This window comes from Devosia naphthalenivorans (genome assembly GCF_003056355.1).
GTDB lineage: Bacteria > Pseudomonadota > Alphaproteobacteria > Rhizobiales > Devosiaceae > Devosia > Devosia naphthalenivorans.
Window position 1 is genome coordinate 56,603 of sequence record NZ_PYVW01000011.1, and the last position, 56,291, is coordinate 112,893.

General features: G+C 60.7%; 58 protein-coding genes and 3 pseudogenes (1 of these 61 cut by a window edge). 31 read left to right on the plus strand and 30 right to left on the minus strand.

Annotation, left to right across the window (positions count from 1 at the left end):
* The 5 genes from C8264_RS14030 to C8264_RS14050 form a co-directional block, all read left to right on the plus strand.
* A protein-coding gene (locus C8264_RS14030) for a conjugal transfer protein TrbF (protein WP_108461605.1) crosses the window boundary here: on the plus strand, positions 1-650 show its 3' portion. Its footprint begins 13 nt before the window's first position; the window shows 650 of its 663 coding nt (coding positions 14-663); its start codon lies off the left edge, out of view; it ends in the stop codon at positions 648-650.
* Positions 651-670: 20 nt separating this feature from the next.
* The gene (gene trbG / locus C8264_RS14035) at positions 671-1,495 is read left to right on the plus strand and encodes a P-type conjugative transfer protein TrbG (protein WP_108461606.1); all 825 of its coding nucleotides are present in this window, start codon (positions 671-673) and stop codon (positions 1,493-1,495) included.
* A gap of 3 nt (positions 1,496-1,498) precedes the next feature.
* On the plus strand, positions 1,499-1,966 hold the full coding sequence (gene trbH / locus C8264_RS14040; protein WP_281261453.1) for a conjugal transfer protein TrbH: 468 nt from the start codon (positions 1,499-1,501) through the stop codon (positions 1,964-1,966).
* Positions 1,963-3,273, plus strand: coding sequence for an IncP-type conjugal transfer protein TrbI (gene trbI / locus C8264_RS14045; RefSeq protein ID WP_108461607.1), 1,311 nt, complete (start codon positions 1,963-1,965; stop codon positions 3,271-3,273). The genes trbH and trbI overlap by 4 nt, the downstream gene beginning before the upstream one ends.
* A 250-nt stretch (positions 3,274-3,523) precedes the next feature.
* On the plus strand, positions 3,524-4,234 hold the full coding sequence (locus C8264_RS14050) for a LuxR family transcriptional regulator (RefSeq protein WP_108461608.1): 711 nt from the start codon (positions 3,524-3,526) through the stop codon (positions 4,232-4,234).
* A gap of 145 nt (positions 4,235-4,379) precedes the next feature.
* Here the strand turns inward: C8264_RS14050 and C8264_RS14055 are convergent, their stop codons facing one another.
* From C8264_RS14055 to traA, 7 genes are all read right to left on the minus strand, one after another.
* Positions 4,380-4,766, minus strand: coding sequence for a type II toxin-antitoxin system VapC family toxin (locus C8264_RS14055; protein ID WP_108461609.1), 387 nt, complete (start codon positions 4,764-4,766; stop codon positions 4,380-4,382).
* Positions 4,763-5,005, minus strand: a complete 243-nt coding sequence (locus tag C8264_RS14060) for a type II toxin-antitoxin system Phd/YefM family antitoxin (RefSeq protein WP_108461610.1) — start codon at positions 5,003-5,005, stop codon at positions 4,763-4,765. Before C8264_RS14060 ends, C8264_RS14055 begins: the two co-directional genes overlap by 4 nt.
* A 210-nt stretch (positions 5,006-5,215) precedes the next feature.
* Positions 5,216-5,533, minus strand: a complete 318-nt coding sequence (locus tag C8264_RS14065; protein ID WP_108461611.1) for a hypothetical protein — start codon at positions 5,531-5,533, stop codon at positions 5,216-5,218.
* A 294-nt stretch (positions 5,534-5,827) separates the two neighbouring features.
* Positions 5,828-6,436 (minus strand): lysozyme family protein, encoded by a 609-nt coding sequence (locus C8264_RS14070; protein ID WP_108461612.1) that lies wholly within the window; start codon positions 6,434-6,436, stop codon positions 5,828-5,830.
* 13 nt (positions 6,437-6,449) lie between these two features.
* Positions 6,450-7,616: a conjugal transfer protein TraB gene (locus tag C8264_RS14075; protein WP_108461613.1), complete on the minus strand. Its 1,167-nt coding sequence runs from the start codon at positions 7,614-7,616 to the stop codon at positions 6,450-6,452.
* A complete protein-coding gene (gene traF, locus C8264_RS14080; protein ID WP_108461614.1) occupies positions 7,606-8,139 on the minus strand; it encodes a conjugative transfer signal peptidase TraF in 534 nt (177 codons plus the stop codon). The genes C8264_RS14075 and traF overlap by 11 nt, the downstream gene beginning before the upstream one ends.
* Positions 8,136-11,453: a Ti-type conjugative transfer relaxase TraA gene (gene traA / locus C8264_RS14085; RefSeq protein WP_108461686.1), complete on the minus strand. Its 3,318-nt coding sequence runs from the start codon at positions 11,451-11,453 to the stop codon at positions 8,136-8,138. Before traA ends, traF begins: the two co-directional genes overlap by 4 nt.
* Before the next feature lie 248 nt (positions 11,454-11,701).
* Here traA and traC point away from each other — a divergent pair, with 248 nt between their 5' ends.
* From traC to C8264_RS14110, 5 genes are all read left to right on the plus strand, one after another.
* The gene (traC, locus tag C8264_RS14090; RefSeq protein ID WP_108461615.1) at positions 11,702-11,965 is read left to right on the plus strand and encodes a conjugal transfer protein TraC; all 264 of its coding nucleotides are present in this window, start codon (positions 11,702-11,704) and stop codon (positions 11,963-11,965) included.
* A gap of 4 nt (positions 11,966-11,969) precedes the next feature.
* A complete protein-coding gene (gene traD / locus C8264_RS14095; protein ID WP_108461616.1) occupies positions 11,970-12,185 on the plus strand; it encodes a conjugal transfer protein TraD in 216 nt (71 codons plus the stop codon).
* Positions 12,172-14,094, plus strand: a complete 1,923-nt coding sequence (gene traG / locus C8264_RS14100; protein ID WP_108461617.1) for a Ti-type conjugative transfer system protein TraG — start codon at positions 12,172-12,174, stop codon at positions 14,092-14,094. Before traD ends, traG begins: the two co-directional genes overlap by 14 nt.
* A 186-nt stretch (positions 14,095-14,280) precedes the next feature.
* Positions 14,281-14,715 (plus strand): WGR domain-containing protein, encoded by a 435-nt coding sequence (locus C8264_RS22835; RefSeq protein WP_342748698.1) that lies wholly within the window; start codon positions 14,281-14,283, stop codon positions 14,713-14,715.
* Between the two features lie 167 nt (positions 14,716-14,882).
* Complete coding sequence (locus C8264_RS14110) at positions 14,883-15,161, plus strand: HU family DNA-binding protein (protein WP_108461618.1); 279 nt, start codon at positions 14,883-14,885, stop codon at positions 15,159-15,161.
* Positions 15,162-15,248: 87 nt separating this feature from the next.
* Here the strand turns inward: C8264_RS14110 and C8264_RS22385 are convergent, their stop codons facing one another.
* The 4 genes from C8264_RS22385 to C8264_RS14130 form a co-directional block, all read right to left on the minus strand.
* Positions 15,249-15,413, minus strand: a complete 165-nt coding sequence (locus C8264_RS22385) for a hypothetical protein (protein ID WP_205245684.1) — start codon at positions 15,411-15,413, stop codon at positions 15,249-15,251.
* Positions 15,414-15,711: 298 nt separating this feature from the next.
* Positions 15,712-16,023, minus strand: a complete 312-nt coding sequence (locus C8264_RS14120) for a DUF736 domain-containing protein (protein ID WP_108461620.1) — start codon at positions 16,021-16,023, stop codon at positions 15,712-15,714.
* Between the two features lie 476 nt (positions 16,024-16,499).
* On the minus strand, positions 16,500-17,429 hold the full coding sequence (locus C8264_RS14125) for an ArdC family protein (protein ID WP_108461621.1): 930 nt from the start codon (positions 17,427-17,429) through the stop codon (positions 16,500-16,502).
* A gap of 240 nt (positions 17,430-17,669) precedes the next feature.
* A complete protein-coding gene (locus tag C8264_RS14130; protein ID WP_108461622.1) occupies positions 17,670-17,855 on the minus strand; it encodes a hypothetical protein in 186 nt (61 codons plus the stop codon).
* Positions 17,856-18,310: 455 nt separating this feature from the next.
* Between C8264_RS14130 and C8264_RS14135 the strand changes: the two genes are divergently transcribed.
* A complete protein-coding gene (locus tag C8264_RS14135; protein WP_108461623.1) occupies positions 18,311-18,643 on the plus strand; it encodes a type II toxin-antitoxin system PrlF family antitoxin in 333 nt (110 codons plus the stop codon).
* Positions 18,644-18,645: 2 nt separating this feature from the next.
* Positions 18,646-19,137 carry a type II toxin-antitoxin system YhaV family toxin gene (locus C8264_RS14140; RefSeq protein WP_108461624.1) on the plus strand — a complete coding sequence of 164 codons (492 nt, stop codon included), beginning with the start codon at positions 18,646-18,648 and terminating at the stop codon, positions 19,135-19,137.
* A gap of 99 nt (positions 19,138-19,236) precedes the next feature.
* Here C8264_RS14140 and C8264_RS14145 read toward each other — a convergent pair whose 3' ends face one another.
* Positions 19,237-19,824 (minus strand): hypothetical protein, encoded by a 588-nt coding sequence (locus C8264_RS14145; protein WP_108461688.1) that lies wholly within the window; start codon positions 19,822-19,824, stop codon positions 19,237-19,239.
* 287 nt (positions 19,825-20,111) lie between these two features.
* Between C8264_RS14145 and C8264_RS14150 the strand changes: the two genes are divergently transcribed.
* Positions 20,112-20,300, plus strand: a complete 189-nt coding sequence (locus C8264_RS14150) for a hypothetical protein (protein WP_108461625.1) — start codon at positions 20,112-20,114, stop codon at positions 20,298-20,300.
* Positions 20,287-20,588, plus strand: a pseudogene (locus C8264_RS14155) (PhnA domain-containing protein). The gene C8264_RS14150 and the pseudogene C8264_RS14155 overlap by 14 nt, the downstream one beginning before the upstream one ends.
* 62 nt (positions 20,589-20,650) lie before the next feature.
* Here the strand turns inward: C8264_RS14155 and C8264_RS14160 are convergent.
* The 5 genes from C8264_RS14160 to C8264_RS14180 all read right to left on the minus strand — a co-directional run bounded on the left by C8264_RS14160 (position 20,651) and on the right by C8264_RS14180 (position 24,445).
* The gene (locus tag C8264_RS14160) at positions 20,651-20,902 is read right to left on the minus strand and encodes a DUF7673 family protein (protein WP_342748699.1); all 252 of its coding nucleotides are present in this window, start codon (positions 20,900-20,902) and stop codon (positions 20,651-20,653) included.
* A gap of 61 nt (positions 20,903-20,963) precedes the next feature.
* Positions 20,964-21,293, minus strand: coding sequence for a hypothetical protein (locus C8264_RS14165; RefSeq protein WP_108461626.1), 330 nt, complete (start codon positions 21,291-21,293; stop codon positions 20,964-20,966).
* Positions 21,290-22,177, minus strand: a complete 888-nt coding sequence (locus C8264_RS14170; RefSeq protein ID WP_108461627.1) for a DUF7007 domain-containing protein — start codon at positions 22,175-22,177, stop codon at positions 21,290-21,292. The genes C8264_RS14165 and C8264_RS14170 overlap by 4 nt, the downstream gene beginning before the upstream one ends.
* Complete coding sequence (locus tag C8264_RS14175) at positions 22,174-22,650, minus strand: hypothetical protein (RefSeq protein WP_108461689.1); 477 nt, start codon at positions 22,648-22,650, stop codon at positions 22,174-22,176. The genes C8264_RS14170 and C8264_RS14175 overlap by 4 nt, the downstream gene beginning before the upstream one ends.
* Before the next feature lie 88 nt (positions 22,651-22,738).
* Positions 22,739-24,445, minus strand: a complete 1,707-nt coding sequence (locus tag C8264_RS14180) for a ParB N-terminal domain-containing protein (RefSeq protein WP_108461628.1) — start codon at positions 24,443-24,445, stop codon at positions 22,739-22,741.
* 309 nt (positions 24,446-24,754) lie between these two features.
* Here C8264_RS14180 and C8264_RS14185 point away from each other — a divergent pair, with 309 nt between their 5' ends.
* From C8264_RS14185 to C8264_RS14195, 3 genes are read left to right on the plus strand one after another with little or no spacing between them, the layout of a single operon-like run.
* Positions 24,755-25,060: a type II toxin-antitoxin system MqsR family toxin gene (locus C8264_RS14185; protein WP_108461629.1), complete on the plus strand. Its 306-nt coding sequence runs from the start codon at positions 24,755-24,757 to the stop codon at positions 25,058-25,060.
* A gap of 2 nt (positions 25,061-25,062) precedes the next feature.
* Positions 25,063-25,500: a type II toxin-antitoxin system MqsA family antitoxin gene (locus tag C8264_RS14190; RefSeq protein ID WP_108461630.1), complete on the plus strand. Its 438-nt coding sequence runs from the start codon at positions 25,063-25,065 to the stop codon at positions 25,498-25,500.
* Between the two features lie 54 nt (positions 25,501-25,554).
* Positions 25,555-25,782 carry a CopG family antitoxin gene (locus tag C8264_RS14195; protein WP_108461631.1) on the plus strand — a complete coding sequence of 76 codons (228 nt, stop codon included), beginning with the start codon at positions 25,555-25,557 and terminating at the stop codon, positions 25,780-25,782.
* Positions 25,783-25,794: 12 nt separating this feature from the next.
* Here C8264_RS14195 and C8264_RS14200 read toward each other — a convergent pair whose 3' ends face one another.
* The 4 genes from C8264_RS14200 to C8264_RS14215 all read right to left on the minus strand — a co-directional run bounded on the left by C8264_RS14200 (position 25,795) and on the right by C8264_RS14215 (position 33,135).
* A complete protein-coding gene (locus C8264_RS14200) occupies positions 25,795-30,894 on the minus strand; it encodes an N-6 DNA methylase (protein ID WP_108461632.1) in 5,100 nt (1,699 codons plus the stop codon).
* A gap of 134 nt (positions 30,895-31,028) precedes the next feature.
* Positions 31,029-31,424: a DUF3085 domain-containing protein gene (locus C8264_RS14205; protein WP_108461633.1), complete on the minus strand. Its 396-nt coding sequence runs from the start codon at positions 31,422-31,424 to the stop codon at positions 31,029-31,031.
* A gap of 15 nt (positions 31,425-31,439) precedes the next feature.
* Complete coding sequence (locus tag C8264_RS14210; RefSeq protein WP_108461690.1) at positions 31,440-32,024, minus strand: DUF1419 domain-containing protein; 585 nt, start codon at positions 32,022-32,024, stop codon at positions 31,440-31,442.
* A 196-nt stretch (positions 32,025-32,220) separates the two neighbouring features.
* Positions 32,221-33,135, minus strand: coding sequence for a DUF3991 and toprim domain-containing protein (locus C8264_RS14215; RefSeq protein WP_108461634.1), 915 nt, complete (start codon positions 33,133-33,135; stop codon positions 32,221-32,223).
* Between the two features lie 974 nt (positions 33,136-34,109).
* Between C8264_RS14215 and C8264_RS22595 the strand changes: the two genes are divergently transcribed.
* The 4 genes from C8264_RS22595 to C8264_RS14230 all read left to right on the plus strand — a co-directional run bounded on the left by C8264_RS22595 (position 34,110) and on the right by C8264_RS14230 (position 35,818).
* Entirely contained in the window at positions 34,110-34,277 is a 168-nt protein-coding gene (locus C8264_RS22595) for a hypothetical protein (RefSeq protein ID WP_245893199.1), read from the plus strand.
* Entirely contained in the window at positions 34,220-34,429 is a 210-nt protein-coding gene (locus C8264_RS14220) for a MucR family transcriptional regulator (protein ID WP_245893219.1), read from the plus strand. Before C8264_RS22595 ends, C8264_RS14220 begins: the two co-directional genes overlap by 58 nt.
* A 374-nt stretch (positions 34,430-34,803) precedes the next feature.
* Positions 34,804-35,424 (plus strand): cation efflux transmembrane domain-containing protein, encoded by a 621-nt coding sequence (locus tag C8264_RS14225; RefSeq protein WP_108461635.1) that lies wholly within the window; start codon positions 34,804-34,806, stop codon positions 35,422-35,424.
* A gap of 139 nt (positions 35,425-35,563) precedes the next feature.
* Positions 35,564-35,818: a DUF2171 domain-containing protein gene (locus C8264_RS14230; RefSeq protein ID WP_108461636.1), complete on the plus strand. Its 255-nt coding sequence runs from the start codon at positions 35,564-35,566 to the stop codon at positions 35,816-35,818.
* A 361-nt stretch (positions 35,819-36,179) separates the two neighbouring features.
* Here the strand turns inward: C8264_RS14230 and C8264_RS14235 are convergent, their stop codons facing one another.
* A complete protein-coding gene (locus C8264_RS14235; protein ID WP_245893201.1) occupies positions 36,180-36,824 on the minus strand; it encodes a disulfide bond formation protein B in 645 nt (214 codons plus the stop codon).
* Positions 36,825-36,970: 146 nt separating this feature from the next.
* Here C8264_RS14235 and C8264_RS14240 point away from each other — a divergent pair.
* A protein-coding gene (locus tag C8264_RS14240) for an IS630 family transposase (RefSeq protein ID WP_205245685.1) occupies positions 36,971-38,028 on the plus strand; the annotation gives its coding sequence in 2 pieces (ribosomal slippage) (positions 36,971-37,463 and positions 37,463-38,028; 1,059 coding nt in all).
* A gap of 532 nt (positions 38,029-38,560) precedes the next feature.
* On the opposite strand, the gene C8264_RS14245 is transcribed toward C8264_RS14240, so the two are convergent.
* The gene (locus C8264_RS14245; RefSeq protein WP_108461638.1) at positions 38,561-38,764 is read right to left on the minus strand and encodes a ribbon-helix-helix domain-containing protein; all 204 of its coding nucleotides are present in this window, start codon (positions 38,762-38,764) and stop codon (positions 38,561-38,563) included.
* 304 nt (positions 38,765-39,068) lie between these two features.
* Here C8264_RS14245 and C8264_RS14250 point away from each other — a divergent pair, with 304 nt between their 5' ends.
* Positions 39,069-40,406 (plus strand): Nramp family divalent metal transporter, encoded by a 1,338-nt coding sequence (locus C8264_RS14250; protein WP_108461639.1) that lies wholly within the window; start codon positions 39,069-39,071, stop codon positions 40,404-40,406.
* A gap of 19 nt (positions 40,407-40,425) precedes the next feature.
* Positions 40,426-40,890 (plus strand): Fur family transcriptional regulator, encoded by a 465-nt coding sequence (locus C8264_RS14255; protein ID WP_245893203.1) that lies wholly within the window; start codon positions 40,426-40,428, stop codon positions 40,888-40,890.
* A 196-nt stretch (positions 40,891-41,086) separates the two neighbouring features.
* Here the strand turns inward: C8264_RS14255 and C8264_RS14260 are convergent, their stop codons facing one another.
* Positions 41,087-41,398 (minus strand): hypothetical protein, encoded by a 312-nt coding sequence (locus C8264_RS14260; RefSeq protein WP_108461641.1) that lies wholly within the window; start codon positions 41,396-41,398, stop codon positions 41,087-41,089.
* 133 nt (positions 41,399-41,531) lie between these two features.
* On the opposite strand from C8264_RS14260, the gene motA reads away from it, so the two are divergent.
* The 3 genes from motA to C8264_RS22845 all read left to right on the plus strand — a co-directional run bounded on the left by motA (position 41,532) and on the right by C8264_RS22845 (position 43,312).
* Positions 41,532-42,395 carry a flagellar motor stator protein MotA gene (motA, locus tag C8264_RS14265; protein ID WP_108461642.1) on the plus strand — a complete coding sequence of 288 codons (864 nt, stop codon included), beginning with the start codon at positions 41,532-41,534 and terminating at the stop codon, positions 42,393-42,395.
* Between the two features lie 340 nt (positions 42,396-42,735).
* A complete protein-coding gene (locus tag C8264_RS22840; RefSeq protein WP_342748700.1) occupies positions 42,736-43,107 on the plus strand; it encodes a transglutaminase-like cysteine peptidase in 372 nt (123 codons plus the stop codon).
* A complete protein-coding gene (locus C8264_RS22845) occupies positions 43,091-43,312 on the plus strand; it encodes a transglutaminase-like cysteine peptidase (protein ID WP_342748701.1) in 222 nt (73 codons plus the stop codon). The genes C8264_RS22840 and C8264_RS22845 overlap by 17 nt, the downstream gene beginning before the upstream one ends.
* Before the next feature lie 80 nt (positions 43,313-43,392).
* On the opposite strand, the gene C8264_RS14275 is transcribed toward C8264_RS22845, so the two are convergent.
* The 4 genes from C8264_RS14275 to C8264_RS14295 all read right to left on the minus strand — a co-directional run bounded on the left by C8264_RS14275 (position 43,393) and on the right by C8264_RS14295 (position 49,383).
* A complete protein-coding gene (locus C8264_RS14275; RefSeq protein ID WP_108461643.1) occupies positions 43,393-45,366 on the minus strand; it encodes a heme lyase CcmF/NrfE family subunit in 1,974 nt (657 codons plus the stop codon).
* A 299-nt stretch (positions 45,367-45,665) separates the two neighbouring features.
* Positions 45,666-46,235 carry a DsbE family thiol:disulfide interchange protein gene (locus C8264_RS14280; protein WP_205245686.1) on the minus strand — a complete coding sequence of 190 codons (570 nt, stop codon included), beginning with the start codon at positions 46,233-46,235 and terminating at the stop codon, positions 45,666-45,668.
* Between the two features lie 305 nt (positions 46,236-46,540).
* Entirely contained in the window at positions 46,541-47,026 is a 486-nt protein-coding gene (lspA, locus tag C8264_RS14290) for a signal peptidase II (protein WP_162783654.1), read from the minus strand.
* Positions 47,023-49,383, minus strand: coding sequence for a heavy metal translocating P-type ATPase (locus C8264_RS14295; protein WP_108461646.1), 2,361 nt, complete (start codon positions 49,381-49,383; stop codon positions 47,023-47,025). Before C8264_RS14295 ends, lspA begins: the two co-directional genes overlap by 4 nt.
* 65 nt (positions 49,384-49,448) lie before the next feature.
* Between C8264_RS14295 and C8264_RS14300 the strand changes: the two are divergent.
* Both C8264_RS14300 and C8264_RS14305 read left to right on the plus strand, forming a co-directional pair.
* A pseudogene (locus C8264_RS14300) lies at positions 49,449-49,875 on the plus strand (MerR family DNA-binding protein).
* A gap of 198 nt (positions 49,876-50,073) precedes the next feature.
* A complete protein-coding gene (locus tag C8264_RS14305; RefSeq protein ID WP_162783655.1) occupies positions 50,074-52,008 on the plus strand; it encodes a M23 family metallopeptidase in 1,935 nt (644 codons plus the stop codon).
* A gap of 194 nt (positions 52,009-52,202) precedes the next feature.
* Here the strand turns inward: C8264_RS14305 and C8264_RS14310 are convergent, their stop codons facing one another.
* Positions 52,203-52,940 (minus strand): cytochrome c biogenesis CcdA family protein, encoded by a 738-nt coding sequence (locus C8264_RS14310; protein ID WP_108461648.1) that lies wholly within the window; start codon positions 52,938-52,940, stop codon positions 52,203-52,205.
* A complete protein-coding gene (locus C8264_RS14315; protein WP_162783656.1) occupies positions 52,941-53,447 on the minus strand; it encodes a TlpA family protein disulfide reductase in 507 nt (168 codons plus the stop codon).
* 1,351 nt (positions 53,448-54,798) lie between these two features.
* Between C8264_RS14315 and C8264_RS14320 the strand changes: the two genes are divergently transcribed.
* The gene (locus tag C8264_RS14320) at positions 54,799-56,046 is read left to right on the plus strand and encodes a cytochrome b (RefSeq protein ID WP_108461650.1); all 1,248 of its coding nucleotides are present in this window, start codon (positions 54,799-54,801) and stop codon (positions 56,044-56,046) included.
* A gap of 67 nt (positions 56,047-56,113) precedes the next feature.
* Positions 56,114-56,236, plus strand: a pseudogene (locus C8264_RS14325) (transposase); the annotation flags it as partial.
* Between the last annotated feature and the right edge of the window lie 55 nt (positions 56,237-56,291).

The following is a 56,291-nucleotide window of genomic DNA, read 5'->3' on the forward strand; positions in this document are numbered from 1 at the left end:
ACTCACCCGAAAATCCCTATCTTGCTGCGCGCCAGGAATGGAACGAACGCTACGGCTCCTATGTGAAGGCCGCCACAGCCTGGCGCATCGTTGGCGTCACCGGCATGCTGATGGCCGTGATCGGCTTTTCATACGCGCTCTATCAAAGCACGCAGGTCAAACTCGTGCCCTATATTGTCGAGGTCGATCAGCTCGGCACAGCCGCCAGCGCCGGCTTCCCGCAGCAAATCGAATATGCCGATGCGCGCGTGGTCCGCGCCACGCTGGGCAGCTTTGTCGCCAATTTCCGCTCGGTGACGCCAGATGCTGTGGTGCAGAAGCAATACATCGACCGCACCTATGCGCATTTGCGCACGTCCGACCCGGCCACCGAAAAGGTGAATGCCTGGTTTCGGGGCAACTCGCCCTTCGACCGCGCCCGCACCATGACGGTTGCCATCGAGGTTACCAATATCGTGCCGCTGTCGAACCAGAGCTTTCAGGTCGACTGGACCGAATATGAACGCGACCGACAGGGCAAGGAACTCGGCATGCGTCGCTTCCGCGGTATTGCCACCGTCACCCTGACGCCGCCCCAGGATGAGGCGGTGATCCGCTTCAACCCCATCGGGCTTTACCTCAAAGATTTCGACTGGACGGCGCAGCTGTGAGTGCCCGGAGGATGATTTTTATGCGTTCACCCGCTATGTGGCACGTCGCTCTCTGTGCCGCCCTGCTTCTGCCTGCAACAACTCTCGACGCCGCAGCCCAAGCCCTCAGCCGTAACGAAGCGCGCGCCACCCAACTTTCCGGGCAGTGGCAGGAAGGGCAGGGGGTCGTCACCCGTGGCCCCGATGGCAAAGTGATTTTCTTGTTCGGCGAGGTCCAGCCATCGGTGGTGTGTTCGCCGCTTCAGGTCTGCGATATCGAGCTGCAGGCTGGCGAGATCGTTCGGGATGTGCTGCTCGGCGACACGGTCCGCTGGAAGGTCGAGCCCGCAACGTCGGGCGCACCGGGCGGGCAGGCCGTGCATCTGATTGTCAAACCCTCTGAGGCGGGCTTGACCACGTCCATGGTGGTGACAACGTCGCGGCGCACCTATCACATTCAACTCAAATCGCATCGGGACCAGTATATGGCCCGGGTCGGCTTCGAGTACCCCGAAGACATCAATGCGCGCTTTGCTGAGATCAACGCCCGCATGGAAGCCAGCATCGTACCGGGTGCGGGCATCGCGGCTGACCAGCTCAATTTCGCCTTCCGGATAAGCGGCGCAGCACCCTGGCGCCCGACCCGGATCTACAGCGACGGGCAAAAGACCTACATCCAGTTTCCCTCTTCGTTGTCTGGTCAGGACGCCCCGGTCCTCTTCGTCGTATCTGGCGGCGAAAACCGCATCGTCAACTATCGGATGAACGGCGCCATGATGGTGGTCGACTACTATATCGATCAGGCGATCCTGGTTTCGGGCGTCGGCAGGCAACAGCAAAAAATTACCATCAGGCGGGGAGGATAGACCGTGCGCCCCTTGTCCTTGCTCATCCGCATCGTGATGGCTCTCGCCTGCGCGACGCTACTCACGGCCTGCCAGACTCTTGGACCAACCGGGTTGGTCCCGAGCACCGTCAGCACGGACCTGACGCCAGAGACCGCCAGCATCATCGCCAGCGATATGGTGGGCCGCTTCGCTGAGCAGATCGACCCTGGCAACACCACGATCCACATTGCGCCCGATACCTCGCTATTCGGCCAGGCGCTTGAGGCCTCCCTGCGCAGTTGGGGCTATGCCGTCCTCACCGACCAAAAGACCGACAACACCGGCGCCATCCCGCTTGCGTATGTCGTTGATGACTTTGAAGGCAGCGTTCTCGTGCGACTGTCGACGCAGAGCCTCGACCTCACCCGCATGTATAAAGTTACCGCGGGAGGAGCCACGCCAACCAGCCCGCTTTCGATCCAGCAGCACGGCACAGCAGGTACCCCATGACCGAGTCGTTGAAACTCGGCGGTGTCGATCCTGCAGCGGGCCCAAAGATCCGGCGCCTCAACCGGGTGCCCGTTATCATCGCCATTGCCCTGGTGGTGGTCTTTCTTGCTGTGATATTTTACGGGCTCACCTCCCGTGGATTGCGGTTTGGTGACAATGCCGATGACGGCGCAACGGGTTCCCGATCAGCCTCGAGCTATGCCGATCAACTGACGCGGGGCGTTCCCGACGGCATCATTGGTGAGCCGGTCCCGACACAGCTCCAGCCGAGACCGGTAGAAGCGACTGAACCCTCAACCAACCCCTTCGCTCCGCACCCGGAGCCCAAGCCACTCGCCGGGCAGCCTGCATCAACAGGGCTCGAGTCTGAGGAAATCTGGCGGGCCCGCCTCGAGCGTGAGCAGCTCGAACAATATCTACGCGAGCAACACCGGCAGCGCATGGCTCGCGTGCAGGCCAACGATGCTGCATTCGACTCCCCGATTGCTGTCAGCATCGATGACCGCAAGGCAAATACAACTGACACCGCGACGATCACGTCACCCGCAGCGGGGGGCGCGCAAACGAACCGTCCCCCGAACGCGATCGACCTCTATGCGGCAGCCATGCAAGACGGGTTAGGCGGGCAAGCCACCGATCCCAACGGACAGGCGGCCAAGGAGCGCTTTTTCAACCAGGACATTCGCGAGCTTGGTTATCTGCCGAATTCAGTGGTGCCGCAGATTTCGCCCTATGAACTGAAGCGGGGCTCCGTTATCCCCGCCACCCTCGTTACCGGTATCAACTCCGATCTTCCCGGCCGCATCACCGCCCAGGTCAGCCAAAATGTCTATGACAGCGCCACCGGGCAGCATTTGCTCATTCCGCAGGGTTCAAAACTCTTTGGCCGCTACGATTCCAATGTCTCATTCGGGCAAAACCGGGTTCTGGCGATTTGGACGGATATCATTTTTCCGAACGGCTCGACTTTGCAGATTGGCGGCATGGCGGGAACAGACGCCGCCGGCTATGGCGGGTTTACGGACCGTGTCGACAACCACTATCTGCAAACATTCGGCTCAGCGATCCTGGTCGCGTTGATCGGCGCTGGCACAGAGATGATGATCCCGCAGGATCGAAATACGTTCGGAAATGCCGACAGTGCCGAGGATGCCGCACGACGGTCGTTCGCCGAAACCTTTGGCCAGATGTCTCAGCAGACAGCTTCAAAGAACCTTGATGTGCAACCCACTTTGGAGATCCGGCCTGGATACAAGTTCAATGTGCTCGTTGATCAGGATATCCAGCTTCCTGGCCCGGGTCGCTAGTCATCAGAGAGGCCCAGGCATTCGAAAAACCGGATACGCAACATTAGACACGCAGCGGCTCAATGAGCCGAAAAACAATCGCTAAATGATCGCCAATTTGGATTGCGCTTGCTGTATCGCAACACTCAGTTTTTGTAGTTCTGTGCCCCTAAACATCTCGCTTACAAGCCATCCCGCCGGACAAATGATATTTGACGTGGCGAGCAATGTTTTGCAGGTGCCGATGTCATGACGTGGAGGATCCCCCATCATGCGGTATCTTGACTGCCACCTCGGAAATCTCATCGATGCATTAGCGGTTTGTCAGAATGAGGATGCAGTGCAATTCGCGCTAAAATGCCTAGCGACCAATGCCGGGTGTACGCATTATTCCTATGTCGAGCTTCGCCCTGCCGGTCATCGGGTGTGCTCTACCTATCCCGTCGACTGGCAGAAGCGGTATATTGAGCAGAACTATATTACGCTCGACCCAACCGTAATCCAGGCGGGACGAACGATGCGGCCAGTCCCTTGGTCCTATGCTGACAAGCATCGATACGATGACAAAACCCGTCTGTTCTTCGAGGAAGCACGCAAATTTGGCATTGCTTCAGGAATTATCTTGCCAATCAGAGCTGGTTTTGGCACGACCGTGTTCCTCTCGCTGGCAACCGAACGGGAAGCCACAAACAAGATAGCCGTCCGCGACCGCGCCTATGCAGCGACAGCGGTCGCCTTCGTTCACAGCAGCTTCATGCGATTAAGCAAGACAGTGCTGGGGGCCAACGACGTCCCTCTTTCACCTAGAGAGCTGCACTGCGCGGCTTGGGCAGCCATGGGCAAGACGAAGGCTGAAACTGGCTCTATGTTGGGTCTCTCAGAAAAGACTGTCCGGTTTTACCTTGAACGGGTCAGGGAAAAGCTGAACGCAACGAATGTTACGCATGCCGTTCGTATCGGGACGATGCGGAACCTGTTCTGAGCCCATCATCTGCGCCGTAGCGATCAAACCTCGATATTGCTAGCTCGTCGGCACACCAGCAGACCTGCCTTTCGAATCCACACCAGAACATTGCCCGCCCATAGGCTTCCGGTCGTGCAGACAACGCATCCGATTTTTAATGGGACTAGACTTTGACGATAGGGCCCGTATATCGCGCAACGAGTGCATCCACTGTCAGCAGCGAGATCCCTTCGACCATTGATTGAGCAATGAGGATGCGGTCGAAGGGATCCTTATGAATTGCGGGGAGATCATCAACTGCCACGGCATGCGCGCTGCTGATAGGTAGTTCCTCATATCCGTTATCAAGCAGGCCGCGGCGCAGCAGTCGCGGATCTACGTTGAAGTCGGCACGCCCAAGCCCCCGCTTGATGGCAACTTCCCAAAGGCTGGCTGGGCTAAATAGCAGCTGGCTTTGCGGATCTTCGATTGCCTGCAAGGCTGTGGCGGATAGTTTCTCTGGCTCTGCTGCCACCCATAGCAGCAGATGGGTATCGAGCAGCAGCTTCATTCGCCCAGTCCGAACAACTCTTCGATCTGCTCGCTGCCCATGCGGTCGAAATCATCCGGTGTGGTGAAATGCCCGCTCATAAAACCCGTCCTCTGAACGACGCCTTCGGCCTGATCGATGGGCACAACTTTCACCATCGGCCTGCCGGCCTTGGCAATAACAAAGGACTCACCCTTCGCCGCCTGCTCGATCAGGCGTGAGAGGTGGGTCTTGGCTTCATGAATATTGACGGTCTGCATCTCGCATCCCAATGAACTTAGTTTACTGAACTTAGTCTACAACGACATGATGTACAAGGCCTTCAAAATTCACTCAGGCATTATAAGAGCACCGTTGCAACTTCAACTGGACCATTGGCCCTACATCTGCGATAGCCATCTATCCAGTTGATTTAATTAGATAAAAGTTCCATTATGACAACAGTCGATGAAGACCGTTCACTCTTTTGCCTATGTCTGAATTTGCTTTGGCGGGTTGACGGTATCCACAACCTCGTACACGCGAACAAACGATTTCAGGTCATTGTTGAGCAGAGCCAAGACGCTCTCTTTCGTCAGTGACACGGTTTCTATTTTTACGATGCACATGGCCGTTGGCATTGCCTCGCCATCACGTATCGTTTCTCGAAACACCGTCTCAACCGCCTCACGCGCAGACACTTCGCTTTCAAAAAACTCATTGTCGACACCATCGTCATACCAACGATGTTCACCTGTCTTCGCCGCAGATGAGTATGTGTAGAATATGTAACCCCGAGCGTCGGACAATGATTTTCTCCGCGAGCCTGTCGGCGGTGCGCCCCCGCATGATGCTCTTTGACCCCTGGAGATCGGGGAGTTCGAAACCGTCACGAAACGGCCCCATGGCCTTTAGCTCGTGAGAGCCTGTTGCATACGCCACAGGCTCCCCGACCATAAGGTCAAGGAGTTCGGTGCTGTGTCAGCCAGCACCAGCCTTCGTGAGGGGTTTCGACGCCCCGGAGCAGTCGCGTATACCGCTCCACGGACAAACCTAGAAGATGCAACGCAAATTGTAAAACCTGCGGCATACGATGTGCAGGCCTAAATCTGCTCGGCAAGCTTGGAAAGATCGACTCGCATGCCGGCCGCATTTACATCGTTTCCTCCTGCGGGCAGTGCCACCGGAGCGTCCGGTGCCGTTTCAGCGTCTATTATGGTTTCTGACATCTCGCCGGTCCGGACAGCAGCCACCTCAACGGGCAGCGGTCCCGGATCCGGCTCACCAAATACATAGGCACCCTGGAAGGTGCCTGTGCGCCACGCTGTAATCGCCTCCCCAAGCACGGTCGCACTGCTTTCACCACGCGCATAAACAACGACCCGATGGACCTTTCCGAACAGGGCCGTACCCATCCGAATATTATCGCATGGATCGACTAGGCCAGCGTTGAGGTCAGCAGCGTCCACGATGCCGTGGCCTGCTGGATACTGCGTTATTCCTACTCTCACGACCGCCGTGCCCACGAAGCGTTCGATCAGCAGCATGGCAGCTTCAGGTGCCTGCGGCGGTTCCGGCAGAATAATTCGATTGCCCGACGAAATATTGATCGCGAGCGGGTTCTTCGAGCCAGCTTCAGCAATGAAGCGCTCGACAATGGCAATTTCGATACTCGGGTCGGCGCATTGCTGAATGATAGCAGCGTCGAACATGATTTTTTTCCTCTCAGGTGTTGAATGCGAAGACGAGAGACAAGCTAAACAGCCGGGCCCAGGCTGTGGCGCTGGCCCGCTGGATGGCGACGATATTGGTGCCCTCTGTCCACCAGCCATTGCCGGTCGCGACGATCACCTCAGGAGAATGGAGCGCGGACTGCAGCACCGGCCAGACAATGAGCTGCTCGTAACAAATCAGCGGCAGGATCGTGGCACCGGCAGAGGTGGCAACTGGATTGGCGAAGAAATGCGCCCTGGCGCCGCCGCCTTCGCCCCACCAGTCCAGCCAGGGCTGCCACATCGAAACCGGCACCGGCATCCTCTCCCGATAGAGGATGCGCCCACCATGGCCGGTTAGCTCCACCATGACATTGTCGTAGCCGCTGGGGGTAACCACGATGGCACCGGCGTTCACCACGATATCGCGGTCGCGCAGCGCGTCCGTCCAGAGCCGTTCAACCGTCGGCGTCCACATGCCGATCGCGCTTTCGGGCAGCACCACGATACCGGCGCCACGGGCCGCCGCCGCCAACACCAGATCGATAGTTTCACGCTGTTGAGCAAAATCGGCATACTGCCCCTCCGAGCCACGAAACTGTGTGTCGATCCCGATCCAGCCTTTAGGAATGGGTGGCTCGAACCAGGTGACGACCGAAACGGCCGATAACCCACAAATCACGACGGCCACCAGCGGCCAAACCCGCGTCGTCATCGCGAGCAGACCGGTGCTGGCAGCGGCCACTCCCCACCACCCCCAACCGGGAAAGAGGATGCCAGCGGCAGTGATCGGGTGGGCCCAACCGACGATCCCAAATGGCGGCACGCTCATCAGCATGGCCGCGGCAGCATAGCGGCCCGTGCGGTGCCATCCAGGGCGCGATGCCCAGAGCACTGCGTGCACGCTGACAAAAGCGAGCGAGGCAGCCCCCCAGAGGCCAATGCCGGCGACAACATCGCTGCCATAGAAGTTGGCAACGCCCTGCGGCAGACCGCGCGAGGCCGCCAGAAAATACCCCGCTGAGACGAGGGCTACTACCAGCCGGGATGGCGACAGCGCCCACAGCGCCGGGAAGGCGAAGGCCAGGGGCAAGGTCAGCGGATTGCCGCTCCACCCGACGAAGCCAATGGCGACTGCTGCACCAACCAGCCCGGACGATATCACCCAGTTACCGCGCATAGGTAAGTACCGGATGGGCGAGCCCGAGGAGGCCAGCGGCCGGGATCGGTCCAAAGTACCGCGAGTCATAAGAACCTGCAAAATCAGAATGAACAAAGAGATGACCCCGCGGGACGGCGCCACCGTCATGGGCGACGAGAACCCGGCCCTCCGCATCCTTCGGACGAAGTGCGGATGCGACGAGCAGCGCACCATCGATCGTCACCGCTATGTCGACCGCGACCTGCTGGCCCGGCGTAGCCACGACGGTCTTGATCAACGGGCTCAACCAACCCGGGCAGAGGCCGCGGCGTAGATATCCTCGCACCGCCGCCTGTCGGAATGTCGGCGTGTCGGGCGGGCAGATAAAGACGAGATCGCCAACAGCGGCGGGGTTCTCGAGAGGTACAATCCGCCAGAGACCGAGCGGGTAGCTTGGTGTCAGATTGATGCGTAGGCCGCCGAAATACCCGCCGACAACCAGTCCGATCACGATCGTGGCGCCGATCCCAATAATGGCCACTGCGGGTGCGCGGTTGGTCATTTGAGCACCGGACTTTGCCGCTGGGATTGGCGCAGGGCCTCGGTCTCCTTGAGCGCCTGGGTCGTGCGTTCATGCGCCGCCAATTGTTGCCCGGCGCGCATGATCGGCCAGGCCGCCACCAGCTTCTCCCGTTCGCCGGGTGGGAGCCCGAGCGCTGCCTTGCCGAAGGCGTTGCCATCGACGTCTTTGGCGGCATTGGATAGCAGCGCTCGTTCGCCAAAGCGCTCTGTGACGGCCTTGTTAAAGGCCTCGATCTCGGCCTTGACCATACGATCGGCCAGAGCAAAGCCGAGCGCTGCTGGAAGATCGTTGCGATCGATGGCGTCGCGCACCTTGTCGAGAACGAGCCCGGCCGTAGGCGACAGCGCCGGGATGTCGATGGCGGCACGATGACGGATCAACTGCTCGTCCGCCACCAGTCTCGCCGTCGCGGCCTCGCGCGTCTTGAGGTAGCGCTCGATGTCGCGGCGCAGCGCGGAAACATTGACCTCCGCCACGCGTCGATCCTCCCGATCATGTTTGGCGGCGAACACGCCCTCGCGTCCGCGCAATGTGCCAAAAATTGCCGGCTCACGGTCGATCTGGCCAAGCCGTTCGGCCGCCACAGCGGGATCCGCAAGCAGAGCCTCAAAGCGCATCGCACGGAAGGCGGCTCCCGGGTCGGCATAGACCAGGCGCAGGCGTGTCGAGAGGTCATCCCATTGTTTGCTCAGCGCTGGATCCGTGCCCAGCTTCTGCTCGGTTGCATCAGCAAGGGACAGGGCAAAACTGGTGATCCCCTTGACCATTGGCTCAGCCTTTCTGGTTGATTGCAGGGGCGCGGATTGGCGGGCATCGAACAGGCCAAGCCGGGCGCCGGCGGCTCGGAGCTTGTGACCGAGATCGGCAAGGTGTTGCTTGTGTTGCTTGTGGCGCAGGCGCCAGTCGAGCCGATCGCGGACTAGCGTGCGCGCCACGCGAACCAGGTGCAGGCCGCGACTGTTGGCGAAGTTCAAGGCTTGCCGGTAGAAGCGTCCGGAGGCATAGTCGAGGGTGGTTTCCTTAGCCTCACGCCGCGACAGGACCTTGATCAGCCCGCCGACCTGCTCGAAGGATCGCGCACCGTAGTAAAGCGCAACATGGTCGCGATGCCGGGTCATTGCGACGTAGGTCAGATGCCGGTCGAGCGACAGCGATGCCAGCACCTTGACGCGATCGACAGTGGCGCCCTGCGACTTATGGATGGTGGTGGCATAGCCATGATCGAGGTTGCAATAGGTTCGCTGATCGACCTCAATCCGGCGCGCCGCATCACCTTCGCCGATGGTGGCGACGATCCGCCCGGGAACCGCCTCCACCACCTTGGCCAGCATGCCGTTTTTGACGTTGAGGCCGCTGTCGTTCTTGAGGAAGACGATCTGGTCGCCGGCGTCGAACTGGCGTGGCCCGTCCTGTGTCTGGAAGGCATGACCGTCGCCGAGAAGGCCACGTTCGACCAGTTTTTCGCGCGCCAAACTATTGAGTGTGTGCACATCCCGCCGCAGGTGAGCGAGGATCAACGACGTCTTGGTTGGATCGTAATCCGCGTTCCAGTCGGCAATGAGATTGGCGATGGCCTCGGCCTTCAGCTTCGCTCCAAGCACCCTGCCCTGATCGCGATAGGCCGCGATCGCCGCCTCAACACGCCCCCGCGCCAGATCGAGCGAGGCGGCGCGCATCCAGCCTTCCTTCTGGCGATAAATAGTTTCGAGTTCGGCATAGCCGATGCGATCAACAATGGCGCGGAAGGCCGCTCCGGCCTCGATCGGTTGCAGCTGCTCTGGATCGCCGACCAGCACCAGTTTCGCGCCAGCTCTGGACGCTGCTTCGACAAAACCCGCCATCTGCCGCGACGCCACCATGCCCGCCTCGTCGAGGACAAAGATGGTGCGATCGTCCAGGAGATCCCTTCCCTGTTGCCAGCGGAGTTCCCATGACGCCAGCGTGCGGCTGGGAATGCCGGCTTCCTTTTCCAGACCCTCCGCAGCCTTGCCAGCAAGGGCACCACCGACAACGCGATAGCCGGCTTGTTGCCACACCTCGCGCGCGGCCTTCATCATGGTCGTCTTGCCGGCGCCAGCGCGGCCAACCACAGCGGCGATCCGCCCCCCATCCGACACATGCGCGATCGCGGTGCGCTGCTCATCCGACAACCGTTCGTGACGCGCAAACACCTCCACCAGCAACTTCTCCCGGACGCTGAACTGCGACGACCGGGAGAGGTGCGCGGCGCGGCTGACCATCTCGGCTTCAAGCCGGATCATGGCCCGCGTGGTCAGCCGCGCCGGTGCCCGCTGCCCTGTGGCAAAATCTATGGCCTCGGGTTCGAGACGCAGGCATTCCGGGCTTTGCAGCAGCTGCGTCAGCAGGCGCTGGAAGCTGCCCACATCGTCAATATAGCGATGCAGCACCTTGGCCAGATCGCGTTCATCGAAAACGCTCTTTTCCCGGCTGACCATATCGAGCACGATTCCGGGCTTTTGCGCGATCCGCCTGGCGTTGATCTGCCGCCTGGCCTCCTGCTCCTGCAGACGTTCGAGCTCGGCGCGCCGTCCCGATTGCTCGGCCTTGCGTCCGATTGCCGTGGCGCCAACCCCGATATGGATCGTCGGCACGATGTCGATCCCGCGCTCGGCGTAGGAGCCGCCATCAACCCGAATGTCGAGACCGGCCAGTGCCAGATGCTGGTTCTGCAGATCCAGCCAGGCATTGCGTTGCTGCAAGAACTCGGCCTTCTCGCCGGCCCATAGACGATACTGGATTTTGCCCGATTGGGTGCGAACCGGCCGTCCGTCTGCACCGATGACGGCGACCTTCTTGGCGCCAAATCCGGCATCGGTCAGCGGCCGCAATGTCGTCATCAGATGGACATGGGGATTACCCGGTTCGTCGTGATAGACCCAGTCGGCCACCTGCCCCCGCGCCAGCACCTGCTCGAAGACGAACTGGCGCATCAGGGCGATGTTCTGCTCACCCGTCAGCTCCACCGGCAAGGCGATGATGAATTCCTTGGCGAACTGCGCATCGGCGCGTTTCTCGAACGCTTCCACCCGGTTCCAGAACGCCTCGGCCGCACCGGCAACGGAACGATCGGCGATCATTTCACGCGCCCAGGCTGGCGCATCGGCAGGCAGCAGAAACTCCTCATGGGCCAGATTGCGTTTTGCCGAATAGTCGACGGTCCGCGCCTCAGCCTCATAGTCCATTTTCGCACAATGCCGATACGCCGCCGACAGCACGGCGCTGCGGCCATTGCCGCGTCCGATCAGTTGAGGCGTAAAATGCGTGATGGCCAAGGCAACACCGATCCTGACGGTTGAACCAGACATGGGTTCCTCCGGTCCGCCCCAGCCGCCACGGCGGCAGCGCAGCACGTCGCTTGCGACGTATTACTGCGCCCTTGGAGCATTCCTTCGGAACGCCGGGATCATCGCAAGAAGTGTCGGCTACGCCGACCCGGCATTTTTGCCGGGTCGCGTCAGACGCGATCCCGGGCGATTCTGCCCATGCCAAACGGCATTTGAGCAGATCAGGAGCAACCGGAATGAAGAAGCCCTCGTCACGGATCAGGGACGAAATTGCCAAACTCCAAGAGCAATTGAAGCAGGCCGAAACCCGCGAGGCCGAACGCATCGGACGCGTCGCCCTTAAGGCTGGGCTTGGCGAGATCGCCATCGAGGATGCCGACCTCTTGGCTGCCTTCGAAGAACTGGCAGCGCGGTTTCGCAAAACGGGTGGGCGAGCGAGCAGGTCGGTCCCGCCAGCGGTCGCGCCTGGCGCGGCTGCGGGGTCGGATTGCGAGGTTTGAGCGGATGCAACAGGCCAGTCAGAGCGACGCCCGGAAGAAAGACACACGCGAAAAAATCCAGCTTGGCGGCCTGATCGCCAAGGCGGGTTTGCGCTACGAGAAACGGGCGCTGCTGCTGGGTCTGCTGATCGATGGCGCGGGTCGGATCAAAGCCGACTCGCATGAGCGTGCCCGGCTGCTCTCCATCGGTGAAAAGGTGTTTTTCGATGACCCCGACTAGGATCGCTTTGCTGATAGCGCCCGGCGTCCTGATGCTGGGCACATGTCTGTTGCTGACTGGCATTGAGCAATGGACTGCCAGCTTCGGTACGACGGCGGAAGCCCAGCTCATGCTGGGCCGCATCGGCCTTGCTCTGCCCTATGCCATCGCGGCGGGGTTCGGCGTCATGTTCCTGTTCGCCGCGAAAGGCACCGTATCAATTCAATATGCTGGCGGCGGCGTTCTCGTCGGCACGATGGCAGTCGTGATGGTCGCCCTCATCCGCGAGATTTTGCGGCTTGTCGCGTTTGTCGATGCGGTCGCGCCGAACCAAACCATCCTGCAGTTCGTCGACCCTGCAACTTCCGCTGGCGCGATGCTTGCCGCGGTCTCAGGCATCTTCGCCCTTCGCGTCGCGATGCGCGGGAACACCGCCTTCGCGTCACCGGCGCCGCGCCGGGTCAGCGGCAAACGAGCCATCCACGGCGAGAGCGAATGGATGAACGCTACCGACGCGAAGCGCCTGTTCCCCGAAGCCGGCGGCATTGTCATCGGCGAGGCCTATCGCGTCGACAAGGACACGGTCGCCGCCCGTGGGTTTCGTGCGGATGATCAGGAGAGCTGGGGTGCAGGTGGCAAGTCCCCGCTGCTGTGTTTTGACGCCTCCTTCGGCTCAACCCATGGCCTGGTCTTCGCCGGCTCGGGCGGCTTCAAGACCACCTCGGTCACCGTGCCGACGGCGCTTAAATGGGGCGGCGGTCTCGTCGCCCTCGACCCATCCAATGAAGTTGCGCCGATGGTCATCGAACACCGGCGCAAGGCTGGCCGCGCCGTGTTCATACTCGATCCCAAAGAGCCGATAACTGGCTTCAACGTGCTCGACTGGATCGGTCGCTTTGGCGGCACCCGTGAAGAGGATGTCGTGGCCGTCGCCAACTGGGTGGTGACCGACACAGGGCGCCAAAGTTCCATTCGCGACGACTTCTTCCGCGCGTCGGCGCTGCAGCTCATCACCGCGCTGATTGCCGATGTCTGTCTCTCCGGACATACGGAAAAAGAACACCAGCATCTGCGGCAGATGCGGGCAAACCTGTCGGTGCCAGAACCCAAGCTGCGCGAGCTGTTGCAGAAGATTTACGACAATTCCGCATCCGAATTCGTCAAGGAAAACGTCGCGCCGTTCATCGCCATGACGCCGGAAACCTTTTCCGGCGTCTATGCCAATGCGGTCAAGGAGACCCATTGGCTGAGCTATTCGAACTATGCCGCCCTGGTGTCGGGTTCGAGCTTTGCCACCGACGACATTGCCGACGGCAAGACCGACATCTTCGTCAATCTCGACCTCAAGACGCTGGAGGCGCATCCCGGTCTGGCCCGCACCATTATCGGCGCGCTGCTCAATGCGATTTACAATCGGGATGGCGCTGTGAAGGGGCGGACACTGTTCCTCCTCGATGAGGTGGCGCGGCTCGGCTATCTGCGCATTCTGGAGACCGCCCGAGACGCGGGCCGCAAATATGGCATCAGCCTGGCGCTGCTGTTTCAGTCGATTGGACAGATGCGTGAGGCTTATGGGGGACGCGACGCCACGTCAAAATGGTTCGAGAGCGCGTCGTGGGTTTCGTTCGCCGCGATCAACGATCCGGACACGGCCGACTACATCTCACGGCGATGCGGCAACACAACGGTTGAGGTCGATCAGCTCAGCCGGTCCTCGGCCATGTCCGGATCGTCCCGCACACGCTCCAGGCAGCTGGCCGCGCGACCGCTGATCCTGCCGGAGGAAGTGCTGCGCATGCGCGGTGACGAGCAGATCGTTTTTACTGCAGGCAATGCACCACTACGCTGCGGTCGTGCCATCTGGTTCCGGCGTGAGGACATGCGCTCGATCGTCAGCGCAAACAGATTCCATGCGCGCGGGAAAGCATGACCCTGCAACTTACGCACGCGTACCCATGTTGATCCGCCACGATATTTCGTTGTGAAGCTGGCGGGATGGAGACATCGTTGATGTCCGCACCGCCCGCGCCACGGACCCGAAGCCCGAATAGAGCCTGTGTGGCAACTGCGAGCGGGATCGTCACGCGAAATGCGCGGAAACCGCCAGGCGGGTTCCGTGAGCGTCAGCCGGCGGCGAATAGAGCCCATCCGCTGCAAAGCGGCTCGCCAATCCCAACTGGAAATCATTCCGTTGTTCTACAAACGGAAAGGGAATGGTGAAACGCTCATAAGCTGCGTGAATCGAACCGACCGCTGCGATTCAGGAAAGTCATTGGACACCGTTTCCAAAGGCAGCGAGACTCCCGGCATGTCGAGTGATGCTGATCGCCCCATTCATCTGTGCCGTATCGACCCAACGCAGAACATGCGTCGGTTCTACTCGCTTGCGATCCAGCCGACATTGTTTGGTGGTGCATCGGTCATTCGAAACTGGGGCCGGATCGGCACCAACGGCCAGTCAATGATGGAAACCTTCGATGAGGCCGAAGAGGCCATGAGTGCCATGGCAAGATTACAGCGGACAAAGCAGCGACGCGGCTACAGCGACTGAGCTGGTGCTGGTGCTGGTGCTGGGAACCTCGACCATTCGCCGCTTGAATGCGCTTGTTTTTGCGGCTTTCTGTGAATTGGCGGTCAGGACTGATGCCTCAACCACTTTCGCAGGCTGCATTTCATTGCCATAGAAGAGGTGGAGCCAGGAGCATAGGGAAATATCGAATGACAACGACGAACGAAATTGCCGACAAGATCGCTGCAGAGCAGAACCTGACGAAGGCCCAGGCCAAGACGATTGTAGAGAGCGTGCTCAGGCAGATCGTTGATGCTGCCAAGTCCGATGCGGAAACTTCTTTTCCGGGATTTGGCAAGTTCAAGGTGAAGGCGTCTCCAGAGCGGGACGGTCGCAACCCTTCGACCGGTGCAACGATAAAGATCGCCGCGTCGAAAAAACTGACCTTCACGCCGGCCAAAGCGATCAAGGATGCCCTAAACGGTTAGTAGCCAGCACGGCCGATCCATGGTCGGCCATCTCCAGCAGATTGATCAGCACCGCATAGAACCGCAGCGGCGCTGATGACAGCCTCCCTAGAAGGGAGGCTCGGCGCTAATCTCGGCGTAGGCCTCCGCCAGCGTCACATCGCGCTCGGCAACGGCCAGTTCCAGTTCCGTTTCAATCTCGCGGCGCTCGTCCCAATAGACGGCATTCCGCAGCTCGGCGTGCAATTCCTCGATATGCTGATCGATCGACATGGACCGTCTCCGTGATGTTGGTGAAAGACGACACCGGCTGTCATGGCGGAGCGGAGGGGTCAGGGATCGTGCAAGCGACCGGCGGAGCCGGCGGGTGGGGGAGCCGAAATGCGCCAGCATTTTGGGGGTACCACTCGTCCTCGAGGCCGGCGGGCCGACATGGCAGACTCGGACGATCTGAGCAGACCCCCACTCCATCCGGTTGGCGCCAAAAAGCCGGAAGCAGGCTCGACGCCTGGTGCCGGCTTCCTCCTGCACAGGAGGAACCCCGCCTTGCGGCGGGGTCCTGTAGCAAGGCTCAGTCCCGGTTGGGGCGAGACCAGATCAGCTGGAGGCCTTCTTCGCCGTCCACCTCGATCAGGGTGGCGTAAATCGGAGCCGGGAAGCTCGGATCGTCCAGCTTGACTGAGAGGTAGTCGCGCTCGGTTTCCTTGGAGACCTTCTGCCAGGCCGCACCCAGCTCCACGGCACCGGAAAAGATGCGGAAGTGAGGGCCCTTATCAGAGGGGGTTTCGACGCGCTCGAAGCGTGCCTTGACGTTGAGGCTGAGGGTCTTGATCGAACCGGTGAAGCCGTTGGCGGTGGTGGTGAAGATGCCGATGGTTGCCATTTGTCTCATTCCTTTGGTTTCTCGGGTCGCGACCATCGCGCCCTCGATAGCGGTCGACAGACCGGAGGCGTTCGAGCCGCACCCAAAGGGCCGAAATGCAATGGAGGGCGGCCGGGAAAGGCTTTCTTGTTCCGCGAGGAATGAGCGCACAGCGCACAGGGGAAGAAAGCTGAAACCGGCTGTTGCGGGGATAAGAGCGAGAGCGAGCGCAGCGAGTTCGGCCTGCGGTCAGACCAGCCACATCGAGGACGCAGATGGACGTGCCCGTCGCAGGAACGACCGGAATGAAGACAGGCGACCCTGCATCGGCATCACCCCATCACGACCGGCGTGGCACTCGCTATCAATCCAATCTCAGCCTTGCACCTCAGGCATCGATTGCAGCGGGACGCCCCAACGGACGCCCCGCCGACACTTCTTCATTGCGATGGGACCGATTTATGGGTGCCAGTGTGGAGATAGGACATGACCGGCGCTCAGGCGGCCTCGTGCTCTTTGGAAGTAGCCGGCTGCAGGGCATGCAGATAGTTGACCGCCCGCTGCGCATGGGCGGCGGCCTGGAAGATGGCGCGCTTGTCATCAGCCAGCACCGTAAGCCAGCTTGCGAGGTAGGCAGCGTGATCCGGGCGTGGCTCGAGTTCGGGGACGATACCGAGATCGGCACACAACAGGGCCGACCCTATCTCAGCAACGAGTTCCTCCCGGGCCCGCTCCGACCTGTCTTTGGCATAGCGACTAAGATCGCGGCCGACGCGGTTCGGTTTCGCCGTCCAGTGAATATGCTCGTGGCTGAGGACCGCGACATAGGACGCCGCATCCCGGAACGTTTCGAAGGGCGGCATCTGGATATGGTCAGAGGACGGCACATAGTAGGCCTGCGCACCGCCATGGCGGAGATCCGCACCAGCATTGGCAAAGAAGGTGTCGGCGTTCTCAATCCGTTTCACCGGATCGGAGACCGGCGCCGGACGGTGGTAATAGTGCTCGGGCAGGCCCTCGATCTGCTCGACATTGAACACGCCATAGGCGCGCAGGAATGGAATGTCCCGCTCCATCTCGTCGCCGCGGGCGTCAGTCTCGGTCTTGGTGAACCGGCTGGCATAGATCACGGTGGCGCTGGTCTCTCCCTTGCGGACATGGGCGCCCAAGTCGCTGGCCTGCTTGAACGTCATCCACATCGACGCGGCATAGCCCCGCGCCATGGCCTCTGACCACAGCAGCAGCACGTTCATACCAGAATATGGTTCGCCATTGTGACGCAACGGTCTGGTGATACGCCCTGCTGCATTTCCCGCGCTCCACGGCTGCACCCAGGGGCACACCCCCTGCTCCAGCTGCGCGACAATCCGCTCGGTAATCCGCGCATAGATATCAACACGGGTTTCGCTCTGCTCTTTTCTGCTCATTTTCATAAACCTCCATACTGGAGGCCGCGCCGATCGCGGCCCCGTCACGGCGGACGACAAGCCGGACCAATCAGGGGGTCGCGCACCCCGACAGGGGCCGGAACAAAGAGGAGGACGGCAAAGCCGTTGCGCGATGCACCGGGTCTGGCAAGACCGATGGCGGGACGGGACCAAAGGCGCAGCAACAAGAAGAAGGGCGGCGCAACGCGCCGCCCGGATACCGTCCGAAAGAGCGGCGGTTCAGTGCACCGACCGGCCGCCACAATAGGGATCGTACTCGAAGAGGATTTCAATTTCGGCGCCGTCGAGCTCATCTGCCGGGATGACTCCGAACTCGTTGTCGACCTGGAAGAGGATGACTGGGGCCATGAGGGTGCGGGCGAGCTTCCAGGCGTGCTTTTGGGCGAGTTCGAGGTTGTGCGACATCTGAGGCTCCATCTTTGGAGCGGGCCATTCCCGCTCGATGGCTCCGTCAGTGTCCGGCTCCGGGCGCGATCACCGCGCAGGCAAAGACAAGCGGCCGCAGCTTGCTAGCGGACCCCTCGTGGGTTGATCGTGGAAGATCCGGAGCCGGAACAGGAAAGCCATCCCGAGAGAGCGGGATTGGACACCTCCGGCTGCATGCCTCATGCGGTGTCGTATGGCCTCGTAGCTAGGCACCTTGATGTCAGGAGGAATGAGCAAATCATCGTCGTTCAAAATCGCCCACATTGGGGTGGAACTGAAAGGGCGGCTTTGGTCGTAACCCAGGCAGGAAGCGGACATTTCATGCATGGAAACGTCGCCGAGCATTTACCGGCCCCATAGCCAGAGACTGAGGTCACCTTGACATGGTAAGGAATATTCCTTACGTCTATCAAAGATCAAGTTGGGAGCCCACTATGGCTGCGTTGCTGAAAGAAGAAAGCACCATCACCGCGAAGGGCCAGACCACCGTTCCCAAGGTTGTCCGGCAGGCTTTGGGCGTGGATTATGGTGGACGCATCGCCTTTTTCGTTGACGACCAGCACCGGGTCTATGTCGAGAAGGCGACAACCGAGGCGAGTGACCCCATCGTCGATCACTTCCTCGAATTTCTGGCGCAGGACATGAAAAAGCACCCCGGCACGTCCGTCGTCGCGCTGCCCGCCACCCTGCGGGATCGTATGGCCGCGCTCGTTGGAAATATGGACGTTGACCTCGATGCCGAGATCGACGGGGATGTCGCACTCTAGTCATGCTCACGATCAATGGATGGACCATTTTCGCGCATCCCCTCTTTCTCGATCAGTTGGAAAAGCTGACCAAGGCTGTCGACGTGTTGAAGGCAAACAAGCCTGACCAATACCAAAAGAACGCGAACACCAAACTCTTGGCGGCTTTAAACAAGCTCGTGTTCCAGACGATTCCGGCTGATCCGACCGCGACCGTCTATCGGCAGGGTTCGACGCTGGGCGAGGCTAACAAGCACTGGTTTCGGGCAAAGTTCGGGAGTGGTCGGTTCAGGTTGTTCTTCCGCTACGACTCGACCGCGAAAGTCATCATCTTTGCCTGGGTCAACGATGAAACGACGCTGCGGACTTATGGCGCGAAATCCGATGCCTGCAAAGTCTTCAAGGGGACGTTGGAGAACGGCAATCCGCCCGATGACTGGGCCACGCTGCATAACGCGGCTTCCGAGCCCGCTGCAGTTGAACGGCTGGACAGCGCTTCGCCAGCAATCCGATAGCCGTTTCCGCGAGGCGGATTAGTGTGTGGGTCGTGTCCCGACACGCCCACAGCTGGAAACCTGAGCTTGCGGGCGGAGCCGAAGCTCCGCCCTTGCGGCTCAGCCGAAAGCCGCCATCTGCAGTTCGGCGGCCTTGCGATCAACGGTCTGGCCCGGATTTTCGACGGCCCGCTCGAAGGGCTTCCAGCTCTCGCCGACGACGTGCTCGTAGGCCACGATAGCGCCCTCGGCCGCCATTCTGAGGGCGTGGGCCTGGACGCCCATATCGGCTGCGAACTCGCGCTTGCGCTGGGCGGCGCTGTCGAAGCCGACCGGACCACCCATGTCCTCGTCTCGGGCGTCATTGGCGGACTTGGCCGTTGCATCGCGGGCTTCGGTCACCGCTCGGCTGTAGAACTGACCGGCGCCATGGGCGGACCCCACATAGGCGCCGACGATGCGCTGCAGATGGATCTGCATGGCCCGTTCGCCCAGCCCTTCGCCGAGACTGTCGGCCGTTTCGATAATCATGCGCTCATGAAGCTCCCGGATACCGTCGCTGTCGAGAACGGGAAGGCCGAAGCTTTCCGAGATCATGGCGGCCTGATTGGCGTCCGGGCAGGCAAGCCGGACCATTTCGAGTGTGATGCCCTTGCGGAATTGGGCGGTCTTGGAGGAAGAAGCGGTGGTGCGAGTGGTCCTGGTCATGTGCGTGATCCTTTTGTCTGCGCCGAAGGCTTGGACCGGCCCCATGCCGGTCATCCCTTCGGGTGCGGTCCAAGAAAACCGGCGGGACAGCAGCGGCCTCAGGGTCCGGGGGCGACAGGGGCGAGCAGGCCAGGCTTGCGAACCAGCAGGGCGACAGCCCTCGCGCAGGGCGCGGGCCTGACGTGTCGAGACCGGCGACCCCGGCCGCATCGCGGCGCGCAGCGGCCTTGACGGCGACGCCTGCCGGTTTAGACCGCTCCACAAACCCGAGGGGATAACCGGCATGGGTGCTGACCGGAACGACTGCAATAGAAAAGGGTATCGAGCGGGACGGCACCGCCCCATCCAATCGTTCGCCGGATGCCGACCTGCAGCATCGCACGCGGTTTGCTCCGGCCGGCCCCAACCTCAATTGCGACATGAGGATTGGCATGCCGGCCCGCATCTACAATAGCGGCGTGCATGACCAGCGATGACGATGGAATATCTATGACGAGGGCAAGCGGCGAACGATGGCCCGCCCCGGAGGTTGCAGTAGCAGCGGTGGCCACGAACGACGTGGGCTACGCCTCCGGCAATGTGCAGGCCTATGGCGATACCGTGGTGCTAATCAACGCCCTCAAGGTCAAGGGCGCCGGGCAGGCCCTGAAACAGGGAACGGTCATCCGCTCGACCCGCCGCATCGGCAATCCCGAAGAGATCGACTACCGGCACGTCACCATCAGGGCCTGGTGCTGCGAACCGCGTTCGCCCGCAAACGGTAGGCGTCATCACGATCAGCCTGATGCCTTGATCCTGGCCCAGACGTCGGGGCGCCATTGCTCGATCAGTGCCTCGATCGCAGCACGATATTCGGTGGGTAGCTCGCAACATCCTGCCCGGCAAGCCAGGTGAACACCATGCCCATATCCGCGGCGATAGCGCTGTCGACACCGAACAGATCGGCAATGTCGAAGACGCCCAGACTATCCGCATTCCACCATGCCAGCAGGAAATTGGCGGCACGCCGGGATTGCCCCGTATCGCTCTGCGCCAGGTTCAGCAGTCGCTCGAATGCGGCGCGCGTCCAGTCATCCATTCGCGAAACCTCCATTGTTTCCAATATGACAGATTGCCAGCTGGTGGTGAACAGATATGGATCAGGCGGCGTGGGATGACCGCGGGCTTTGTGGCTCGCGCAGGATGGCAATCGCGTCATCCTGGTGTGCGAGCCGACGCGCAAGCGCATCTATTTCGGGCTGGCGCTCGGCGGTGAGCGCTTTTAGTTCGCCGCGATAGCGCTCGAGAAAGGTGTCCGGGTCTGGCGTCTTGCTACGCTGATAGGCGGTTCGTTTCGGCGCCAGTTTCGGGATCGGCCCGGTCATGCGGCGAACAATCTGCCGATCGATCAGATCGAGCTGGTGCTGGGTCTGGCGGCGCGCCTCCTCGAGTCGGAACAACCGGATCTGGATACTCGTGGGGGCGGTCACCGCGTCCTCCCATGCCAGCCGACAAAGCTGGATGGGCCGTCATAATCGGCATGGCGGTCGGGATCGATGACAAAACCGAAGCGTCCCATGTCATACTCGGCGGACGGCACCAGGAAGCGCCGTTCTGCCGTTCCCGGCCCACGCTTGCCGCCCGGAGTAGCAACAACCTCGACGAAGCCCTGTTGCTGGTCAGAGGTGATCGCGGAGACGACAATCCAGTCGGCGGCATGTTTCGCCTGAAAGGCGCGACGGTCTTTCGTTTGGGATTCGCCCGGAGCGAGAACGGTGCCAAAGATTGCTTCCCAGGCGTCGGGCCATGAATCCTTGATCGTGCGGTCCGCGTGCCAGCGCTCGAAGGTGGTGAACAGATGCGGGAAGCTCAGGGCGACGATCGCCCATTCGGCATCTTCTTCGTACCAGCCACTCCGAACCCGCAGCATGGCATGGACCATGGTGTTGCGTTCGGCCGACAGGTGAAAACCGCCGTGGCGGGCCGTCGAATGGCAGGTCACGCCGTCGCCATAGACCGTCGCCTCCTGCGAGGCCCCCCAAGGGGTATTGGCAGACGAACGGATATTCCGGCGACCGAGTACAGATTTTTCCTGCTGATGCACCGCGTTCTCCAAGACTTTGGCCCGGAAATCCGCGTCATCGGCAAGTTCGCCGGAATGGCCGTAGAAATCGTCGCGACGCCATTGCTCAAGCGGCCGGTCGATGCGCCAGCCGCTGGCCAGAAAATGCTGGCCGTCACGGGCAGGGACCATGGTGAAGGCATGATCGCCGACGCGCGCTACCAGCATACTGTCGGCGCTGCGACCAAACTCAACCCCCGGAATTCCGAGAGTTGAGTTGCTCGTCTCGATCGATGGAGCAAGCGCGCTCATGCTGCCGCCCTCCCCTCGACGACATCAGCCGCAACCACGTCGGTCGTGACCTCATCCAGAACGGCATTGGGATAACCATGGCGCGTCAGCCATTCCTCCGCTGCCGCGCGGTGGGAAGCGAGATGGACGAGTTCGGCATTCTTCCCTGCCCGATCGAATACGCGGACTGCGCCGATGGCGGGGCGCTCGGCGACGACAAATTTCAGGGCGCTGGTCACCGAGAACCTCCGAAACACCCGCCGCACGATAATGTCGCGGCTGCCATGATCGCCTTCGTGCAGCGTGATACTGGCGGGAATGATGGTGTTGCCAACACGCTGTTCGGCCTGCTTGCGGACCAGACGGCCGCCGCCATTGGTATTCTGCCACGTGGAGAGCTTCCTGCGATGGTGCTCCGGTGGGCGTGGCAGGCCGTCGGAATAGCGGATGACCGAGCCCAGTGGCGCCAGGTCGAAGATCAGATGAGCGGACATCTTGTCCTCCATTATACTCACGGTGAAACAAAGCCGCCGCCAACGGGATTGTCAGCGGCGGGATCAGTCGAAAAAATTGACGGGGTGCCTATTCGGCAGCGACGGCCCAGCTAGTGTCGTCATCGACTCCAATAGCGCCATGGTCAGCGGCATCGCGGGTGGTTTTGTCCGGCTGGATATCGGCAACGCCGGGCCCATCGTCCTCGGCTTCGGTCGGCTCGTACTTGGCGAGCCAGGTGCTCAGCATTGCCGGATCCGGCGCAAAACGCGCGGCCGAGTGCACGAAGCGCCCCTCCCTGAAATGCTCCACCAGGGCTGTGCGCGTGTCCTTGACCTTTTGCCGCGGCAGGACGGCAGCGTCCGTGCAGGCGGCTTCGAGCGCTGGGCGCGATAGACAGGACAGGAATTCCTCCGTCCCCATGTTCGGCAGGTGGCCGTCTGCGGCGATGACGTCCCCGGCGACCCGGGCAACAATGCCGCTGGCCGAACGGTTCTCACGGCACGACAAGACATCGACCAGTACTGACCTGGCAGCAATGCGCAGCGTGTCCATATCAAAGTCGAGTTTGCCCTGCTGATCGAACAGCAACGCCGCATGTTGCCCCAGGCTCGCGGCCCCATAATACGAGATATCGCGGGCGCCGGACGCCACGCTGACATTCTGTCCGGCAAAGGCCAGAACCAGCAACGCCATCAGCGTATCGTCCTCGATCGGCGCGTGGGACAGCGCCTCATGCAACGCGTCGGTGCGCAGGTCACCGATCATTTCGCCGCCCTTGCGCGTCACGTCCGGGCGCGGTTTGGTGGTGACGATGGGATCCTCACCATCGCTATCAACTGCGCCGGCAGCCCCCTTCGGCTTCTTGGCCGCCGGTAGCCGATAGGCCTGCGCCTGCACCCGGCCCTCGCGGTCAAGATACAGGGCGGTGTGGTCGGACTTGCTGGGCTTGCCATAGACGCGTTCAGCCTTGGGCGGCAGCTTGACCTCGCCATAGCTGCCGACCTCAGCAATGACCCCGCGCCTGGGCAGATTGTTGGTCATCCACTCCTGCTGCGCACCGAGAAAGGCCTCAACATCGGTGGTGTAGCGGCCGTCCTCGTCGGCCGGCGCGAACAGGTCCTCGACCCAGGCGATGCCGTAGGCCTGAGCCAGCTCGTCACCAAAGCTGGCATGCTTGGCATGCATGCGGGTCTTGGTTAGGCCCTGCGCCACACTCCACCAAGTCACCTGTCGATCATTCTTGGATGGCTTGTGCTTCTTCCAGACCTCTTTCTGCTCATCGAGCGGGGCCGACGCGATGGTGCGCAGCTGGCGCTCATCGGGCATATCACCTGTGGCCATGTGGTCGAGCATGACGGGCAGGACGTTGGCCAACAGGCGCAACTTCTTGATCTGGCGGACTGGCAACCCCAAAGCGCTGGCGATGGCCTCCTCGGTCCAACCGAGCGCTATGAGCCGGTCAATGGCGCGCCACTGATCGACGGGGTTGAGGTGCTCGTGGGCGAGCGTTTCTGCCAGCGACCGCATGGCGCCACCGTCCTTGGCCCGTTCGATCACCAAAACGGCGATCTCTTCGAGACCCGCGGCGATCGCCTGCTTCACCCGGCGATGCCCTGCATCGATAACGAAGCCGTTGCCGCCATCGGCTTCGAGAGCGACCACAGGCGGTTGCACAATGCCAACGGCCTTGATCGTGGCCAGCAGCAAGGCGTCAGCTTGCGGGCTGGAATTGCTGCGCCGGGCTTTGTCAGGATTGTCCTTGAGCGCGCGCGGATCGATAAACTTGAGTTCCATGGGGATGCTCCATTTCGGGTTGCGGACACCACCTATCGCGGGTCCTTTTCCGTCTTCCTTTCGAAGACCTCCCCCAGCCCGCTGAGCGGGCGGGCCGGTGCAACTGCTTGGCGAGTATCCCTGCCCGGCAGGCCTAGCGGGGCTTTCAGCCCTGCGCGGGACGACGCGGCCGGGATCGCGAGACGGACGGTTGAGCGTCAGCGTCGCCGGCTCGACCGATCAGCGAGCCGGTTCCTATGTTTTGTTTTGTCCCTCCCCTTCGTAGCCCTCTCCTCTTGAACCGCCACCATTAAGGTGGCATATGGAGACATGGAGAAGAAGCGTCCAACCTACGATCTCGAGGCCATAAAATTGGCGCTCGGGGCGGCCGAAACACTGGCGATGACCTCATCGGCACTGCGTGACGCACTCGCATTGGGTTTCGATCGGAATGGGGTGGCCGAGACGATCGAAGCGGTAGAAAGACACATGTTCGTCAAGTCGATGACGACCTTTGCCGACCACCGAGTCTGGCAGGACGTCTACTATGTTCCGGCTCGTGGCCTGGTGCTCTACGTGAAATTCCAAGCGGACGTCATCACAGAGTTTGTGGGGATGTCGTTCAAGGAGAAATGACAATGGCGGCATTGAGGAAAGAACTACCCGAGACGATGACCTCACCGGAAACCGGTGAGACGCTGTACCGGGATGTACGCGCATTCACCGTCACCTTTAAGGGTAAGAGCGCCACGGTCGAACTCCCCGGATACTACCCAACAGGTAGCAATGACGGCATCCATGTTGGCGACGATATGGCCGTTACCGATGCTGCGCTCAGGGCGCTCAAGGAAGAGATCGAAGGCATTCCCACGCCGGACACCATCCGGCGGGTCCGCAAAAAGCTAAAGCTCTCGCAGCGTGAGGCAGGAGGCCTGTTGAAAGTCGGCGAGAACGCTTTCGACAAATACGAGCGCGGGCTGATCGAACCGAGCGGCCCAACAAGCCAATTGCTACGCCTGCTTGACCAGCACCCCGAGCTGGTCAAAGACTTGCGCATGACGCGCAAGATGGCGTGACCCGCGGCCGAGACCGCATTGGTCTCAGCCGCGCTATGGGGGAGGCTGGCTCGTATGAGCAAGACACCTAAGCCGGCTCCGACTTTTGCATCGGAGGCCGAGGAGCGCGCTTTCTGGGAGGCCAACGACTCCAGCAAACATGTCGACTGGAGCCAGGCGGAGCGCACCCACCTGCCCAATCTCAAGCCGTCCTCGACCGCGATCTCGTTGCGGCTGCCCAATGGCCTGCTCGAACGGATCAAGACTTGGCTCGCCGAGAAAATCGACGCCTCTCGACATTGAGCGGCACCGGCTTCAGGCCGCAATTGCATCGTCAGGTGTTGTGAGGCCATCGTTGCCGGCGCTGGCGGCAAGCAGGGTTTCGATATCGGCCAGTTCACGGCGCTTATGGTCAAGGTCGGCGGCAAAGGCGAAGGTTTCGCCGATCCGGGACTTGTATGATGCCAGGCGCGGTCGGGCCTCATCACGCCGGCGTTTATGGCCATCCCGCTCTCCCTCGAGATCGCCCAACGCATGCTCCAGACGGGCGACAGCGCCAATCGGCGTCGTGGTGACCGGAAGTTCGACCTCGTCTTCGTAACCCGATCGCAACAGCATGGTGGCGTAGCGATAGCCGTCGCGCCCGAAGCGTTCGCCGGAATACTCGAGGTCGAACCCGCCGACCGAGCCGATCACCCTGCCGCCTTCCTGCTGGAGTTGCACCAGGGTAAGAATTTCCTTCATCAACGCACGGCCGGCAAGCTTGCGCTCGACAAACGCTGTGCCGATGACGTTCATGGCAAAAGCATCACCGGCCGTAGGCACCAGCCTTTCGATGTCCTGTCCGATTTCCCCAATCCGCCGCGTCGCCTGTACGATATCGCGTTCGGCATCGCGGATCTGGCGCCGAATGGCATGCTGGTCATCGAGATGCGCGGCGCGCAGCCGTTCCAGTCGGGCGATATCGGCTTCCAGACCTGCCTTCTGCATCAATCGCGGGTCGCCCGAGGCAATGGCCTTTGCCATGGCGAACTGGTTCGCCTGCCCTTCCCCCATATCCTCCAACCGGCGGACGGAGGTATCGCCGGACAGTGCCGCGGCGATGAACCGGGCCTTGCGCTCGTTGTTCTGCCACATCTGCGCGTCCATTGAGCCCTCCGTGGCATAAGCATAGATATCGACGACCTCATGCTGATTGCCCTGCCGTTGGATGCGGCCTTCACGCTGCTCGATCTGCGATGGCAACCAGGGCACGTCGAGATGATGCAGGGCCTTGAGGCGCAGCTGGGCATTGACTCCAGTGCCCATGGTTTCCGACGACCCGATCAGGAAGCGGACCTTGCCAGCCCTGACATCGCCGAACAGGCGCTGCTTGGCCTCGGACTTTTTGAAGTCCTGCATGAAGGCAATTTCTTCCGCGGGGACACCGCGGCGGACCAGTTCATTCCTGATCCAGCGATAGGCCGAGAACCCACGGCTCTTCTCGACATTGATCGTGCCAAGATCGGAGAAGATCATTTGCGCCGCGCCGGGCAGTTCGAACGGCTTGCCATCAGCGCGGCGATAACGGTTGTCCATGGTCTCCTGCCAGATGCGATGGGCGTTGGCGACGAGATCATTGAGCTTGTTCGCCGGCTCATCGTCATGGTCAACATCAACCAGGCGCAGGTCGATCGCGGCATGGCGGCCATCGGTGATGACCGAGAGCAGGATGTCGTCCCCCGGCTCGGGCGGACCCTCGCGCTGTTCGATGGCTTTGATACGGGCATCGAGCATCATCTGGTAGCGTTTGAAGGCAGCGGATGGTTTTGAGGTTCTGATCTGGCGGGCACCAGTAGCCAGCGAAGGGATCTTGACATAGGTCCGCAAATCCTCGGGCAGCACCACGTCCGCAAAAGAGCGGAACATGGCGATCAGCTCAGGGACGTTGACGAAGGTGGCGAAGCGCGTCACCGGCTTGTATTTGCCGGAAGGCTGCAGCTCGAGTTCGGTTGTGACATCGCCAAAGGTGCTGGCCCAGGCGTCAAACTCGTGCAGACCACGCTGCGCCAGCGCCTCATAGCCAAGATAGCGCTGTACCGAGAACATTTCGCCCAGCGTGTTGGTGATCGGGGTGCCCGACGCCAGCACCAGGGCCCGGCCGGGATTTTTGGTCTCGACGAAGCGGGATTTGACATAAAGGTCCCAGGCGCGCTGTGAGCCGTTCGGATCAACGCCCTTAAGGGTGCTCATATTGGTGGCGAAGCTGAGCTTGCGGAATTCCTGCGCTTCATCGACGATGATCTGGTCGATGCCGAGCTCTGAGATTGTGAGGAGGTCATCCTTGCGAGTCGCCAGCGCCTCAAGCCGCTCCTTGAGCCCTTCTTTCAGGCGTTCCAGCCGCTTACGCGACACCCGGTCATCGCTTTCGACCTTGGTCATCAGCGCTTCGTAGAGCTCCAGCTCGTCCTGGACCATCTGTTGCTCGAAGGCCGACGGCACAGCGATGAACCTGAAAGCCGAATGGGTGATGATGATCGCCTCCCAATTGGCCGTCGCGGCGCGGCTGAGGAAGCGGTGTCGCTTGTCCTTGGTAAAATTGGTCTCGTCGGCCACCAGAATCCTGGCCATCGGATAGAGTGCCAAAAACTCGCGCGCCGCCTGCGCCAGACAGTGCCCCGGCACCACCAGCATGGCCTTGGCGATCAACCCGAGACGCTTCTGCTCCATGACCGCCGCCGTCATGGTCATGGTTTTGCCGGCGCCTACGGCATGGGCAAGGTAGGTCGAGCCGGCCGAGATGATACGCCAGATACCGCGCTTCTGGTGCCCATACAGCGAAAAGGCGCCTGAGGCGCCCGGCAGTTGCAGATGATCGCCGTTGAATATTCGCGGGGCGATATTGTTGAAGCGGTCATTATAGAGCCGCGCCAGCCGGTCGGTACGATCGGGATCGGACCAGATCCAGCTCTGGAACGCCGTCTTGATCCTGGTGAGCTTCTCCTTGGCCGCTTCGGTATCGACGACATTGAGCACGCGCTTTTCGCTATCGCCCTCCTTGATGATGTCGAAAATCTGCGGCACGCGACTGTTCAGGGCATCTGCGATCAGCTCGCCGGCGTGGCGACGCTCGGTGCCCCATTCCGAGGTGCCGGCCGCCATCCAGCCCAGTTTCCTTGCCTCGACGGTCCAGGATGCCAGCTCCGGCATGTGGTGGATCTTGATTTCGGCACCCATCGTCTGCTGGACGAAGGCAACGACATCAGCGGCGGGGATCCACGGCGCGCCGAGGCGAGCGGTGATATCGGACGGGCGCAGGTCAGCGGGCTGCACCGCGACCAGCGCTCGGACATTGCGTTCGAAGTCGGGATCAAGGGCCGCCGCCGCTTCGGCAACCACCAGCTTGGAGCGTACGGCGCCGGAGAGATAGGCATCAGCGGTCTGCCATGATCCATCCGCGGGATCGCGGAAGATGGTGTCGCCCAGTTCGGCAATTACTGCATCGACGTCCCGATGCAGCAACTCGGCAATGTGATCGACATCAACGTGGCCGCGTTCGTTCAGCACCACAGCCAGCGCATCGGCGGGCGAGGTGATATCTGGCGCCGCGGGCGGCGCGATAACCCGTTCGGTGAAGATCGGCCCCGGCCGCGCGGTATTGGTTTCGAGGTCATAATCCTCAATGGAAGCAACCAGCCAGCAATCGGGATCATCGAGAAACGGCTGCAGGTTCGGCCGGCGATGGGTTTCGCGCACCTCTCCGGTGGCCTCGTCTTCGCTGGTGGCAACCGTGGTGAAGTTGATCGGACCGAACTCGCGCACGAAACTGGACCAGGCGATGCGCAGCTTGACCTGGGCCGGCTTCCACGGACGGTCCTGCTCCTGCGCCTTGAGTACCTCCCGCACCGCGTCCCGGATCGGGATCAGCTTGCGGATGATGCTTGTGTGTTTCTCCGGCACGCCATCGGACCCCCTGCCCTTCCGGACGGTGATGGTCACGGCCTGCCCCTCGATCCTTTGCATCAGCGCGGTATTCTGGCCAACGAAGTAACTGCCTTCCCGGGTGGCGATATCTGGAGCACCATCGGCCATCCCGCGCGCCGCCTCGGTGGCGTCGACCGTGATGATTTCGGGTTCTCCGTCATAAATTGCGGCCGGAAGAGCCTGTATGGCCTTGGCTAGGGCCGCGTCGAAATCGACGCCGGTGTGCGGCAGGCAGGTATAGGCGTCGCCAAATGGCCCTGACGTCAGGGCGTGGGTGCCCAGCACCAGATCGGGACGGGTGGCGAACCAGCGATTGACGCGGATGGCACTGTCCTCCGTCGTGGCGGGGTGAATTTCGGCAAGGTCGAGCCAGTCGGCATTGCCTTGAGCCTCACCGTCCCGGCGCTTGCGGAAAAACAAGATGTCCACCACCACGTCGGTGCCGGCATCGGCCCGAAAACTGCCCTCGGGGAGGCGGATCGCCACGATCAAATCGGCCATTGACGCGATATGCGCGCGGGCCCGCGCATCGGCCTTGTCCAATGTGCCGCTGGAGGTGACGAAGGCAGCGAGGCCCCCAGGCTTGAGCCGGTCGATGGCCTTGACGATGAAGTAGTCATGCAACCGAAACCCATGGGCGCGAAACGCGCGATCGCTGCGCACGACCCGGTCCGAGAACGGCGGATTACCGATCGCCAGATCGAACTGCGCCGGCAGCTCGGTGCGCGCAAAATCTGCCTTGAGGATATTGGCGCTGGGATGCAGCAGCTGCGCCATGCGGGCGGTAACGGGATCAATCTCAATCCCGGTGAAGTGCGAGACGTCACGGAATTGCTCGGGCATTAGCGCGGCAAACAGCCCGGTGCCGATACCGGGCTCGAGCACACGACCGCCGCGCCAGCCCAGGCGCTGCAATCCGGTCCAGATCGCCCGGATCATATATTCGGGGGTGAAATGCGCATATTGGGTGCAGCGCGCCAGCGAGGCGTAGTCACCGGCATCAACAATGGCTTCCAGCTCGGTACCGAGATCGTCCCAGCCGGCGCGGAATTGCCCTTCACCCGGACGACGGAAGATGCCGTTGGCCAGCTCAGATTCCCCGAACCCGGCAAACCGGATCAGCGCCGCCTGTTCCGCGACAGTCGCTGGACGGTGCTCGCCGGCGATCCTGGCCGCCAGCCGGATCGCCGCGAGATTGTCGCGGGCGCGGTCGCGCCATGATTTTGCAAGCCCGCGTACGCCGGACAGGCGGTAGTCCGCGCCACGCGCCATTGGTTGGCGCGGTGCCAGTGCGCGCTCCGCGACGGGAAGCGCCGGTGCAGGCAGAACAGGAGTGCCGTCATCGCCCCCGGCATCGTCGTCGAGAACCGCCGTGAACGCGGTCACGCCGAGACTGAACGGCTGCGCGGTGCCACCGAAGAGATTGAGAGTGAAGGGGTCGTCATACGCCATTGGGAGATTTCCTTAGGTTTTGGGGCGCGCAGCATCGTCCTGCCGGAACAGTGCCGGCAGGACTGGAATGCGCGGGTGGTGCGGATGGAGATTGAACGGCGCTCTGCGCGCGGATCAGGCTCGCTAAGGCAGGCTCAGCGTCGGATCGCGGTCAGCGTGATGCTGGCCTCGGCCGATCGAACGGTGAGGTGGGTGGCGCCCGCTGGGCCATTGATGGTGCGCAGGACGCCTTCTGCATCGAGGAACTGGATACCGTCATCTGCCCCAAAATGGCGGCGCTTATAATCCCACCAAGGCTCGCCGGCCGGGTGGCATTCTTCGGTATAGATGACGAGTGCACCGCGTCCCTCGGCGAGTTTTCCATTCGACATGATGTAGACACCCTGGTCGCCGACCAGCCAGAGCCCCGGCTGCTCGTCCTTGCCGGCCGCCAACCCATAATGAGGATTGCGGAATCCGGCATTGGCGGCAGCGTCAGCCATGCCACGCTCGATGACCTGGCGAACGGCCGGAATGGGAAAGGTGAACATCGCCATACCTCCCCGTCAGGCCGCGACCGGCTCGGCCAGGGACGCCAATCGCTGCAGCTGCTGCGGCGATAGATCCTCCAGCAGAGTCAGCACGGCCCCTTGTGCACCACCATTGATCAGGATGGTCTTGTCCCGATGCTGCTCCAGCCAGCCCTCTCCGGCATAGCCGCGATAGTCGGCCGGCGTGGTGCTCCAGATGTGGTCGAGCTGTTCGGCCCGCGTCATTGCCGGCTCGGGCTGGCGTTCCCGCGCGAGGATGATGTCGCGCAGGCGCTCAGCCGAGCCCTTGGCCAGCATGTCGCAATAGCCGTGGAAATAGCGGATGCGCCTGTTCATCCCGAGGGCCAAGAATACGCTGGTAATCGAGCCGCTCATGAACTCGCGCATGGCAAACATCTCGCCACGCATCCACAGCGGCGGCAGGATTTCGAACATATAGTCATACTCAGCTCGACCAATCTCGAACCATTCGCCGTCATAGAGACGGCCGGTATAGCGCGCCTTGCTCATCGGCGCCTGCGCATGGCGATCGAACAGGTGGAACATCTGTCGGCGCGTTGCGACGCCCTGGAAGATCTTGCGGAAGGAAGCGGGGGTGATCATGGCGGCTCCTGTCATCCATTGGCAACAAACGCGGCTCCCTCCTCCCGGTGGGACCATCATTTTTGCCTTCTCATCACCCCTCCACCACAGCCGCCTCGCCGGTCCGGCGGGTCAAGGGCCGCGCAAGCGGGCGCAGCTTTACCCTTGATGTGCCGGTCGGGTATGCGGCAGCAGCCCTCCTGCATTTTCATTTTTACTGCTTCAGGTTTTTTCCTGCAGCCAGCCGGCGCAACTGGTCGTTCCAGTCTTCGGCATCTGGCCGCAGCCGGGAGAAATGGCATTCCGCCTCATCCGCAACAGCGCGCAGACGATCAGCATAGATATCGCCCTGACGATTGGCGTCGGTCGCGGCGACCAGAGCGCAAGCGGGGCGGCGCACCAGGCCATCGATGGCTGCAGCGGTCGTTGGCGACCAGCCCCCACCGGTGCTGAGATAAAGCGTGTCCGACCGCTGCCCCTCCAGTGCCGCCAGGCTCATTGCATCAATCGCGGCCTCGGTGACGCAGATCCGCGAGGAGCCAACGGCGCCAAACCGAAACAGTGTCTTGGCGCCTCCGGTAGCAAAACCGCGCCAATCCGACCCGCGCTCTTCCCAGCCACACACCTGCCCAGCGGCATTGTTGTGCGCCGCCCACATGCTGCCAAGCGGCCCTTCGCGCAGAAGCTTCTGGTCGATGGCAAGCTGGATAGCGCCATCGGGAAGGCAGCGCTCAGCGCTGAGATAGCGCCAGGTCGGCGATCCCGGTCGCGGGCTATTACGAGCGTGCCAGCGGGTTTCGATCGGTGCCATCGGGCCGGCGCGAGCCGATCGCTCCCATCTCGGCGCAGCGGTCACAAAGCCAACGGCCTCGGAAACCAGATCAAGGGCCGCGACGAAGCCCGCAGCGCCGAGGTGTTCGGCCAGGCTGAAAACGTCGCCTTTGGCATCCGACAGCGGATCGAACCATCCCTTGCCATTGTGGATGACGATGATGATTTCCCCCTCGGCACGGCGATATTTTACCGCGCGAGGGGTGCTTTGCCTGAGATCAATTCTCCAGCCATCCCGCTCCAGCAGAGCGCCGCAGAACACCGTCCCGCGCAGCGCCTCAATATCTCTCTTGTCCATATTTTTTGCAGGTCCCGCCAGCGCGAGACCTATCCTTTTTCTTCGGTGTCCATTGCCCGACTTCTCCAGGCGCCAACCAAACGCCGCGAAGACCGAAGGGCGGCAAGGGCGCGACTGGCAACCCGGCAAAAATGAGAGGCTGGGCGCGGCGCAGCCTCCCTTGCGCCCTGACGGCGCAAGCGGCAGGTGCAACCGGGCTCAATGAGCCCGGCAACCACATTGGTGGGGATCATATTCATGAACGCTCGAGCCTTCGTCCCCATCATATTCGCGGGCTTCCATGACACCGAACTGACCGTCGATGCAGAAGAGGACAACGGGGACCATCATGTCCCGGGAGAGGTAAAAGGCGGCTTTGCGGGCGAGGTGATATCGTATGACATTGATGCGGTTCCCTGTCTTGAAGCAGGGACCATCCCCGCTCGACAGCGACCCGAAAGGCTGGTGGACCGGGCGCGATCACCGCGAAGACATTTGCCGCAGCGGCCGCATGCTCTGCATAACCGGACCCTTGATTGGTTGATCGGACAAGTCGGGCCGGAAGCCGGGGATAGAGCTGTGTTTGCGAGCGGGGCGGTCTCCCCGGGGACCGCCAGTCGTAAGATACGCCTGCTGGCTGGCGCCGACGTTGGACAGATCTCCCTATGCATGGGATTATGCGCCGTCATGGCACAGGCAGGGGTCGTTCAGGCAAAGGACCGGGGCGATCGGATTACTAGTTCGTGAGCTGCGGCACGCTTGCTTAACCCGGTACGCTGGGGTTGACCGAAAGGTCAGGACTGGAATTAGGCCGAAAAAGCGGAAATAGTGTACACGAGGAGAACCAAATCACGCGATCGACTATTGCCACGTAAGTGTCAAGTCGCCGCATCCTACCGGCTCAAAGCCGCTAAATTTTGAGGACGAGTGTTCTTGGTGTGGTTAGAGAGCGAACCGCCTCAACTATCTGGAATAAAATTCACCTGGATCGAGCAATGACCGACGAGCCCGCCACTATTGAAGACGATTTCATTGGGCTGACTACCGATATTGTGGCGGCCTATGTCAGCATAATTCTGTTGCGGCTGCTGATCTATCCAAGCTCATCGCCGATACCCATGCGGCATTACGCGGCTTGGGGGCCGCACCCAGTACCGAGGTAACGGAAAAACTTGCCCCCGCCGTGCCAATTGGAAAGTCGGTAACGCCGGATTTTCTGGTCTGTCTGGAAGATGGCAAGAAATTCAAATCGCTCAAGCGGCACCTGGCAACCCATCACCACGCTATGGGACACGATCATTTGCAAGTTCTCTGAATCGAAGTCGATCGACACTTAAGCTAGGATGGGCGATACGCTCTTCATAGACAGCCAGTGTATCTGAGCGCTTTTTCCAGATCCCGACGATTTCCGTGTTCATCAGCAATGCTGCCAATGTCAAAACATTTGTAATGAGTAAGCCACCCAACAGGGACCAATGAACGTGCTTCAGGTGGATTAGGTTACTGCCGCGCACAGGAACACTCCAAACTGGAAGTTACAGCATTTATGGTTATGGTTAACGAATCGGAAGCGGACCTCTCGGCCACCTTTGGTCTATGGAAGATTTGGCGAAATGCAGCGAGGATTGAATATTGGATGGCCAAATTGATGTGGCCAGCAAGGCACGATTTTGAAATGCAAATCGACGCATGGCCAATAGCATAGTGAGCCCTCCAGCGTATCGTCAGCGGCAGGTCCTCTGGATCGTGCTGTTGTTGAACGTGGCAATTGCGGTCGCTTTTTTTGCGACGGGGACCGCGGGCGATTCCAGCGCGCTGATAGCCAATGGCTTGGACAACACTTCTGACAGCTTAGTCTATGCAATAAGCCTGTTTGCCATGTCGCGCTCGGATAAATGGAAGAGGATCGTGGCCAACATATCGGGAGGATTACTTCTAGTTTTTGCTGCTGGCATTCTAATAGATGCGGTTCGGCGTTACTATCTTGGCTCCGAGCCACTGGGTCCGCTCATGACCTCCATGGCTCTCATCGCAGCGCTTGTGAATGGCACCTGCATATGGCTGCTGAAGCGTATCGAGGCGCCCGACGTGAATGTCCGGGCGGCCAATACCTTTAGCATCAATGACTTCATTTCGAACGGTGGGATACTGGTCGCGGGTGGTCTCGTCTGGTGGTTAGGGGGCAACTGGCCGGATCTCCTGGTTGGTGTTGCCGTCGCGGGTCTTGCGGCCTGGGGAGGAATTGAAATTCTGCGCGACGCGCATCGCGAACATCACAAAGCTGTGCACAGGGGCAAATGGAAGCAATAGAGGCGAGTTTTTGCCAATGGCGGGCGGTTCAGTTAAGGTGCTTCAGCAAACTCGGCAGTGCTTCGTGACTCGAACACATGTGACACGCTGGACTTGGCAGGTCACGGCCGGACGATGTTGCTGTGATGGAGATAGATTAATGGATTTACTTTCGGAAATCGTCCAAGGCATGTTGGTCATTGGGGCCGATGGCGTCCCGGTCGGCAAGGTTGCTTCTGTAGAAGAAGACCGTATTAAGCTCGAGATTGTTGGAGGCGGTTCGCATGGCGACCATAGCCACTATATCCCGGGTGGCCTTGTGGCGGCCATAGAGAACGATGTCGTCCGCCTATCTCCCACCGGCGCCAACGCTGTGCTGCTCGATGAGGAAAAGGATGGATCGTCTGCCGACTGACGTAAGCCCTTAAATTTTCGCCGAGAAGGAGTAGAGCCAACCAGAGAGGGGTGATGAAGGAGATGCCCGCGCATGACGGCCGAAATGATCGGCCAAGGGGGAGGCTGCATATTGTCCCGCTCCTTGGGAATGAGTTCGACATCTACCGACAGCTTTTGTGACGGACCGGGGATCACAACGGCCGACAAAGTCCAGGCTCCAAGATCAAGGGCGCTTCTATGTTCGAGCCTTGGCTGCTGCGGGGAAATCAACAAAATCAGCGGTGGCGCTGCCAGCATGGTGATGATCATGACGAGGGCGGCAATGGGCAGCCAGACCACGTGCCGCCACTTCGATCGCCGATTTCGGGGTGCGGCGCGTCTCATGGCTGGTTCTTCACCGTTCGCTCGGTGCGGTCCCATCCAAGCGATGAACCTATCAAGGCCGATACCAGAAACGAGGCGCCTACATTCCAGCCAGCCAAGCTCAGGCCAAGGAAACGGAACTGAACTTTGTCGCATGGAACAACGCGTGAATCATTCAGACTGGCTAGTGCATCGAAACTGAAATCCGAGCCGGTGCCCGTACAAGCGGTTGGACCGGCCCATAGCTGCCACTCTACACCCGCGTGATAGATGCCCATATAGGTTCCCCAGAGAAAGAGCGCCAGGGCACCAAGTCTCAATCCGAATCGAACAGCCCGCGGTGGCACAAGAATGCTCGCGAGCAGAAGTGGGATCCCCGCGTAATAGGGCACGCGTTGTGTCAAGCACAACTCACACGGTACCAAGCCTCCGAGCACTTCGGATGCCAAAGCACCTAAAATGGTGGCGGCCGCCAACCCCAACGCAGCGTACGCTGCATTTGTGTGTATGGAGATCACCTGCATTGCTGCACCGATGGCCAATAGCGTGCAACCTGCTCCCACTACCCAGGCGTTGGCGCGGATTTTACCGCCGTGCGCTGCAGCGCCAACGGGTGGTTGTCCGACGGGGATAATGCCCGGCGGCAGGACGAATTTCTGCATAGAAAGACCTCATCAAGCACAGCACGCGGGCACGTTATCGTTTCCGCTGTCGATGACTCATACCAAATCCCTTGAACCCTGACTCACCGGGGGATTCCCAAACGCGTTGTAGTCTGCTTCAGATTCGCAACCCAGGGAGGTTTGCGATGGCAGCGGCGATAGGGCTTCGGTTTGATTACAGTGCGGCGGGACTACGGACGCTGGCGCGCACGAGCCGGGTTGGCAACTATGTGCGACGCCTGCTGACGCTGGCGACGATTTATGAGGGGGGCACGCGGAGTGAGGCGGCGCGGGTGGGCGGTGTTGGTCTTCAGACCGTGCGGGACTGGGTATTGCGGTTCAACGCAGCTGGCCCCGATGGCTTGGTCGATGGTATTGCGCCGGGCGGCATTGCGTTGCTGGACGATGCCCAGCGCCGGGCCCTGGCGGCCATCGTGGCGAGCGGACCAATCCCGGCTGCACACGGGGTGGTGCGGTGGCGGCTGCTTGATCTGGCGCAGTGGGTCTGGGATGAGTTCAGGGTCTCGATCAGCAAGCAGACGCTGAGCCGGGAGTTGCGCGCCATGGGCTATCGCAAACTGTCGGCGCGACCCCGTCACCATGCGCAAGACGCCGATGCCATGCCGACGTTTAAAAAAACTTCCCCGCCGCAGTGGCAGCGATCCAGGCGAGGCTCCCTGGTGGCACACCCATAGAGCTGTGGTGGCAAGACGAAGCCCGGGTCGGCCAGAAGAACGGGATCACTCGACGCTGGGCCAGGCGCGGGACGCGACCATCGGCACCCAAGGATCAGCGGACCACCTCGGCCTACATCTACGGCGCGATCTGTCCGGCGCAGGGGAAAGGCGCCGGGCTCGTTCTGCCCCGCTGCAACAGCAAAGGCATGATGCTCCATCTAGCGGAAATCTCAGCCGCCGTGGCGCCCGGTGCCCATGCCGTGCTGCTGCTTGATCAAGCGGGATGGCACATCTCCGCCGCACTCGTGGTGCCCGTCAATATCACCTTGTTGCCGCTGCCCGCGAAATGCCCCGAACTCAATCCGGTCGAAAACGTCTGGCAGTTCATGCGCGACAACTGGCTCTCGAACCGAATCTTCAAATCCTATGAGGACATCCTCGATCACTGCTGCTTCGCTTGGAACCGCCTCATCGAGCAGCCATGGCGCATCATGTCGATCGGGTTGCGCAAATGGGCCCATGGGTGAGCGTCAGTGAGATTTGGTATCAGATGTGTCTAGGAGGTTGTTCGAGACTATGTGGCTGTGTGCCAACGCCGTTTAAAGACGCGGATATACCCCAGCGACGGCCTGATACTTCGCTTTGCGGCAGACTTGCTACCCGCAAGATGGGTAATTCATGCGCATGGTCAGCGCCAACGTGATGGCCAGCTTCGTGGGCGCCGACGTGGTCTTGACCTAGAGATGAGTCCGCGTCCTGAACAGCCCTAACCGCATGCTCGACGTGAGGTGTATGGCCCACGGCTTGCCAAAACGGCACGAGCGTCAAGCCTAGGTGCGAAATGTCAAGCGTGTATCAGAGCATGAGGTGCGTCGACGCATGCGGCTTCCGTAGATCGCAAGGGCTATTCCCCTCATCTACAAATGCTCATGGTTTATTAGGCGACGACGCCTATCGCCCAGGTATGGCCGCAGTGATCGCATTGCAAACCCCTCGTGGGTGAACACTAGGGAGGGCGGAACGCGTGGCACATGGCTCAACGCTGCTGCCGCCGCTCCTTCAGGTTTCCAATCTTACATCATAGGCCGCTGCCAGTGATTCAGTTGCCCCGATTTGGCGATCGCTGTGGCTTTCACCGAGCGCAAAATCCACGCAGCGCCTTACTGCGTCCTGGCGGCTGACATAACCCGCTTGGCTGGCGATCCACGCATCGATGCGGGCGACCATTTCAGATGTCATGCGTACAGTGATGCGCTCCTGCAAGGCGTTCTCCACTTCATGCGAGACCTTGCACTCTACCGACTAGCCCGCTGCAAACCACTGCTTTTTGTTCTCTCCACCCGCGGCAAAGTGTTCGCCAACGTAGCAAACCGCACACCGATGACCCTAACCTAGGTCCAATTAGGTGGGGGTCAGACCGGACTTTCATCCCGAATCTACGGTTTGAACTAATCTCCCTTCTTCGGAAAGGGACGACGTTAGAAACTTCCAAAACAAGAATCTAGGCTTGTCATAGCCTCGCCCGCGTGCTTATTGCAAATGACTTGCAAGAGCAAATGGGGTTGCGATGGATGCCCGTGTACCTAAGGTGTTTACCGGCTGGGCCCGGAGCGGGGGCGAGGCGTCCCTGTCGGACGTCCACCGTACCGTAGCGGTGAAAAGCCAGTCCTCGACCTGGCGTCGCGCTGTCGCATTCGTCGGGCCCGGCTACCTCGTCGCGGTCGGATATATGGACCCAGGCAACTGGGCCACTTCGCTGGCCGGTGGCTCCAAATTTGGCTACGCGCTCCTCGTGGTCGCGCTGGTATCCAATATCATGGCCATAGTACTGCAATCCCTGTGCGCACGCCTGGCTATTGCTTCGGGTCGTGACCTAGCCCAAGCCTGCCGGGATACATTTCCCAAGCCAGTCGCCTACGTCCTGTGGGCGCTAGCAGAAGTAGCCATTATCGCAACCGACGTTGCCGAGGTTATCGGCACCGCTATCGGCTTGAACCTTATTTTCGGCATCCCTTTGGAAATCGGTGTGCTGATCACGGCCCTCGACGTGTTCCTGATCCTCTACCTGCAGAAGCTCGGCTTTCGCTGGGTCGAGGCATTGGTCATCGCGTTGCTGGCGGTTGTCGCCGCATGCTTTGTGGTTCAGATCGCCTTGGCAGACCCCAACTGGGGCGATGTTATCCGTGGATTCGCGCCGACGACTGAGATCGTCACCAACCCGGAAATGCTATACTTGGCGCTAGGTATCCTCGGAGCCACCGTGATGCCGCACAATCTCTACCTCCATTCGGGCATCGTGCAGACCCGGGACTACGGAGACAGCCTGCCGGAGAAACGCGAGGCACTAAAGTTCGCCACTATCGATTCAACCGTGGCCCTGATGTTCGCGCTGTGCATCAACGCTTCGATTCTGATCTTGGCAGCGGCGACGTTCAACGTTGCCGGTCAGACGGAGGTCGCCGAGCTCAGCGAAGTGCACAGCCTGCTCGCTCCGATGCTAGGCCTGGAGATCGCGCCGACCCTATTTGGTATCGCGCTGCTGTGCTGCGGAATTAATTCCACCGTGACGGCTACCCTGGCAGGCCAGATCGTCATGGAAGGTTTCCTCGACATCAAGCTCGCTCCCTGGCTGCGTCGCTTGATAACCCGGGCAATCGCGATAATTCCTGCGGCAGGGGTAACGATATGGTTCGGCCAGTCCGGCACCGCCCAACTTCTTATTCTCACTCAGGTGATACTGAGCCTTCAGCTTTCCTTCGCGGTTTTCCCCTTGGTCATGTTCACGGCAGACAAGACGAAGATGGGCGAAATGGTCGCGCCAAAATGGCTGATCGCCTTCGCGCTGCTTATCGCGGTCGTGATCGCCGGACTGAACGCCAAGCTGCTGGTCGACTTCGTGCTCTGACATGGTAGGCGGAGGAGACGTGGACGCCCTAACGCGGACCTGCCGGGAAAGAGGGCTAAGATCGACCGGCAACTTGACAGCGGTCCTCACCGCCTTGGCAACTACAGGGAGTCATCTCGACATAGAAGGAGTGCGGGATACCGTACGATCGGGGGGACGAAGCATATCCCTGGCCAGTCTGTACCGCGTGCTGGCCCAACTCACTAGAATAGGCGTGGTCGAGACGCGGCACTTCGTGAACGGGAGGAGCCGCTACGAACTGGCTGCCAGTCCAGAGCACGACCACCTAGTCGACCTCGAAAGCGGCAAGATACTCGAGTTTACGGACAACGCCCTGAACGCCCTGGAGGAGGAGATCGCCGCCGGCCTAGGCTATAGGATCGTCCGTCGAAGGCGGATACTTTATGTGGTGCCCATCGCAGATGAGCAGTCGTCCGTGGCTATAGCGGGTGATGCGGCGGATGCGTCGGGCTTAAGATCATGAGGCGCGAAATTGCGACCAGAGGCAAAGAAGACCATGGCTACTTCGCCGCAGATTTTCACTCCGGCCTCTGCTGATCCAGCACCCGGCCCTGCAGGCAACGATTTGGTGCACGGGAAAAACCGGACTTGATCGACCGCCAGGCCTCCCGGCCACAAGGGTACCTAACGTGTTAACCTAACAGGCACAGCCCTGCCGGTTACGACTGCCGACCATCGTTCCGGTCGACCTTAGCTCCCGCATCAGCGGTAGGCGCCAAGAGGGCAAGGAGCCCCAGGCGGCCCAACACCACGATGACGAACGGCCAAACGATAGCGGACAGGAAGCTGTTGAGAGCCAATTGCCCTTCGGGCTCCGCGCCCCTTAACCCGGACCAGAGCAGCACCACCTCGACTGCTACCACGCAGACCAGTGGAAGAGCCGTAGAGCCGAAGCCCCGGAAAACGACCAATGCAGTGAAGAACACCAGCAGGCCGGCATGCATGTGAAGCGGGTCGAACGAAACGTCCATAGCAAAGAATCACGGTTCCCAGTAGCCGTAGGGCAGGATGCAGCAAGGGCCTTTACGCAGGCTTAAGGTTACTTACCCAAAGTGCGGCGAGTGCAGGATCGCCTCTCGATCCGGCCAACCACACAGGTTCTCCATGCGACTCATCACCGGCATTATCGTCATCCTACTCTGCGTTTTCGGCGGATATGCTGCCATGGGCGGCAAGCTCGCGGTGTTGGTCCAGCCTTGGGAATACGTCATCATCCTGGGCGCCGCGATCGGTGCGTTTATCATCGGCAATCAGGGCGCTGTCCTCAAGGGAACGATCGGGGTGATCGGCAAAATCTTCATGGGCCCGGCGTACAAGAAGCAGGCCTACCTTGAGCTGTTGGGCATGCAGTTCGCCATGTACAAGCTGGTCCAGGCTAAGGGTATCCTCGCCCTTGAACAGCATGTCGAGAACCCTAAGGACTCGACGCTGTTCAACGCATTCCCCACCTTTGCAAAGAATCACCATGCCGTCGAGTTCGTTTGCGACTACATGCGCATGGTCACCCTCGGGTCAAACAACGTCCACGAGATGGAAGCTCTCATGGACGAGGAGCTCGAGACCCATCACCAAGAGCGGGAGCGCATGGTCGGCGCCTTCCAGTCGCTCGCCGACGGCACGCCGGCATTGGGCATCGTGGCTGCCGTGCTCGGCGTGATCAAGACCATGGGCTCGATCAGCGAGCCGCCGGAGGTCCTCGGCCATATGATCGGCGGTGCCTTGGTCGGCACCTTCTTCGGCGTGTTCATCGCCTACGGGCTATTCGGGCCGATGGCGCAGTCGCTGCGTGGAACCTACGAGTCCGAATCCAAGTATTTCCTGTCCCTCAAGGCGGGACTGTTGGCCCACATCTCCGGCCAGGTACCGGTCATGGCGGTCGAGTTCGCGCGCAAGGCTTTGATGTCCGATGTTCGGCCAACGTTCGAGGAGGTTGACCTCGCGACACAAAACTTGCCGGCGACCACCTAGCGCGATCGCGACTGAGCACTGGCCGAGCTGTCGTTCGACCCCCAAAGAACACCCGCCACTGGGCCGGCTTAGCAAGAAGGGGAATGGATGTCGAACCGCCGCGCCGTAGAAACAAGGCTTAGGCAACTCCTGAGCCAACAAGCGAATTCCCCCGCCTGATGGCTAACGACTGATTGAAGTTCTGCGTCTAATTCGCTTCAATTTAGAAGCATTGTACCGGGAGAGCCAATCTCGCCGCCTTAGCCTCGTCCTGCACAGGGACGAGACTATGCTCCGCAGGATAATCGCAGCTTTATTTGTAGCGACTATGTTGGTCGTGCCTTCCACTGCAGCTTCAGCGATGGATTTGACCAACCCGGCGTTTGCTTCATTAGGAAGCATTACAAGTATTCCGGTTGGGCACATGGAATTCTGTCGCTCCCGTCCCCTCGAATGCGTCCGCAACCCCGCTTTGGTTCCAGCTGTCGCGCTGGATCAGCTTCTTTGGGACGAACTCCTCACGATCAACGCCCGATACAATGCCGAGGTTCGTCCCGTCTCTGACGACGACCTGTACCAGGTTGCCGAGTTTTGGACTTATCCCGGTGGGGCGGGCGACTGCGAGGACGATGTTCTGGCAAAGCGGCGCGCACTTATGGACGCAGGATGGCCGGCCAGCACCTTGTTGATCACCGTGGCGAAGCAGGGCAACGGCGCTGGCACGCGGTGTTGATGGTCCGCACCGATCGCGGAGACCTCGTACTCGACGATCAGGAGGCAGGGTTCTTGGGTGGTCGAAAACGCCATATTCTTATGTCAAGCGTCAGTCCCAAGCGGATGCCGGTCAGTGGGTCGATCTTCAAGACAATCGTCCAACCTTTGTGGCCGAAAGCGCCGACATAGCGGTGGGCGCGCGACGCAACTCTGATCACAGCTGAAGCCCTTCAATGAGCTCCAGATTGCGTTCGAGCCTTGCTCGACCATCGCTTTCGGCTATCCCGCCGGTTAGGCAAATAACTCATTCGGCGGGTGCCCGAACAGTCCCATCGCCCGTGCGTGGCAACCCAATGCGATAGCGGCGATCGGACAGTGACAGCACCCCCGCCGCAGCCATCAAAACGGCGCCGAACCAGATGAGGGTGATGAAAGGCTTGTGCCACACGCGTATGACCTGTGTCGCTTCGAGTGGCTCCCCGAGCTGAAGATAAAGTTGTGAAAAATAGTAAGTTTCGATGGCCGCCTCGGTGGTTGGCATGCCGCTGGCGACATAGGTTCGACGTTCGGCGATGAGCGGTCGAGTGTCGCCGGCCGGTGACGTAACGGTAAAATGCCCCTCATCGGCAACATAGTTCGGTCCGGGGACCTGAGCCAAACTATCGAAGGCGATGACGTAGCCCGAGAGTTCAACGTTGTCGCCCGGATTGAGCGTGGTCACCAGCTCTGTTTCCCAGGCGGAAGTGGCGACGATACCGAGCACCGTTACCCCTATGCCGAAATGTGCCAAAGCGGTCGACCAGGTCGAGCGCGGCAAGCCGATCAGCCGACGCCAGCTTTCGCTGGGCGGAATGCGACCCATCTTGCTACGGTCGATAAGTTCCGCGATGGCGCCGAAGGCTACCCAAAAGCCGAGTAGCAGGCCCAGCGGCGCCAGCGAGATCGACACACCACCCAGCCCTGCAACGAGGATTGTGCAGGAAACGGCAAGTGCTGCCGCACCGATCAGTCGTTGCGCTGCACCGACGATGTCGGCGCGCTTCCAGGCTAGCAGCGGCCCGAAGGGCAGCACAAGAAGCAGCGGAGACATCAGTGCGCCGAATGTGAGATTGAAGAAGGGCGCGCCGACTGAAATTGTGGTGCCGGTCAAAGCATCGAGCAGCAGAGGATAGAGCGTGCCCACCAACACGGCGCCAAGGGCGCTGGCTAGGAACAGGTTGTTCAGGATGAGCGCGCCTTCGCGGCTGACTGGAGCGAAGAGGCCGCCCTGCCGCAGCGAGGAAGCCCGCAACGCGAAGAGCACAAAGGCGCCGCCAATGACCAGGGCCAGCAACGTCAGGATCACCAGCCCGCGTGTCGGATCACTGGCAAAGGTATGAACCGACGTCAAGATGCCCGAGCGCACGAGGAACGTGCCGAGCAGCGACAGGGAGAAGGTGATGATGGACAAGAAGATCGTCCAGATTTTCAGCGCATTGCGCTTTTCCATCACCAGCGCCGAATGCAGCAGCGCGGTGCCGGCCAGCCACGGCATGAAGCTGGCATTTTCCACCGGATCCCAGAACCACCAGCCGCCCCAGCCCAGCTCGTAATAGGCCCAGTAGGAACCCATGGCGATGCCCAGCGTCAGGAAGGTCCAGCTCAGCATGGTCCAGGGCCGCACCCAGCGCGCCCAGGCCTGGTCGATGCGCCCCGAGATCAGCGCGGCAATGGCAAAGGAGAAGCAGACTGAAAAGCCGACATAGCCCATATACAGCAGAGGCGGATGAACGGCGAGGCCGATGTCCTGCAGCACTGGATTGAGGTCATTGCCCTCAAATGGCGCGGGAACAACCCGCTCGAACGGGTTTGAGGTAAACAGCGTGAAGCCGGCAAAGGCCGCGACCAGCAGGCTTTGCGTCGCCAACACCAGCGTCATCAGATCGGATGGCAGGCGCCGACCAAAGGTCGCCACCATGGCCCCGAACGCCACCAGGATCAGGATCCACAGCAGCATTGAGCCTTCGTGGTTGCCCCAGACGCCGGAGATCTTGAAGATCAGGGGCTTCAGCGAATGCGAATTATTGACCGCCAGCGCCAGCGAGAAATCGGACTTGACGAAGGCCTGGATCAGGGCCGCGAAGGCAATCGCCACCAGAATAAACTGCAGCACCGCGCTCTGGCCCAAGACCAGCGCAATGCGCTCCCCGCTGCGCCAATAGAAGTAGCCGCCTATTGCCGAAACGCACGCGATCGCAAAAGCGAGTACTAACGCGAAGTGCCCTAACTCGATTGCCATCATGCAACTCCCTGCGGACTTAATCGGATAACCTGGCGAACTGGACCCCGGGCGGTACGATCGTGAAGCACCCAAACATAAGAAAGTGTGGCACCCGGCTTATCCACAGCGTGGCACTTGCCGGACGTGAACGGTCGGATGGCCGGCGGCGGCTGACAGCGGCCCTTCGAGCCAGCGAGCGCTCCATCATCACATGCAGAATAATCCTGGCGCCGGAGGCGCTAGCTTAGTCAACATCGCCACCAATACATACGTAGCCGCCAGCCCACGCAGGTATTGTAAAGAGCCATAGCTCGGATTCACCTAGGGTCCTTCTCTCGGGCAATGGCAGCGACGAATTCATCAAGGGACGCGCGATCCAGCGGACCGACGTGCCTCCGCAGAACCAGACCGTCCGCCCCGACAAGGAATGTTTCCGGGACGCCGTAGACACCCCAGTCGATGGACGCTCGACCGTCCCTGTCGGCCCCGATCGCATCGTAGGGATTGCCCAATTCCTCGAGGAAAGCCGTAGCGTTCGACTCCTCGTCCTTCAGATTTACGCCGAAGAGCCGAACACCGGTTCGTTCCTTGAGTTCAACGAGCAGGGGATGTTCGTCCCGGCAGGGAATGCACCAACTGGCGAAGACATTGACAACGCTCACCTGGCCGAGCAAATCGGCCCGACCGAGCCCGGGCACGCCCGTCGCCAAGATCGGCGGGAGAGTGAAGTTCGGGGCCGGCCTGTTCACCAGAACCGATGGCAAGTCAGTAGACCTGTCGTTGAGAGCGACAGCGAACGTTCCCACGAGACCAACCACCACAACCACAGGGATGCTGGCGAGGAACAGGCGGCGGGCGGGGCGGGGGAATTGGTCCGACGGTCTCACGCGCGCCCGATCGGGTCGGGCAACTGCGGTAGTTGCGTCTGGTCCAGGTACGCGGCAGGCTCTGGAGTCCGCTGCGCGGGCTGCGGCTTCGGCCTGGTGGCCCAAAGGAAAAGCGGGATGACGGCAACCCACACCAAGAGGAACAACATGATCGACCAAAGAGCGTAGTGGAAGAGCCGCAAAGGCAAGGGGGCCTTATACGCCATATTGGTGCTCCGATACCGCCGTCGCTGCGGGGACGGGTCCCCTTTTCACGAAGCTAAGATATCCGCTCAACCGTTCCGGGAGTAGGTCGATAGCGTTCATCATGGTCGTTTACTCCTTGTGGCGGCATAGGTTGTGCGTCGATCCAATAGAGCGCCTCCAAACAATAAGATCACCCCAAGAGTGATCCAGACGTCCGCTAGATTGTTGGTGAACAGCGGTGTGTCCAGGCTCCCAAACGAAAGGAAATCGGTGACCGCACCGTTCAGCAACCTGTCGATGAGATTGGAGGCGGCGCCCGCGATGATGCAGCCGATGGCCAATGGCTCCCGGTCCGATTTCGAACGGGCGAACCAAATCACGAGAGTTGCGGTCATCGCCGCCGTGACAAGCGCTACCGGCCACGGGGAGCCCGCGAACAGGCCAAAGGAAACGCCGGGATTGAAGACCAGGCGCAAGGATAGTCCGGGGACCAATGGTATTGCTCCCACGAAGCCTTTCATCGTCTCCAATGCCCAAAACTTCGTGCCGATGTCGACAGCGACAAGGATGGGGATGAGGTAAAGTGCGACGAACGCCTTCCTCACGCCTTGCCCCCCAATCCCTTCCAGCCAAGTAAACGCATGGCGTTCGCCGTGACCAGAACGGTCGCGCCGGTGTCCGCGAGAATGGCGGGCCACAGACCGGTGACACCGATCACCGTTGTAACCAGAAAGAAGGCTTTCAGCCCGAGCGAGATCGTGATGTTCTGGCCGATGTTGGCCATGGTCGCCTGCGAGAGCGCGATCATATTGGCTACGTCAACGACGCGCCCGTGCAGAACTGCGGCATCTGCTGTCTCCAGCGCGACATCGGTGCCGCCGCCCATGGCGATTCCAATGTCGGCAGCGGCAAGTGCCGGCGCATCGTTGATGCCATCGCCGACCTTCGCCACTACCTTGCCGGTGGCCTTGAGTTCTCCGACGATCCGTTGCTTGTCCTCGGGCAGAAGTTCGGCCCGCGGCTCGATGCCCAGAGCCCTGCCAATTGCGGCGGCGGTGCGCTTATTGTCGCCTGTCAACATCACGATGTCAGCGCCCAGGGCCTTGAGTGCCTTGAGGCCCTCGATCGCATCCGGCCGCGGCTCATCACGCATCGCGATGAGACCTGCGACCTCTCCATTTGCTAGCAGCACCGAGACGGTCTTGCCCTCATCGTTCAAGGCAACGATCCGCGCATCGAGCTCAGTACCGAGCGCCACCTTCTCCGCAACCGCCTTTGGCGAACCAAGGAACAGGTCGGTGCCATTCACGGTGCCGACCACACCTTTGCCGCCGACAGCGCCGGCCTTTGTGGCCTGGGCGGGCTCGATGCCGTCAGCCTTTGCCCTGGAAAGAATAGCGCTTGCGAGCGGGTGGCTCGACCCGACTTCGAGAGCGGCTGCAAGTTCAAGGGTCTCGCGCTCAGATCTAGCGCCTGCGACGATGTCTGTGACCTGCGGCTTGCCGGCAGTCAGGGTGCCGGTCTTGTCCAGGGCGACCATATTGATCTTGCCGAGGGACTCGAGGACCGCGCCGCCCTTCATCAGCAGGCCGCGGCGAGCGCCTGCGGAAAGCGCGGCGGCAATTGCGGCCGGCGTGGAGATGACGAGTGCGCAGGGGCACCCGATCAGGAGGACGGCCAGACCCTTGTAGATCCACTCGTCCCAAGGCGCGCCTGTGATCAAGGGAGGCAGGACCGCAATCAAGGCGGCGACCACCATCACGCCTGGCGTGTAGTAGCGGGAGAATCTGTCGATGAAACGTTCGGTCGGAGCCTTGGATTCCTGGGCCTCCTCGACCAGCGCGATGATCCGCGAAATGGTGTTGTCAGCTGCAGCGGCCGTTACGCGGACGCGCAGAGCGCCTTCCTGGTTTATGGTTCCGGCGAACACTTGATCATCGATCTGCTTGCGCTTGGGCACGGATTCGCCGGTCACCGGCGCCTCATCGATCGCGCTCTCACCGGACACGATGATGCCATCGGCTGGCATGCGATCGCCCGGACGTACCAATATGACGTCGCCGATGGCGAGGGAATCGGCAGGGACTTCGTCGGTCTTGCCTCCGACCTCGCGGAACGCGGTCTTGGGCACCAGTGAGGCAAGCGCCTTGATACTGGCGCGCGCGCGCCCGGTGGCTACGCCTTCCAGCAGTTCACCGACCAGGAACAGCAGCACCACGATCGCCGCCTCTTCGGCCGCGTTGATGAAGACGGCACCGACCGCCGCCACCGTCATCAGCGTCTCGATGGAGAACGGGCTGCCATTAACCGCACCGACATAGGCGCGACGGGCGATGGGGAGCAAGCCCACGACCATCGCAGCAATGAAAACCCACTGTTCTACCTGCGGAAAAATCTGCCCCGCCGCGAATGCCACGGCGACCGCAATTCCTGCGATGATGGTCAGCCGAGCCTTCGAAGTCTTCCACCATGGACCTTCTTCGAACGCATGGTCATGGCCGTGAAGACCCTCAAGGGCCGCATCCTTGCCAGCCGCTGGTGTGGTCGCGGGCTCCCTGCGCTTGCCGTCCGAGCTCTCGGGTACGCTGTGACCATGCCCCCCATGATCGTGATCCGCGTGCGGAGCATGATCGTGATCGTGGCTCTCACGACCATGACCGTCATGATCTTGGTCCTCATCAACCCCGAGGCCATCCGCAATGACAGGTTCATCCAAGGCACCCCCCGGCGCTGCGCGTGCGGGCAATGGGGTGGCCTTGTATCCGAGGCTCGTCACCTTGCCGGAAACCACACCGAGGTCAGTGGCGCTCGAATGCATGACCGTCATCGTGCCTGAGACGACCGAGACCGAAACGTCCTCAACGCCGGCAATGCGGCGCACTGCTGTGTCCACCTTGGTAGCGCAGCTGGCGCAATCCATGCCTTCTACACGGAAGCGTGTTGTATCAATCCCCGCGGTCATATCACCGACTCCTTGAATTCGTTCCGCCTGCGTACCTCCTCTAGCCACTACAGGAGCAAGCGCAAATGAATCACGGGATCGCGATCGGCGAGGCATCGGAAGCCACCGGGGGAGAGTGCCACCATCAGATACTGCGAGCAGATCCGACTTTTGCCGCCGCCGCCACGCACCGAAGGCAACCGGCCGACCTACGACAGGAAAGATGTGGACCGCCTGACCTTCATCCGTCATTCCCGCGAACAAGGCTTCGACATCGACGAGATACGCACCTTGCTGTCCCTGCAGGCCGCGTCCAATCAATCCTGTGGTCAGGCAGATGCGATTGCAAAGGCCCTACTGGTGGAGGTGAAGCGGAAGATCGCTAACCTAACCGCGCTTGAATCCGAGCTGGAACGAATGCCTGCACGGTCGCGTAGAAACATGCAGGTAATCGAGATCCTTGCCGATCATTGCAAATGCACATTCCACGATTGCTTCGCTCTGATTGGATGAGAGAAAGCCCCTAGAGCGGGGCGACAATTTGCCCCGGTCGTCGCGGTAGCCACCGCAAACCCTGGTTCGCGGCACGACAGGGACTTTGACACCGCGTGGTTCTCACGAGGTCGTGATGGCCGGGCCGTATGCAAGCCGCAAAAATGCCGACTTAAACCTTTGTCGATGCCGCGCAGTTGGCAGACTCGCAGGGGGCAGATGGGCAAGCGGGAAGGAATACGGTTCGGGCCACGCTCGGCTCGCCGCTACATGCACTTGGATGGCTTCAAGGACGAACCGGCTTTGACCGTCCTGTCGGCCGAAGGGAGCGAACGCGGCGGTCGTGAAGTCAGTCTTGGCTGGCTGGCAGGCACAGTGTTGACCGGCGTGACCTCGGTGTTGCTTATGGGCGCAGCACTCTATGTATCGTTCGCCGGGGTCGACAGCTTCTCAACCGCCTACAAGGCCCTCGATCTCGCTCCGTCGGAAGCCGTGGTGGCGGCAGTCGCCGAAGGCAAAACGGATCGCCGACGACCCGTTCTCACCACGAGGTCGAGCCGTGATGAAATCGAGGCCAGTGTGTTGGAGGACGTAGGCGGAACCAACCTCATACGCAACACCACGTTTGTCCGGGTCAACGCCACACTGGCGACATCTGAGACCATTCTGACCGACGACGTCGCCGCATATGAGCCTCAGAACTACCTAGGCGCGGTTGTGGATGACGTTGGCTCGGCTTTAACGGTCAGTCTCGATGTGATGGGCGAACCTGTCGATGCGGAGGTTGTCGTCACCAGCTCAGCGCTGCCACCAGGGTTCGTACCAGCCCAATACATCGATGATACCGCTGCCGCATCGTTTGCCGCCGTGGGAATTTCGGAGCTTGCGGCGGATTACACGCTGGCTTACGCCTCGGTGCAAGGCTCCGTCTACGATCTGGCACCGTCCATGGGCGTGGCGGAGAACGTCACCGTGGTGCCCAAGAATTCCGTCGCTGGTGAAGGCCAGCGGATCAGCGAGCGGATCGTGAAACTTGAGGAAACGACATACCTGGCCGACGCTCTACTGAAGCACGGCTTCAGCGCGGCAGGCGCTGAGTCCGTTATTGCCACCGTTCGCAACGTCGTGCCTGTAACCACGCTGGCTCCTCGGTCGCGGCTGCGCATCCTGCTAGGTCCTTCCCGCTCGGGCTCAGGCCTCATTCCATATCGGCTCAGTATCTATCGCCACGACGACTCGACCAATTCGGACACGCACATTGCGACCGTCGCATTGACTGACGCGGGCCAGTACGTCCTCGGCTTGGCGCCGTCCGACATTCCGTTCGCCGAAGACAGCACCGAAAGCATCAGCGTGGCCAATCTGCCCACGATCTACAAGTCGATCTGGGAGACCGGAAGGCGGAATGAGCTGGACGACGCTACCATCTCGAGGATCATCGCTCTCGTTGCTTACGATGTGGACTTATCGCGAAGGGTGCAGCCCGGCGACTCGCTCGAACTGCTTCAGGCGGCGTCCGTCGGTGCCACTCCCGCCCAATTGCTCTACGTCAGCCTCAGGCTCGGTAACTCGGAACGGAACTTATATCGCTTCCGCACTGACGACGGCGCCGTCGCCTATTTCGATGAAAGCGGCGAAAGCGGCAAACGCTTCCTGCTGCGCCGTCCCCTCGAAGGCGGCGGTCGCCTGACGTCGGCCATGGGTTCGCGCGTCGACCCGTTTAACGGTGGCAATGCAAACCACGAAGGCACTGATTTTGCAGCGCCGCGTGGAACCCCGATATTCGCCGCAGCTGATGGCACCGTCGAGATGGCGCAATGGTATTCAGGATACGGACGCTATGTTCGTTTGTCCCACGCTAACGGCTACAGCACGGCATACGCCCACATGAACCAGATCGCGGACGGTATCGCGCCAGGTAACGCGGTCCGGCAGGGGCAGGTCATCGGATATGTTGGTTCTACGGGCCGTTCCACGGGCAACCATCTGCATTTCGAGCTTGAGATCAACGGCCGTATCGCCGACCCGCTAGAAGTAAAGCTGCCCAGGGCCCGCACCCTCCCCCCGCAATACGACGGAAAGCTCCAGCAGACCATAGAACAGGTACGCGCCATTATGGATGCTGCGCCACGCAATCAAGCCTCGTCGGCGTGATCCAAGTTCTGCATGTTGGCGACGTTCGCCTTGGCCTCTTCGTTCCCTACTTGGCCACACTAGTTTACCCCTGCTCGATGTGACGGCGGCACTTTGTTGCGTCCTCACCGGTGCCGTCGATCCTAGGCATCTTTAGGTTGGCTGCCAGCATCTTCGTTCCACGGCCGCTGGGCGCTTGCGGACACAGTCATCGACTACCCTATCTGCTGGAAGAAAGGCACCATCTGCAGGAGCCAAAATGCGAACATCGACAACTGGCCCGTAATCATTGCGACGCCCATTGCGATCATGACCAGCCCCGCTGCAAATTGCAGCCACCGCCCGAATTGGCGGATGCTCTTAAGGCGGTCGGACAAACCTTGGGTGAAGAGCGCGGACAGGACGAAGGGAAGACCTAGTCCGAGAGAATATACCCCCAAAAGGGCCATCCCGTTGCCCGAGGTTTCTGATACGGCGCTGAGCGTCAGGATGGCACCAAGCACCGGGCCGATGCATGGGGTCCAGCCGAAACCAAATGCCAGCCCTAAAAGGTATGCACCGGCAGGCCTTCCGCCCTCAATGGCACCGTGATAGCGCACATCGCGCTCGAGCCAGGCGAAGCGGAAGATACCGGTCGTGAATATGCCGAAGACGATGACCACGATGCCGCCGACCAGGTTCGCCTCCGCGCGGTAGGATAGCAATATCCTGCTGACCACCGTGGCACTGGCGCCTAAGGCGACGAATATGGTTGAGAAGCCAAGGACGAAACAGAGGCTCAGGACAAGTGCGACCTCCTTCCGGCGCGTCAAGATAGAATCTTGTTCCGAGATCGTGGAATTTCCGGCGATGAAAGAGACGTAGGCAGGTACCAGCGGTAGTACGCAGGGAGAGAGAAACGAAACGGTGCCTGCCAAGAACGCCGTCAATATGCCGATGTTTGAAATCTCCATCTAGTCGGAACTCGGCAGATCAAGTTGCGCGGTGGCGCCGGTTTGCAGGTAGAGCTTGAGGGCAGCATAGGTTTCCGCGCTGTCCCATTTCCGCGGGCCCACCCAGCGGTAGATTTCCTCACCACTGCGATCAATGAGAATGGTCGTCGGAAGTCCGACCACACCCCCAGCCGACATGACCGCCATCGTCGGATCGAGGAACACCTCGAGGTTGCGGATGCCGATCTCCTCGAGAAACGGACGAACGGCATCATTTCCGGCTCGATCGATCGACAGTGTCGCGACCCGAAATCGCTCTCCGCCTAGTGCCGACTGGAGATTGGCCAAGTCCGGCATTTCCTCCCTGCAAGGCGCACACCAAGTCGCCCAAACGTTAATCAATGTCGATTGTCCGGCAAAGGAAGCTATCGTTTGCGGGTTTCCCTCGACATCGAAGAAGCCCAGCTCGTCCAAGCTGCTGCGCTCTGGCGTGGAGACGCTGGAGCCACTCGGCGACATGAAGATCATCAGGGCAACCAGGACTGAAGAGGCCAGACTCAGCAGGCCGATCGAAAGCCAGATCCTCGGCCAGGGACCGGGAACAGATCCGCTCAAAACACTCATTCCTTTCGCTAGGAGTTTGACTTCGCAGCGCGCGAACTGTCCATCATCTTAGATGGTGATTTCTGAAATGTGCACCTACACCAAGGTGGGCGGTGAGTGCTGTTCGGGCCCAATTAGCTATGCCCATTCGATGGCTCTCGCGACCGCCATCGACCTGCACATAAAGCTAGGCCGGACCCAACTACATGGTCAACCTTGTGGGCAGAGGCATTCCGCCACCTGCGACACATAGACGCTCAATGCGTTGCTACTACTTCGCATACCTTTTCAAGGAGCGGCTACTCAGTCTGGGGCCAGGCGGCGAAGACGACCCTGGCTACTCGGACTTGTATCCTACGTACGCAATAGCCGACCGCAAGCTCAGTGATGTAGCCGGGAAGACCACATACCAAATCTTGACATGCCCAAATTGCTTTTGTGCATAATCCGTAGCCAAACGCGTTGGAATCCTGGCCGATGTAAAAAGGCCTTAGGTGGCGTGGCTGTCAAAGGGCATTCCTATGTTTCAGTGCATCAGATGCTGGACTGAACCGACGGTCGGAAACCACCGACTTCTAACAAACGCAACATTGGAAGCTAACTCCCTGTCGTTTGATGTGCGTGCTGATCCGCGCACGTAGAGTGCTTCAGGCTAATCTCCCACCGCAGATCGCCGGTGCTAACCTGCAGTGGGGAAGTCGCCCTCAACATGAGCTGAACGCCCAATAATCATCCTTAACGCTGAATGCAAAACGGTGGTTTTCCTGTCCAGGCACGGAGAAGTCTTTGCTCTCAACGCCATGCGCGACCATCCACTTTAGTCAACAAAGCGCCGGAATGGCACCTTGACCAGGGTGCCTCCGTAACAGCGTCGTCTCTTGATCTCGCCCAGCCGTCGCGGCTGGCGCAAAACTGCGTTTGGTGAAAATGTTTGAGATTGGTGGGAATGGCTCTTCCGATGAAGCTGCCGATCGAATTCGCATCGGCGTTTAGAGCCGAACCGCGCCGTGCAAAGCCGCAGTTGGGCACGGAGATTTGGCGGACCTGGTACCCGTGGCACGCGCGATGTTCATCGGGGGCGTTGCGAGGCAGCGGCGGGAATGGCGGTTGTGGACCTCACAGCCCCAAACCCAAGGTGCGTGCATAGTGTCGCACTTTTCCTAACGGCGACCAACTCGGTAGACAGCTGCTTTTGCAGGTGTCACAAAGTGAGACCGCGTTTTCTTCAAAACCAGTCAGCGAACACTGATCCGCGTTGGACTGATAGGGCCTTTCGATGTCCGAACACTCAAATTACACCCCCGGGAATGCTGCCGAGAAGTGGCTGGACGAGCGTCTTCCGGTCGCCAGGTTTGCCAAAGAGCACCTGATGGACTTCCCCACGCCCAAGAACCTCAACTACTGGTGGACGTTTGGCGCGATCCTCGTGATGTGCCTGGGCATTCAGATCGTCACCGGCATTATCCTGGCGATGCACTATACTCCCAATGTGGCGATGGCATTCGACTCGGTCGAGCACATTCGCCGTAACGTCAATGGCGGCCGGATCATCCAGGCAACCCACGCCGTTGGCGCTTCGATGTTCTTTGCGGCGCTTTACATCCATATCTTCCGCGGCCTGTTCTTCGGCTCCTACAAGGCGCCGCGCGAGATCCTGTGGATCCTGGGTGTCATCATCTTCATCCTCACCATGGCCACTGCCTTCATGGGCTATGTGCTGCCTTGGGGCCAAATGAGCTTCTGGGGCGCCACCGTCATCACCAATATCTTCTCGGCCATCCCAATCGTGGGCGAGAGCGTGCTGCAGTTGCTGCGCGGCGGGTTTGCTGTGGGTAATCCCACGCTCAACCGCTTCTTCTCGCTGCATTACCTGCTGCCATTCGTGATTGCAGCCGTGGTTGCGCTCCACATTTGGGCGCTGCACGTGCCCGGCAACAACAACCCTACGGGCGTCGACGTTAAATCGACCCGCGACACTGTCCCTTTCCATCCGTACTATACGATGAAGGACCTGTTCGCGATGGTGCTGTTCATGATCCCATTCGCTTGGTTCGTGTTCTTTGCGCCAGACATCCTGGGTCACCCGGATAACTATATTCAGGCCAATCCGCAGGTAACCCCGGCCCATATCGTTCCCGAATGGTATCTGCTGCCGTTCTACACCATCCTGCGCGCCATCGACTTCAACGTGCTGTTCATCAACTCGCAGCTCGGCGGCGTCATCGCCATGGGCCTGTCGATGGTGGCGCTGCTGGTCGTGCCGTGGCTGGACACCGCACGCGTTCGTTCGGGCCTGTTCCGCCCCATGTTCAAATGGTTCTACCTGCTGTTCGTGATCAACTTCATCGGGCTGACCTATCTGGGCGCGCAGCCGCCCGAGGGCATCTACACCATTCTTTCGAAGGTCTGCACAGCATACTACTTCATCCATTTCTTTGTTGTGCTGCCCGTGCTTTCGCGGATTGAGAAGCCCTTGCTCCTCCCGACAAGCATTTCCGAGCGCGTTCTGAATAGGGCCGATTGATGGTGGACTAGGCAGTTGTCCCAACCGAGAACACCATTGCAACAAAGCCGTGGCGACGTGAGACCAGGGCCTCCGCTGGCGGGATGCTCCAGCCGAATATGGCCCGCATAAGACCATCTACAACCGCTTCATCCGGTGGAGCCGGCTGGGTGTATTCAACCGCATTCTGGCGGAACTTGCCGCGCACGGGGCGCAGCGACGGCTCGGTCGTGCGCTACGTCCTCCGGCTTCACCCAGCGGGACGG

Coding starts and splice junctions, on each gene's coding strand:
- C8264_RS14180 (WP_108461628.1), bottom strand. CDS start 24,445: ATGGAACTCAAGTTTATCGATCCGCGCGCGCTCAAGGACAATCCTGAC.
- C8264_RS14055 (WP_108461609.1), bottom strand. CDS start 4,766: ATGAAGCTGCTGCTCGATACCCATCTGCTGCTATGGGTGGCAGCAGAG.
- C8264_RS14225 (WP_108461635.1), top strand. CDS start 34,804: ATGGCCAATAGCATAGTGAGCCCTCCAGCGTATCGTCAGCGGCAGGTC.
- C8264_RS14125 (WP_108461621.1), bottom strand. CDS start 17,429: ATGAGCAGAAAAGAGCAGAGCGAAACCCGTGTTGATATCTATGCGCGG.
- C8264_RS14160 (WP_342748699.1), bottom strand. CDS start 20,902: ATGGATGACTGGACGCGCGCCGCATTCGAGCGACTGCTGAACCTGGCG.
- C8264_RS14140 (WP_108461624.1), top strand. CDS start 18,646: ATGCTCACGATCAATGGATGGACCATTTTCGCGCATCCCCTCTTTCTC.
- C8264_RS14215 (WP_108461634.1), bottom strand. CDS start 33,135: ATGGACAAGAGAGATATTGAGGCGCTGCGCGGGACGGTGTTCTGCGGC.
- C8264_RS14175 (WP_108461689.1), bottom strand. CDS start 22,650: ATGTCCGCTCATCTGATCTTCGACCTGGCGCCACTGGGCTCGGTCATC.
- C8264_RS14050 (WP_108461608.1), top strand. CDS start 3,524: ATGCGGTATCTTGACTGCCACCTCGGAAATCTCATCGATGCATTAGCG.
- C8264_RS14320 (WP_108461650.1), top strand. CDS start 54,799: ATGTCCGAACACTCAAATTACACCCCCGGGAATGCTGCCGAGAAGTGG.
- C8264_RS14310 (WP_108461648.1), bottom strand. CDS start 52,940: ATGGAGATTTCAAACATCGGCATATTGACGGCGTTCTTGGCAGGCACC.
- C8264_RS22840 (WP_342748700.1), top strand. CDS start 42,736: ATGGATTTGACCAACCCGGCGTTTGCTTCATTAGGAAGCATTACAAGT.
- C8264_RS14145 (WP_108461688.1), bottom strand. CDS start 19,824: ATGACCAGGACCACTCGCACCACCGCTTCTTCCTCCAAGACCGCCCAA.
- C8264_RS22385 (WP_205245684.1), bottom strand. CDS start 15,413: ATGTCGATCGATCAGCATATCGAGGAATTGCACGCCGAGCTGCGGAAT.
- traC (WP_108461615.1), top strand. CDS start 11,702: ATGAAGAAGCCCTCGTCACGGATCAGGGACGAAATTGCCAAACTCCAA.
- C8264_RS14185 (WP_108461629.1), top strand. CDS start 24,755: ATGGAGAAGAAGCGTCCAACCTACGATCTCGAGGCCATAAAATTGGCG.
- C8264_RS14060 (WP_108461610.1), bottom strand. CDS start 5,005: ATGCAGACCGTCAATATTCATGAAGCCAAGACCCACCTCTCACGCCTG.
- C8264_RS14305 (WP_162783655.1), top strand. CDS start 50,074: ATGGGCAAGCGGGAAGGAATACGGTTCGGGCCACGCTCGGCTCGCCGC.
- trbI (WP_108461607.1), top strand. CDS start 1,963: ATGACCGAGTCGTTGAAACTCGGCGGTGTCGATCCTGCAGCGGGCCCA.
- C8264_RS14275 (WP_108461643.1), bottom strand. CDS start 45,366: ATGGCAATCGAGTTAGGGCACTTCGCGTTAGTACTCGCTTTTGCGATC.
- C8264_RS14250 (WP_108461639.1), top strand. CDS start 39,069: ATGGATGCCCGTGTACCTAAGGTGTTTACCGGCTGGGCCCGGAGCGGG.
- motA (WP_108461642.1), top strand. CDS start 41,532: ATGCGACTCATCACCGGCATTATCGTCATCCTACTCTGCGTTTTCGGC.
- C8264_RS14315 (WP_162783656.1), bottom strand. CDS start 53,447: ATGATCTTCATGTCGCCGAGTGGCTCCAGCGTCTCCACGCCAGAGCGC.
- traD (WP_108461616.1), top strand. CDS start 11,970: ATGCAACAGGCCAGTCAGAGCGACGCCCGGAAGAAAGACACACGCGAA.
- C8264_RS14195 (WP_108461631.1), top strand. CDS start 25,555: ATGAGCAAGACACCTAAGCCGGCTCCGACTTTTGCATCGGAGGCCGAG.
- C8264_RS14260 (WP_108461641.1), bottom strand. CDS start 41,398: ATGGACGTTTCGTTCGACCCGCTTCACATGCATGCCGGCCTGCTGGTG.
- C8264_RS14295 (WP_108461646.1), bottom strand. CDS start 49,383: ATGACCGCGGGGATTGATACAACACGCTTCCGTGTAGAAGGCATGGAT.
- C8264_RS14170 (WP_108461627.1), bottom strand. CDS start 22,177: ATGAGCGCGCTTGCTCCATCGATCGAGACGAGCAACTCAACTCTCGGA.
- C8264_RS14130 (WP_108461622.1), bottom strand. CDS start 17,855: ATGTCGCACAACCTCGAACTCGCCCAAAAGCACGCCTGGAAGCTCGCC.
- trbG (WP_108461606.1), top strand. CDS start 671: ATGCGTTCACCCGCTATGTGGCACGTCGCTCTCTGTGCCGCCCTGCTT.
- C8264_RS14135 (WP_108461623.1), top strand. CDS start 18,311: ATGGCTGCGTTGCTGAAAGAAGAAAGCACCATCACCGCGAAGGGCCAG.
- C8264_RS14075 (WP_108461613.1), bottom strand. CDS start 7,616: ATGCGCGGTAACTGGGTGATATCGTCCGGGCTGGTTGGTGCAGCAGTC.
- C8264_RS14190 (WP_108461630.1), top strand. CDS start 25,063: ATGGCGGCATTGAGGAAAGAACTACCCGAGACGATGACCTCACCGGAA.
- C8264_RS14200 (WP_108461632.1), bottom strand. CDS start 30,894: ATGGCGTATGACGACCCCTTCACTCTCAATCTCTTCGGTGGCACCGCG.
- C8264_RS14120 (WP_108461620.1), bottom strand. CDS start 16,023: ATGGCAACCATCGGCATCTTCACCACCACCGCCAACGGCTTCACCGGT.
- C8264_RS14205 (WP_108461633.1), bottom strand. CDS start 31,424: ATGTTCACCTTTCCCATTCCGGCCGTTCGCCAGGTCATCGAGCGTGGC.
- C8264_RS14230 (WP_108461636.1), top strand. CDS start 35,564: ATGGATTTACTTTCGGAAATCGTCCAAGGCATGTTGGTCATTGGGGCC.
- traG (WP_108461617.1), top strand. CDS start 12,172: ATGACCCCGACTAGGATCGCTTTGCTGATAGCGCCCGGCGTCCTGATG.
- traF (WP_108461614.1), bottom strand. CDS start 8,139: ATGACCAACCGCGCACCCGCAGTGGCCATTATTGGGATCGGCGCCACG.
- C8264_RS14235 (WP_245893201.1), bottom strand. CDS start 36,824: ATGCAGAAATTCGTCCTGCCGCCGGGCATTATCCCCGTCGGACAACCA.
- C8264_RS22595 (WP_245893199.1), top strand. CDS start 34,110: ATGACCGACGAGCCCGCCACTATTGAAGACGATTTCATTGGGCTGACT.
- C8264_RS14070 (WP_108461612.1), bottom strand. CDS start 6,436: ATGTTCGACGCTGCTATCATTCAGCAATGCGCCGACCCGAGTATCGAA.
- C8264_RS14110 (WP_108461618.1), top strand. CDS start 14,883: ATGACAACGACGAACGAAATTGCCGACAAGATCGCTGCAGAGCAGAAC.